Origin of the sequence: Psychrosphaera algicola (genome assembly GCF_028401425.1) — a bacterium.
Lineage (GTDB): Bacteria > Pseudomonadota > Gammaproteobacteria > Enterobacterales > Alteromonadaceae > Psychrosphaera > Psychrosphaera algicola.
On the sequence record NZ_JAQOMS010000002.1, the window covers coordinates 2,825,905 to 2,883,575 of the forward strand.

Genomic DNA, 57,671 nt, shown 5'->3' on the forward strand with positions numbered 1-57,671 from the left:
GCAATACGTCGGGGTAAGAACAGTGACCAACAACCACTTGGAGATCATATTTGTCCTGCAACTGATGTAGTGCGTCAGCATCGATATCTACCAGGTGATTTCATTTTCTTCACCTGCTAGGTTTTCCGCTAACGTAGCACCAACTTGTCCTGCGCCGAGTATTATGATCTTCATGATTTAGCTTTTGTGACCTATTCTTTTTATTGTGATTTTTTCAAACGGCAGTAATAAAACCCGTCCATATTATGCTCACCCGGTAAAATTTGCCAGCCTGAGTTGTCGACTGTCTCATTCAAACTTTGTTCGTCAGAATGACCTTGATTAACGATTGGCACGAGAATCGCGTCAGCGTGAGTCGTTAAAAATTGTTGCATCTGCAATTTATTTTCATCCGGAAGTATAGAACAAGTGGCATATAATAATGTGCCGCCTGGTTTTAGCTTATCCCACATGGTTTGTAAAATATTAGCTTGGAGCGTACTGAGTTGCTCAATATCTTCGTTGCGTCTTAACCATTTGATATCTGGATGACGACGTATAACCCCAGTAGCAGAACATGGCGCGTCTAATAGAATGCTGTCGAATTGCTCAAATGACTCAAGGGTTTTAGGATCGGACAAATCTCCGCATACTAATTGAGCTTCAAGTTTTAACCTTGTTAGGTTTTCCTGTACTCGGCTTAAACGAGTTTCGTCAATGTCGGCTGCCACCATATTTACTTTTGCGGTGTCGAGCACATGGCAGGTTTTACCACTAAGGGCGGCACAGGCATCGAGTACATGTTCATTATCACAAGCACCTAACAATCGCGCTGCGTTTTGTGCAGCAGCGTCCTGAACCACAAACCAACCTTGGTCAAATCCCGGAATTTTATCAACGGGTTTTGGTGCTAACAAACGAATTGCGGTTGGGTTGTGTGGATGTACTTCGTATTCAATTTTAGCGTCATCAAGTGCAGTACAAAATTCAGTTACCGGTTTATTTGAGGTATGAACACGCAGCCACATTGGCGCACGTTGTAGATTTTGCTCAAGAATGGTTTGCCATTGTTCAGGGTAGGCTGCTTGAATGCGTTTAATGAACCAAGATGGATGATTGTATTCGGTTACCGGGTTAGCTGTTTTTTCAGTAAAACGTCTTTGTTTCGCATAAAGTTACGTAAACAAGCGTTAACTAAGCCTTTTAGTCCCTGTGCTTTTAGTGAAACCGCAGCTTGAACCGTTTCGGCCACCGCGGCGTGTTCTGGGATCCGCATATGTTCTAACTGATATAAGCCAACGATAACTAGATGATGAAAAACCCGTTGTTTACCCTTGAGCTTTTTGGTTAATAGTTGATGGCAGATCGCATCGTAACGAGCAAAATGTCGAATGGTACCAAAACACATTTCCTGTAATAAGGCAGCGTCTTTCTCGCCAACATTTATTTGTGCTTGGGGTAAGACGTCTGATAAAGACTGACCTTTATCTAACACCGCTAGTAAACAGCGAGCGGCTTCGGCGCGAACATTTTTGCTGGCTTTTGACATTAGTCCGCCTGAGTTAATAATGAAGTTCCAGGGGCAACCCATTCAAGGCGACCATTAACAAAATCGCCTGCTGACATTGGTTTTTTGCCCTGTGGTTGCAGACTTTGGATAGATATAACACCGTCGCCGGTTTGGATCGAAATACCAGATTTATCGGCCGAGATGACATCGCCTGCGTTTTTCCCTGAGTTTTCTGGGGAAACCGCTGCTTGCCAAATTTTAACGACATTGCCACTTAAATTTGCATAGGCTACAGGCCAAGGTTGATAACCTCGAATTTTACGTTCAATAACGGCGGCAGGTTCAAGCCAGTTAATCTCAGCTTCCTGCTTTGTTAATTTATGAGCGTAAGTGGCTTCGTCGTCATTTTGTTTTATCGGAGTTACATTGTTTTCAGCAATGGCGTCTACGGCTTTTATCAATGCTGAAGGGCCAATGTTTTGAAGTTTTTCGTAGACGCTGCCGCTGGTGTCGGTTGATTCGATAGGGCAAGTCTCAACTAACAGCATGTCGCCGGTATCAAGCCCAATGTCCATTTGCATAATTGTAACGCCAGTTTCAGCGTCACCCTCTAATACGGCACGTTGAATTGGCGCAGCACCGCGCCATTTAGGCAAGATAGAGCCATGGACATTGATGCAACCAAGTTTAGGCGCGTCTAATGCTGCTTTTGGTAATAGAAGACCATAAGCCACGACGATCATTAAGTCGGCATTCCAAGCGTTTAATTCAGTTAATGCGTCATCGGTTTTTAATGATGGCGGCTGACATACAGGAATATCATGCGCTAAGGCAACTTGCTTTACGGCACTTGGTTGCAGTTTTTTACCGCGTCCCGCTGGACGGTCTGGCTGAGTATAACAAGCAACAATGTTATAACCTTGCTCGACTAAATGAGACAAATGTTGGGCGGCAAACTCAGGAGTTCCCGCAAAAATGATATTCAAATTGTTACCTGACATTGACTCTGCTTATCCTTTAGCGGCTAAACGGCTTTCTTTTTCAAGTTTTTTCTTGATGCGGTCACGCTTTAAAGGTGACAGATAATCAACAAACAATTTGCCATCTAAGTGGTCTAGTTCGTGTTGAATACAAATAGCCAATAACCCTTCTGCATCCATTTCAAATCCACTGCCATCTTTGTCTAACGCACGAACCGTAACGGTTTCAGAACGTTCGACTTTGGCGTAACAATTTGGCACAGACAAACAGCCTTCTTCATTAATGACCATGCCGTCACGGGCAATGATTTCTGGGTTGATGAACGTTAGGGGTTCATCACGCTCTTCAGACGTATCAGCGACAAAGAGTCTTACATGTTGATCAACCTGCGAAGCAGCTAGGCCAACGCCATTTTCGTCATACATTGTTTCGAACATATCGTCGACGAGTTGTTTGATTTCTTCATTTACTTCTGCGACAGGGGTCGCGACTGTGCGTAAACGTTCGTCAGGGAAACGTAATACATCTAAAATTGCCATAACTAGTAGTTACCTTGCCAAATACCATGATTAGCTTGTAATTTTACCTGTTTACGATCACTATTAACAGATTAAAGCCAAAACAAATATTGGCTTACATTAAGTATAAGTTAGTTAATTTTTATAAAAGGGATCTGCGGATGGCTAATTTCCTTCGCCAACTTGTTAGCGTAATTGTATTTTTAGGTTTGTCAGCAACAGCAAGTTATGCTGAAACGCTGCGAATTAAGTCTGACGCGCCTAGCGAATATGTCGTTAAAAGGGGGACACCCTATGGGATATTTCAAGTTTGTTCTTGAAAGATCCATGGAAGTGGCCGGAATTGTGGAAAATGAATCCGCAGGTTTCAAATCCAAATTTAATTTATCCAGGCGATAACTTACAACTTATATACACCGCATCAGGTGAACCTGTGTTGATCATGGGTAAACGTGTACTAAAAATGTCACCGCAAAAACGTGTTTCGCATAAACGTGACGAACCTATTCCATTGGTTCCTTTAAATTCTATTGCCCCATTTTTGAGTTATGAACAAACGCTAGAAGAAGATGTGATTGAAGGGCTCCCATATGTATTAGGTACAGATCGCGCGATCAAACGCGCAACTGTTGGCGATATGCTCTATATTAAAGGTGACCTTGGTGCAGAACGTCGATTTGCAATTTATCGTAAAGGTAAAAAATACATCGACCCTGAAACCGATGACATTTTAGGTTATGAAGCGGTACTCGTTGCGATTGCCAAACTTGAACATGCTGGCGACCCAGATAATGGGGTACCTGCAAAGGTGACTATCGAGTCGGCGAAACAAGAAGTGAAAGCCAGTGACGTTTTATTGCCTATTAGGCAAGGTCAGGATTTACCTGCATTTTTCAAAATGCGACCAATTGAGAACGACCTAGAAGGTGCCATTATTGGTACACCTTCGGATGTTGCCGGTGTATCAAAATATGACGTTGTCGTAATAAACAAAGGCTTTATGCACGATGTAGCGCCATAGGTCATATTTTTGATGTTCGACGTCAGTCTCCAACTGTTGTGAATCAAGGGTTGGGTCCGAAGTATCAAGAAGACGCAAGCAGTTATGAACGCTTTGTTGGCCAAGTTAAAAATTGGTTCCAAAGTGACGAAGATAAAGGCATCTATGTCATGCCTTACGAAAAAATTGGCCAAGTCATGCTGTTCAGAGTTTATGAACGCGTTTCGTATGGCATAGTGATTAAGAATTCAATTCCTATTTATGTTGGCGATAAAATTCAAACGCCGGAATAGATAAATACATTACGCCCCGCAGGATGTGGGGCCATAAAGGAGCCAAGGATGGACCTCGAATTTAGTCAACTTACCCGATGGTTAGCACTTATTAAGTGCCCCCAATTTGGTATAGTCTCGTTTAGAGCACTTGCTGCCGTATTACCAAGCCCAACAGACGTATTTACGTTGACTCCCAAAGAATTAAGCCATTACCCACTGAAAGCCTGTCATGTGAAATATTTTTCCGCACCTAATTGGCCATGGGCTGAGCGAATGGCGCATTGGATGATACACAACCAAGTCCGTTTTATTTCTATATTGGATGCCAAATACCCTCTACTGCTAAAACAAATTAGTCGGCCGCCAATAGGCTTATTTGTTGCGGGCAATGTGGATGTTTTAAATTCGACCCAAATCGGCTTTGTCGGTTCTCGGAGTCCATCTTCTTACGGTAGACAAATGACAAGCCATCTTATTGACGGATTACGACACACGCCGGTAACGATTACTTCTGGACTAGCGGTGGGGATTGATGGCGATGCTCACAAATTGGCATTAGATAATGGTTTACCTACAATTGCCGTAATGGCAACTGGAATGCAAAATATTTACCCTAAAAGACATTGCAACTTAGCGGAACGCATTAAAAATTTTGGCTGCTTAGTATCGGAGTTTCCCCAGATGTACCAGCTATTCAGCATAACTTCCCCGTAGAAATAGGATCATTGCCGGGCTCAGCAAAGGAATTGTTGTCGTCGAAGCTGCCATTAAAAGTGGTTCATTAATATCAGCTCGAATTGCAATGGAAGAAAATAGAGACGTCTTTGCGGTCCCTAGCAACGCATTTAGTCCATTGAGTGAGGGTTGTAATTCGTTGATTAAACAAGGAGCTAAACCGGTTACAGATGCAGCCGATATCGTAAATGAGTATTTGATTTCACCCTGTCGCAAAGAAGTTAGAAAAAATCACTTGGCAGGACCTAATTTGTTAGCTAGTGTTGACCATGATACTACCCCGGTAGATGTCATTGTCCAACGTTCCAATATGCCTGTGGATGAGGTGTTAATTGAAATGTTGGAATTGGAAATACAGGGCTATGTAGAAGCTGTCCTAGGCGGCTACATTAAAGTACCAATCTAACGAAAATAATAATTAACAAAGGGGCTTTTTATGTTTGATATCCTTTTGTATTTGTTTGAAAACATTGTAAATGACAGCGCTGAGATCTGGGTTGATGAAGATGAACTCACAAAAGAACTCAAAAAAGCGGGCTTTCATGATGACGATATTTTCAAAGCGCTAATGTGGTTAGAAGATTTAGCTGATCTCCGGGCTAATGACATTTCACCGTTTATCAACGGGCAGACCGCCATTTCGAATCGAATTTACACGCCGCAGGAAATGTTGAAACTCGACACTGAATGCCGTGGTTTCGTTTTGTTCTTAGAGCAGATTAATCTGCTGGACGTTGCAACTCGTGAAATGGTCATCGATCGGATAATGGAACTAGAAGAAACACACATTTGTTTAGAAGACTTAAAGTGGGTGGTTCTAATGGTGCTATTTAACGTTCCTAGCAAAGAGTCTGCATTTGAGCAGATGGAAAACTTAGTTTTTGACGAGCCTGAGGGCGCAATTCACTAAGCTTCCATCGATCTGCACAGAAAACTATTGCGTTACGCCGTGGAGTGACTAAGATCCACGGCATATTGCCGACTATACGACAAAATTCATGGAATCCGATCCGGACTTACAACATAACCAACCCGAAACTAAGAACTATTGCCCAAAATGCAATGCGGAACTGCACATTCGTTCTGGCGCGACAGGCGCGTTTTTGGGTTGTACTACCTATCCAGCATGTGATTACACACGTCCTTTAACGACGTCGTCTGAAGTCCAAGTGCTACGTATTCTCGATGAAGTCTGTTGCCCAAAATGCGAGGGCGACTTAGGTGTTAAGTCGGGTAAATATGGTATGTTTATTGGCTGCATGAATTACCCAGAATGTGATTTTCTTGTGAAAGAAGATGACGACGACGATTTTGAACCCGTCGATTGCCCCAAATGTGATTCGGGCGAACTGCACATGCGAACTAATAAAAAAGGTCATCGTTTTTATGCCTGTAATCAATACCCGGAATGCGACTATTTAGTGAATCAAAAACCAATAGCGACACCGTGTTTAAAATGCGAGTGGCCAATTGTTGTTGATACCGGTGATGGTGAAAAGCAATGTCCGTTTTGTAAACTGTATGTAGATTAATTCCGTAGAGGTTTTACTGTGAACACCCCAGATCCAACAATTACTCATTCTCCAGAAGTAACATCGCTATTAAATGGCGATGTAATCGTATATCCAACAGAAGCGGTTTACGGCATGGGATGCGATCCGCAAAATGAACAAGCGGTATTAAAATTACTAAAGATAAAGCAAAGGCCAATTGAAAAAGGATTAATCTTAATTGCGAATGATTACGGCCAGTTGTTGAAGTTTGTTGATGATAAAAAATTCCAATGGATAAGCGTACTGATATTATCTCTCGTTGGCTAAGGCCCAACAACTTGGTTGCTACCAGCCGCACCAGACGCACCTAAGTGGATTACAGGACAACACGATTTAATTGCCGTTCGGGTGACCGATCATCCAACTGTGAAACGCATGTGCAAGGAGTTTGGTGGAGCGATAGTCTCCACAAGCGCTAATGTAACAGGGCAACCCACGATAACTGACGTTGCTACTCTTGCATTGCAATTTTCTGATCAAGTTGGTTACATTGTAGATGAGCCATTAGGTGGCTATGATCAGCCATCAACCATTATTAATTCATTTACAGGCGAAGTAGTAAGGACTTAAATTGAACTCACCAATGTTAGACCAAGTAAAATCATTTTTTATGTCGCTGCAGGATCAAATTTGTGAGCAACTCTCGACACTTGATGGCACTGAGTTTGAGCAAGATCAGTGGATTAGAGAAGAAGGCGGCGGCGGACGAAGCCGCGTAATTAAAAACGGTAATGTATTTGAACAGGCCGGAGTAAATTTTTCCCATGTATTTGGCGCTAATATGCCCGCTTCTGCAACAGCACACCGCCCAGAGTTACAAGGTCGAAGTTTTAATGCCTGTGGTGTGTCTTTAGTTATTCACCCGCATAATCCATATATCCCGACTACACATATGAATGTGCGCTTTTTATTGCTGAAAAAGAAGGTGCCGAACCTGTTTGGTGGTTTGGCGGGGGTTATGATTTAACGCCATTTTATCCGTTCGAACAAGACATCAAACATTGGCATCAGACTGCTAAAGATGTATGTGATCAATATGGAGAGGCGGTTTATCCAAAATACAAAAAATGGTGTGACGAATACTTCTACCTTAAACACCGTGACGAAACTCGTGGGGTAGGTGGTCTATTTTACGATGATCTAAACGAACTAGGCTTTGAACAGTGTTTTGAGTTTACCCAAAAAATAGGTTATTCATTTTGTGAAGCGTATGTGCCAATTGTCAATCGCTGTAAAAACCTAGAGTTTGGTGACCGCCAACGACAATTTCAACTTTATCGCCGTGGTCGTTATGTTGAATTTAACTTGGTATTTGACCGAGGTACGTTATTTGGCCTTCAAACAGGTGGGCGCACTGAGTCGATATTAATGTCTATGCCACCACTTGCCCGCTGGGAATATCAATACACACCAGAAGCAGGCAGTGAAGAAGCCAAACTCTATGACGTATTACGACCAATTGAGTGGTTGTAGTCTTACCAAGCTTGTTTTGCCGTTTTAATCTTGATTAATAATATGCGTAGCCATTTGTGCAAAGGCATCTTTTAGATGCGCTTTAACTTGTGGTTGCGTTACTTCGAGTTCCAACGCTGTATTCATACAATATATCCACTGGTCCCGCAGGTTTTGGTCAATTAAAAACGGCAAATGTCGGGCACGTAAGCGAGGATGTCCGTATTTTTCCATAAAGATATTCGGCCCACCTGTCCAACCAACTAAAAATTCATAAAACTTTTCGCGGATCGCATCGAGTGGTTTTGGATGCATATCGTACAATTCTTTAGCCCGCAGGTCGGTTTCCATAATGTCATAAAAGGTATTGGCAAGCTTTTTAACACCGTCATTGCCAATCACATCGTATGGGGTATGGCTTATATTTAAATGAGACTTGTTTTGTTGTGGCTTTTTAGACACTATTTTATCCATCAATTTTTTTAACATTTACGAGCCCAAATGAAAAAGTTTGCCGTAATCGGTAACCCAATCGAACAGTCAAAGTCTCCAATAATTCATCAAGACTTTGCAAAGCAATTTGATATTGCGCTTACATACGAAAAGCTATTATCGCCAATTAGTGATTTCAAACCAACGATAAATTCGTTTTTTGACGCTGGTGGCATTGGCATTAACGTCACTATGCCGTTCAAAGATGAAGCGTTTGCAAGTTGTGACGAGCTATCACCACGCGCCAAGCTTGCTGAAGCGGTAAATACCTTAACTTATAAAGATGGAAAATTATTGGGTGATACTACCGACGGCGAGGGCGTTGTTCGCGACTTGTTATTTCACGGTATTGAATTAAAAGGTCGTCGTGTATTGTTGATCGGAGCGGGTGGTGCAGGCAAAGGCAGTGTTGCGAGTATTTTAGACCAACAACCCAAAGAGCTGATAATTGCGAATCGCACACTATCTAAAGCGCAACATATAGTGGATAAAGTCTTATGGTGCTCCGGTTGTCGCCAAAGGTTTTTCAGAACTCGATGGTAATTATGATGTGGTTATCAATTCAACGTCGTGTTCATTAACGGGTGAACTTCCTGATATTGACCCTAGTGTTTTCAAAAATACCGTCGCTGCTTATGATATGTGTTACAAAAAAGAAAAGACTCTATTTAATAACTGGCTTGAACTGCATTCCAAAGCATTAACGATTGATGGATTGGGTATGTTAATAGAACAAGCTGCAGAATCCTTTCGTATATGGCATGGCGTCGTTCCCGACACAACGGAAATACGCAAGGTATTGCGAGATCTATAGTAGAAAAATACATATATAGAGTAGCGCCATTATTTACGTGGCGCATTCTTCTATATATGTAGTGTTAATCGAGCACTGTATTGTGACTAACTATGTTGTTCTATGTACTCATCTTTGAGTAAGACGTAGTTTTTGGCTGAAACGGTCAAAAAGTCGAGTTCTACTTGTTTTAAAGGCCGTGCCTTTTTCATCGGATTTCCAACATATAAAAAACCAGACTCCAATTTTTTATTAGGCGGTACTAATGTACCGGCACCAATAAATACATCATCACCAACTTCAGCACCATCCATTATGATTGCGCCCATCCCAACTAAAATACGATTACCCAATTTACAACCATGTAACATTGCTTTATGACCAATTGTTACGTCGTCTCCTATTATTAGGGGGTTGCCCAAGGGATTATTGTTAGATTTTCTCGTTACGTGCAGCACAGATCCATCTTGTACATTGGTACGTTTACCAATAGAAATATAATTAACGTCACCTCGAGCAGCAACCATTGGCCAAATACTAGAATCGTCGCCAATAGTGATTTCGCCATATAATACTGCGGATTCATCAACATAAACTCGGTCGTATATAGTAGGGAGTATATCGTTATAAGATTTTAGGTTTTTCATTGTTAACCTCAATTACACTTTATAAGCCTCAAATATCACACTTTTTGACCACATTAGTCAATAAATATGCGTTCTGTAGCAATAATAGCCAAACAGAAAACTATTTGTAAAAAGTAGTTGCGCGCCGGAAAATGATCTCTATAATGCGTCCTCGTTGTCAGGGAGACATCAACCGCTCAAAACCATATGTTTAGTAGCAGGATTGGCGTCTAAATCGGCTAGGAAGTTTGAAAAAAACTTTCAAAAAGTTTTAAATAAAACGTTGACAACAAAAACAGGAAGCGTATTATACGCCTCCCGGTTGAGACAGAGTCTTAACCCAGAGGAAACCCTCTAAACCGTTCTTTAACAATTTGTAATTAATTATCTGTGTGGGCACTCCGTAGAGTAGTGGCAACAAATATATATGTATAAAGCTACTTATATAGAATGTCTGCACAAATTTATTTGAACAGTATTTTTATTAAGTAGCCGATTAAACTTTTAAGTGAAGAGTTTGATCATGGCTCAGATTGAACGCTGGCGGCAGGCCTAACACATGCAAGTCGAACGGTAACATGAACTAGCTTGCTAGTTTGATGACGAGTGGCGGACGGGTGAGTAATGCTTGGGAATTTGCCTTTAGGTGGGGGACAACAGTTGGAAACGACTGCTAATACCGCATAGTAGCTACGGCTTAAAGAGGGCTTCGGCTCTCGCCTTTAGAGAAGCCCAAGTGGGATTAGGTAGTTGGTGAGGTAAAGGCTCACCAAGCCGACGATCCCTAGCTGGTCTGAGAGGATGATCAGCCACACTGGAACTGAGACACGGTCCAGACTCCTACGGGAGGCAGCAGTGGGGAATATTGCACAATGGGCGCAAGCCTGATGCAGCCATGCCGCGTGTGTGAAGAAGGCCTTCGGGTTGTAAAGCACTTTCAGCGAGGAGGAAGGTTTAGTAGTTAATACCTGCTAGATTTGACGTTACTCGCAGAAGAAGCACCGGCTAACTCCGTGCCAGCAGCCGCGGTAATACGGAGGGTGCGAGCGTTAATCGGAATTACTGGGCGTAAAGCGTACGCAGGCGGCCATTTAAGTCAGATGTGAAAGCCCCGGGCTCAACCTGAGAACTGCATTTGAAACTGGATGGCTAGAGTGTGAGAGAGGGTGGTAGAATTTCAGGTGTAGCGGTGAAATGCGTAGAGATCTGAAGGAATACCAATGGCGAAGGCAACCACCTGGATCAACACTGACGCTCATGTACGAAAGCGTGGGTAGCAAACAGGATTAGATACTCTGGTAGTCCACGCCGTAAACGATGTCTACTAGCAGTTCGTCTCTTAAGAGATGTCTTGCGCAGCTAACGCATTAAGTAGACCGCCTAGGAGTACGGCCGCAAGGTTAAAACTCAAATGAATTGACGGGGGCCCGCACAAGCGGTGGAGCATGTGGTTTAATTCGATGCAACGCGAAGAACCTTACCATCCCTTGACATCCAGAGAATTTTCCAGAGATGGATTAGTGCCTTCGGGAACTCTGAGACAGGTGCTGCATGGCTGTCGTCAGCTCGTGTTGTGAAATGTTGGGTTAAGTCCCGCAACGAGCGCAACCCCTATCCTTAGTTGCTAGCAGGTAATGCTGAGAACTCTAAGGAGACTGCCGGTGACAAACCGGAGGAAGGTGGGGACGACGTCAAGTCATCATGGCCCTTACGGGATGGGCTACACACGTGCTACAATGGCAAGTACAGAGGGTTGCGAACTCGCGAGAGTAAGCGGATCCCATAAAGCTTGTCGTAGTCCGGATTGGAGTCTGCAACTCGACTCCATGAAGTCGGAATCGCTAGTAATCGTGGATCAGAATGCCACGGTGAATACGTTCCCGGGCCTTGTACACACCGCCCGTCACACCATGGGAGTGGGCTGCAAAAGAAGTGGGTAGTTTAACCTTCGGGAGGACGCTCACCACTTTGTGGTTCATGACTGGGGTGAAGTCGTAACAAGGTAGCCCTAGGGGAACCTGGGGCTGGATCACCTCCTTAACGAAAAGTCGCACATGCGAAGTGTCCACACAGATAATTAATTACATATTGTGAGCAAGAAGAAGCTGAAGGCCTGTAGCTCAGCTGGTTAGAGCGCACCCCTGATAAGGGTGAGGTCGGCAGTTCAAGTCTGCCCAGGCCTACCAATACGCTCCTACTCTGCGTTAAACGCTTCGTCGTTTAGCAGGCTAAACGTCCTCAGCGTTTGCCTTGATTAGAAACGTCTTGGTATTTAACTTGGGGCTATAGCTCAGCTGGGAGAGCGCTTGATTTGCATTCAAGAGGTCCGCGGTTCGATCCCGCGTAGCTCCACCACTTCTTCTGCTAGGAAGCACGCTAAAGAATGAATATTGTTTCAGTATTTATTGTTTAGCGTTTTTTATAAACGCATTGCTCTTTAACAATTTGGAAAGCTGATAAATAAGGTAAACATTATTGTTTATTTAATTTGTTATTCAACAATTAAAAAAATAATTTTGATTATCACTGTAAGAAGAAAACTCAAGCGTTATTTATGTCGATTGTACTTTTAGCGAGTGCAATCAAAATGGCATAACCTACGACTGACAGTATGAGAATACTTAAGGTTGTATGGTTAAGTGAATAAGCGTATACGGTGGATGCCTTGGCAATTGGAGGCGATGAAAGACGTGTTAATCTGCGATAAGTCTGGTTAAGGTGATAAAAACCGTTATAGACCAGAATTTCTGAATGGGGAAACCCACCCTTTTAGGGTATCGCATAGTGAATACATAGCTATGCGAGGCAAACCTGGAGAACTGAAACATCTAAGTACCCAGAGGAAAAGAAATCAACCGAGATTTCCTGAGTAGCGGCGAGCGAAAGGGAAACAGCCGAATCAGTATAGTTTAGTGGAAGCATCTGGAAAGTTGCACAGTAAAGGGTGATAGTCCCGTACACGACAAGCTATATTGGACACATTAAGTAGGTCGGGGCACGAGAAACCTTGACTGAAGATAGGGGGACCATCCTCTAAGGCTAAATACTCCCAATTGACCGATAGTGAACCAGTACCGTGAGGGAAAGGCGAAAAGAACCCCTGTGAGGGGAGTGAAATAGAACCTGAAACCGTATACGTACAAGCAGTAGGAGCAGACTTGTTCTGTGACTGCGTACCTTTTGTATAATGGGTCAACGACTTATATTTTGTAGCAAGGTTAACCGAATAGGGGAGCCGTAGTGAAAGCGAGGGTTAACTGCCCGTCTAGTTGCAAGGTATAGACCCGAAACCCGGTGATCTAGCCATGAGCAGGTTGAAGGTTGAGTAACATCAACTGGAGGACCGAACCCACTAACGTTGAAAAGTTAGGGGATGACTTGTGGCTAGGAGTGAAAGGCTAATCAAACCGGGAGATAGCTGGTTCTCCCCGAAATCTATTTAGGTAGAGCCTCGGACGAATACTTACGGGGGTAGAGCACTGTTTGGGCTAGGGGGCCATCCCGGCTTACCAACCCCATGCAAACTCCGAATACCGTAAAGTACTATCCGGGAGACACACGGCGGGTGCTAACGTTCGTCGTGGAGAGGGAAACAACCCAGACCGCCAGCTAAGGTCCCAAAGTTATTGCTAAGTGGGAAACGATGTGGGAAGGCTTAGACAGCTAGGAGGTTGGCTTAGAAGCAGCCACCCTTTAAAGAAAGCGTAATAGCTCACTAGTCGAGTCGGCCTGCGCGGAAGATGTAACGGGGCTAAGCAATACACCGAAGCTGCGGTAGCGTAATTTATTACGCTAGGTAGGGGAGCGTTCTGTAAGTGGCTGAAGGTGACTCGAGAGGGTTGCTGGACATATCAGAAGTGCGAATGTTGACATGAGTAACGATAATGGGAGTGAAAAACTCCCACGCCGAAAGACCAAGGGTTCCTATCCCATGCTAATCAGGGTAGGGTAAGTCGGCCCCTAAGGCGAGGCAGAAATGCGTAGTCGATGGGAAACAGATTAATATTTCTGTACTTTTAATCATTGCGATGGGGGGACGGAGAAGGCTAGGTGAGCACGGCGTTGGTTGTCCGTGTGAAAGTATGTAGGTTGGCTGCTTAGGTAAATCCGGGCGGCTAGAACTGAGATACGAGACGATACTCTACGGAGTAGAAGTCATTGATGCCATACTTCAGGAAAAGCCTCTAAGCTTCAGATGATTGAAAACCGTACCCTAAACCGACACAGGTGGTCAGGTAGAGAATACTAAGGCGCTTGAGAGAACTCGGGTGAAGGAACTAGGCAAAATGGTACCGTAACTTCGGGAGAAGGTACGCCGGTTTTGGTGATAGGACATGCTCCTTAAGCTGAAGCCGGTCGCAGTGACTCTGGTGGCTGCAACTGTTTATTAAAAACACAGCACTCTGCTAAATCGAAAGATGACGTATAGGGTGTGACACCTGCCCGGTGCCGGAAGGTTAATTGATTGGGTTATCGCAAGAGAAGCTCATGATCGAAGCCCCGGTAAACGGCGGCCGTAACTATAACGGTCCTAAGGTAGCGAAATTCCTTGTCGGGTAAGTTCCGACCTGCACGAATGGTGTAATGATGGCCACGCTGTCTCCACCCGAGACTCAGTGAAATTGAAATCGCAGTGAAGATGCTGTGTACCCGCGGCTAGACGGAAAGACCCCGTGAACCTTTACTACAGCTTGACACTGAACATTGAGCCTACATGTGTAGGATAGGTGGGAGGCTATGAAACTTGGACGCCAGTTCAGGTGGAGCCAACCTTGAAATACCACCCTTGTATGTTTGATGTTCTAACGTTGGTCCCTTATCGGGATTGCGGACAGTGTCTGGTGGGTAGTTTGACTGGGGCGGTCTCCTCCCAAAGAGTAACGGAGGAGCACGAAGGTTTGCTAAGTACGGTCGGACATCGTACGGTTAGTGTAATGGTAGAAGCAAGCTTAACTGCGAGACAGACACGTCGAGCAGGTACGAAAGTAGGTCATAGTGATCCGGTGGCTCTGTATGGAAGGGCCATCGCTCAACGGATAAAAGGTACTCCGGGGATAACAGGCTGATACCGCCCAAGAGTTCATATCGACGGCGGTGTTTGGCACCTCGATGTCGGCTCATCACATCCTGGGGCTGAAGTCGGTCCCAAGGGTATGGCTGTTCGCCATTTAAAGTGGTACGCGAGCTGGGTTTAGAACGTCGTGAGACAGTTCGGTCCCTATCTGCCGTGGGCGTTGGATGATTGAGAGGAGCTGCTCCTAGTACGAGAGGACCGGAGTGGACGAACCGCTGGTGTTCGGGTTGTCATGCCAATGGCATTGCCCGGTAGCTACGTTCGGAATCGATAACCGCTGAAAGCATCTAAGCGGGAAGCGAGCCTCGAGATGAGTCATCCCTGACAGTTTAACTGTCCTAAAGGGTCGTTGAAGACTACAACGTTGATAGGTAAGGTGTGGAAGTGCTGTGAGGCATTAAGCTAACTTATACTAATTGCCCGTGAGGCTTAACCATACAACGCTTAAGTGTTCTTAAGACATTGATGGTCAAAATTATTGAATGTGTGAATACAAATCTTATTTATAACGTATTGCCTTGAGGCGGTACGAGCTTTCTAAATGTTAAATCAATTATGTAAACGATGTTCGTAGAACATTGATTACAATTCAGCTTTTGCCTGGTGGCAATAGCGCTGTGGAACCACCTGACTCCATTTCGAACTCAGAAGTGAAACGCAGCTGCGGCGATGGTAGTGTGGCATTTGTCATGCGAGAGTAGCTCACCGCCAGGCTCCCATTCGAGAAATCCCTTGAACGAAAGTTCAAGGGATTTTTTCGTTCTGGCGTTAAACAATTTCAAAAGCTCAGGTTGATTTCCTCAGCACTCGGTTGGAGGTTCCAAATATCGCTAAGGCTCTTTTGGAATGACGTTTTTTGTTCTGAACTTATGCGATAATTTAAAGCGAATTATGAACTTCCTCTGCACACGGTTGGAGGTTCCAAATATCGATAAGGCTAGACTAATTTTACAAGCTATGGAATGACGTTTATTGTTCTGAACCTATGCGCTAATTTAAGGCGAATTATGAACTTCCTCTGTATTTGGTTGGAGGTTCCAAATATCGCTTTGGCTCTTTTGGAATGACGTTCTGCAGCTGAAACCAAACAGTTTCATTGGCATTTATAATGGTAGTTATATTGTCATTAAACTTTATTTTAGTCGCGGTGAGGCTTGGAGCGATGCTAGGTGAATCGTCTGGGACTGCACCTGTTAATATTTCTGTCGCCAAAACAGGAGTACAAAGGAAAACTAAAACCAATTACTTAATTGCTATCAATTGATTTAGAAATTTGTTTGTAGTCAGAACGATATCCCCATTATTTAGAAAATTAGGTGAAAAATGAAACACCTTAATTGGCCGTATCAAGAACGACTGAGCCATCAGCTCAAATTTCACAAAACGTGTTAACGGCTAACAAGGAGATAGCTTTAGATAATGGCCATATGCAATCCCCTCGTTGAATAATAAGGCCTAATGTGGATTTAAATAACGTTTTAGATCTGCACCTTGTGTCACACCAAAGCGGGTTTTTGTATCATATTCTTCATGTTTGATTTGATAGTTTTTAAACGCTTCGGAGCCGTGTTCCCAGGTTAATTTTTCGAGTTCGTCACAGCTTCTAAATCCACGAATTGCCTTTAATTCAGTTTGTACTGTCTCTGTGATTTCCAGAGCAATTTTTTTATGACCTAGTTGATGTTTTTTAAGTGCGTCTTGATACTGTTCCCATGCTTTTTGTTCACTTGGATTTGCAAGGGGTTTATCTAGCGTTGGCAACGGGTACCGAATAGCCAACTGCATTTTTAAGTTTTTTAGTCGGCACTTTCTGCCATGACCACGGACGCTAAATTTCCAAGTAGATTTCCAAGTTTGACCGCCATGAAAAAGCTGATCATCTATCTGCACTTCAGGGTCTTCGATTATTTTATTAAAAATGTTTTGCAGTTGTTCAACGTTTATATTGTAAGGTTTGTCATTTTCGATAAGTTTAGTTTTTGCAAATACGCTGCTACTTGTGAGGAGAACAATAAATAATCCGTAAAGCTTCATTATATTTCCTTATATTAATTTTGTTTTGGATTATTACTTTAATTGAGACAAAATGAAGTTACAACGGATGTTGGCATAATAAATAAGTAAAATGATGACGGAATGTAAATGTGCATTTTGTTGTTTTTCAATAACTAAATTAGTAGGAAGCTAAAATGAGCGATTTATTATCTGGTGGGTGTCTATGTGGTGAAGTTCAATTTGAACTTAAATCTGAGTTTAAGACGTTTTATCAATGCCATTGCAAACAATGTCAAAAGCTTACAGGCAGTGCATTTGCTTCCAACTTATTTACTTCTATTGAAAATATCAACTGGATCAAAGGTATAGATTCTATTAGTCATTTTGAAGACAAAGAACGGGAGTTCTCTAAGTCATTTTGTCGTCATTGTGGGTCTGCGTTGCCTTTTATCAATAAACGAAACACCTCATTAATAGTGCCTGCAGGTAGTTTGGATTCGAAGATAGGAACACAATTACAAGCCAATATTTTTGTTGCTGAAAAGGCAAGTTGGTCTAAGGACGAGTGCAACGCTAAAGACTTTGATGGTTTTCCGAGCTAATTAAAATTTAGCGCATTTTTTGAATTTGAAATAAGTTCTTCTTTTAAAGTGGGATAATGTCCCTGAGTTAACCCTATATTAATGATGATTTTAGAAAAAGACTGGCGAGTACTAACAGTTGGTGACGGAGATTTAAGTTTCTCTTTATCTATGATTAACAACGACTTTGTTAAACTTGTCACCCCAACCGTTCTTGATACAAAAGGTAAGGTTTTAGCAAAATATCAAACCAATGGGATCGGTGGTTTACAGCGACTGGATATTGATTGTAAATATCAGTTTGATGTTACCTCGCAGGACAGTTGGAAGTTGTTACTGCCGAACTACTACGATGTAGTGATATTTCAGTTTCCGCTGTTGCCCGCTGTTGGTTCCGAGCTGTCGTTCAATAATGGGCCTTCAATCAATATTAGAAACCGAATATTGTTGAGGAAATTTTTAATGTACGCCACAAAGTACGGCTTAAGGGAAGGCGGTGCTAATCTGATCTACATTACGTCAAAAGATGTAAAGCCATATATCGATTGGAATATTGAAACGACACTAATAGACAACTTGCCTTTAAGTTATTTAGGTAAGTCGGAATTTGATGCGGGACGCTTTACAGGCTATACCCTACGTAACGTCGATAGAGATAAGGTTATAAAAGGAACAAAAGCCTATACCTATGCTTGGTCTCCCATTGAACAACATACAATTAGTAATCAGCTAATTCAAAATATTGATTATACCAATACTGGCTGTCGTTATTGTAAAGCTGGACCTTTTGCGACCGAACAAGAACAGGCAGGTCATCTCAATTCGGCCAGACATAAGCGAATGATCGATTTCGAACAGGAATGGCGCGCGTATCTACGATGTGAGAATACAAAGTCTAAACATGAAGAAGGTTGAAATAGTATGAAACGTCATGCGTTAGTCACAGGCGGGAGTGGGTTTTTAGGCATTAACATTATATTGCTGCTAATTGAGCAGGACTGGCGAGTATCCGTGTTACACAGAAAAAGCTCTGATCTTACCGACTTGCAAGAACTAGATGTTAACTTGATTGTCAGTGACTTAGTGGATAAAGAAACACTCAAAATCGTATTTCCAGAGGATGTTGATGTTGTGTTTCATGTCGCAGGCGATACAAATATGTGGCAAAAGAATAACGATAGGCAATACCAAACTAATGTTGTTGCGACTGATATATTAAGTGAAGTTGCAATATTAAAAGGTGTAGGTCGATTTATTCATACGTCGTCAATATCAGCTTTTGGGTTTCACGACTCTGTAATTGATGAAAGCACGCCAAGTAAGGCACTTACTAGTGGTGTTAATTATCTGAAAACGAAATATTTAGGTGAACAACTGATTAAAAACAAAGTCGAACAGGGACGGCTCGATGCGGTGATTTTAAATCCGTGTGCAATCATCGGAAAATACGATCGGCATAATTGGGCACAGTTATTTTTAATGGTTAATGAAGGGCGATTGCTAAGGCGTACCTAAAGGTGAAGGTTCGTACTGTCATGTATCAGCAGTCGCACAAGCACATATTAATGCAGTGGAAAACGGCAAGAAGGGTGAAAATTACATTCTTGCGGGTGTCGATCACAGCTTTTTAGACGTTGTAACAAAAATAGGGGTTATGTTAGATAAACCCACCCCAAAACGGACAGTGCCGGAACTTGTTTTAATGGCGCTTGGGAAGTCATCTTATTTGCTATCGTTAATTACAAACAAAGAACCCGACATGACACCTGAAAAGGCCACCATGGTTTCAAAACGGGTCGTGGCGAAAAGTGACAAAGCAGTACGCGATTTAAGTTACGACAACACGGTAACTGTAGAGTATATGTTAACAGACTGTTTTAACTGGTTAAAATCTAAAAATCTTATCTAGCTGATACGACGAATAAGTCGTTCTAAAGCCTGGTAACTTAACGCTTCGCTTAAATGTACTCGTTTTATTTCCTCACATTGCTCTAAGTCAGCAATGGTTCTTGCGACTTTAATGATCCGGTGAAACGCCCTAATACTCATTTTTAGTTTTTCTAATGTTGATTCCAAAAATTCTGAATCAGCCTCAGTTAATGGACAAAACTGATTAAGTTCTTTATTTGATAATAGCGCATTTGCTTTACCCTGCCGTCGCAGCATTAATTCTCTCGCTGCAAACACATGTGCTTTGATTTCGGCACTTGAAACTTCATTGTTTGTGCTCGCCGTTAGCGTGCCTTTAGGCAGTGTCGGAACATCCACTTGTAAATCAATGCGGTCTAAAAATGGCCCTGATATTTTATTCAGATATTTTAAAATTTGATCGTGGGTCATTCGACCATCGTCAATGCTCCCCGTTGGGCTCGGGTTTAGAGCGGCCACGAGTTGAAAACGGGCTGGAAACTCAGCCTGTTGTGATGCCCGTGATATGCAAACTGATCCTGTTTCCATCGGCTCGCGCAATACATCAAGTACCTTTCGGTCAAATTCTGGCAATTCATCAAGAAACAAAATACCGTTATGGGAAAGACTAATTTCCCGGGTCTCGGAGAACTACCGCCGCCCACAAGCGCGACACCGCTGCATGTATGGTGAGGTGATCGAAAAGGGCGCTCAAATAAGTTGCTGGCAGTAACGGGCTTGCCACAAATAGAATATATGGCAGCGGTTTCTAGTGCTTCTTGTTCTGTCATTGTTGGCATAATGGTTGTCATTCGTTGTGCTAACATGGATTTTCCCGTACCCGGCGGGCCAACAAAAAGTAGGTTATGAGAGCCTGCGGCGGCAATGGCCAAAGCCCGTTTTGCCGCAGCCTGACCTATGACATCATTGAGGTCTTGGTGGTTTACGTGGTGAAGTCCATTGTCTTCGGCTTGTTGCATTTCAACATAGAGCTCAAGGTCTTGGCCATTAAGTTGCTGGTAAAGAGATAATAGGTTGTTTGTCGCTAATAACTTTATATTAGAGATCACACTTGCCTGTTGAGCATTCGATTCTGGTAGTACACACGTTCGACCCAGTTTTGCACATTGAATAGCCGTGGGTATTTCACCTATGATCGCGCGAATATCGCCCTTTAAACCAAGCTCCCCATAAAATTCGAAATCATGAAGTTTATCGGCGCGCAATTGTCCCGTAGCGGCAAGTATGCCAATGGCGATAGGTAAGTCAAAACGACCACCTTCTTTTTCAGATCAGCGGGGGCTAAATTGACCGTAATTTTTGTTTGTGGAAATTTAAACTGACTATTAATTATTGCACTACGGACTCGATCTCGTGCCTCTCTAACAGAAGTCTCAGCTAAACCAACAATTTGAAATCCGGGTAATCCATTTGAAATATGCACCTCAATGACCACCTCTGGTGCATCAACCCCCGTTTTGCTCGGCTATTTATCCTAGAAAATGACATTTTTTAATAATATTTTAACTTAAAAGTGATTTTCTTAGATTAAGACTGAATTAGTAAAATATGAACTGTACTTGCCAAAAACTGTACTATTTCAGCAAGATAAGCTTTGTAAGTGGATAAATAGTTGTATATTTTTTATTCATTTGAGCAAATTTTATGTTGCATTATTGTCAAATATGAATAGACTGGTAAGACATCGTACCAGTTGGGCCGTAGATCAGCTATACTAATTAATCACGGCACAATTATTTTACTGATTTTCAGTTAACAGATAGATAAAGGGGCGGAACATGAGCCTAAGACAAAAATTCAAAAAATTCTTCCAGAAATTTCTCGTACTGAGCAGGAAGCATTAGACGCAGGTGATACTTGGATTGAGGCCTCTATCTATCAAGGTAAGCCTGATTTCGATACATTGTTGCAAACAGCACCGTCAAAACTGACTGAAGAAGAACAAGCCTTCATTGACGGACCATTGTCTGAATTGCTAATGATGTTAGATGATATGGAAGTACATGACAGTATCCATATCCCACCTCGTGTTTTACAGTTTTTGAAAGACAATAAGTTTTTCTCATTCATTATTCCAAAGGAATACGGCGGCTTAGAATTTAGTGCTTATGCATCATCTACTATTGTTGCGTCTATTTCGACGAAAAGTAACCCAATAGCAACCACAGTAATGGTACCTAACTCGTTAGGCCCAGGTGAGTTATTAGCGCACTTTGGTACTAAAGAACAAAAAGACCACTATTTACCACGCTTAGTTGATGGTCGAGATATTCCATGTTTTGCATTAACTAGCCCAGAAGCAGGTTCTGATGCCGGTGGTATTCCAGATCGTGCGATTGTTACGAAACAAGTTGTCGATGGCGAAGAAGTTATTGGGTTAAGTTGTACCTGGGATAAACGTTATATTACGTTAGCACCAATTGCGACTGTCCTTGGTTTGGCTGTTAAAGTTTTTGACCCGGAAGGGTTATTAGGCGGCGAAGCAGACTTAGGGATCACTTGTCTATTACTTCCTAGCGATTATGAAGGTGTTGAGATTGGAAACCGTCATAAGCCACTAGGCGTTAATTTTTATAATGGTACGACACGTGGCAACGACGTATTTGTGCCGATGGATTTTGTTATCGGCGGCGAAAAAATGTCGGTAAAGGTTGGCAGATGCTAGTTGCATGTTTAGGTGCAGGTCGTGGCGTTTCATTACCAGCAAACGGCTGTGCAACAGGCCATGCAGCACTTAAATCAACGTCTGAATACGCAGCAATTCGTGAACAGTTCGGCATGCCAATCGGTAAGTTTGAAGGTATTCAAGAGCAACTTGCGTTGATTGGTGGTTTGACATTTAATTTAGAAGCGATGCGTCACTTAGTGCTTAATTCGCTCGATTTAGGTTTTAAACCTTCAGTTATCACAGCGATTGCAAAATATCATATGACAGAAATGGGTCGTACGACTCTGCAAGCTGCAATGGATACGCAAGCGGGTAAAGCAATTCAAATGGGGCCAAATAACGTATTGGCAACAGCTTACTTTGCGACGCCAATTGGTATCACTGTTGAAGGCGCCAATATCTTAACTCGTAACTTAATGATATTTGGTCAGGGGGCAACTCGTTGTCACCCACATGTACAAGATTTAATCACTGCTATTCACTCAGAAGAGCCGGATGCAGACAAACAGTTTAATAAACTGTTTAAGAGCACAATCGGATACAGTATTAAAAACTTTTTCCGAGGAGTTGGTTCAGGTTATTTACCAGGTTTTGGTAAAGGTAAAAACCCAGACAAAATGGTTAACGAATTTGAAACTCGAATCAATCGTTTGTCAGCGATTCTTGCAGTGCAATCAGACTTTGCATTATTGGTGTTAGGCGGCGATTTAAAACGTAAAGAAATGCTATCTGCTCGTTTAGGTGACATGCTTAGCTATTTGTTTATGGCGATGGGTAACATTAAGTTTTATACCCAAAGTGACAATCGTGAAGCGCTAAAACCATATTTCGAATACGGTACAACTTGGGCATTACAGCGTGCTGAAGAAGCGTTAACGGCTTATTCAGATAACTTCCCTAACCGTTTAGTTGCTAATTGGTTGAGTCTTAAATTAGGTATGCCATTTATGAGCAAAACTAAGGTATCAGACAAAATGATCACAACGTTGTCTGACGCAACGTTGAAAAACGACGGCGCTAAGAAAGAGTTAACTCACCTTGTTAGCATGAAAGGTCGAGATGGCTTTAGTGTTCTAACTGAAGCATATGAAGCTAAGCTTGCGGTTTTACCATTGCTGGATAAAATGAAACAAGCCGTTCGTGCTGGTAAACTGGTTAAACAGTTAACGTTTGAAGAACTTGTATTAGCAGCTGCTGAAGTTCACGTTATATCAGTTGATGAAAAAGACGAGTTACTTCAATACGACGTGAAACGTAAATTAGCTATCGCAGTTGACGAATATACGTTTGATATGGAGTTGTTGACCAATAACGGTGTCGATGAGCCAATTTTGAAATCTGCTTAATGTTTTCTCGACTCCAAAAAACGCAACTACGGTTGCGTTTTTTTTGCTCGGTATCAAAACATCAATATTTTCGACCAATAGCCATTCCTCATTTTCAAATACATAAGTGGTGAATAGTTATCTGATTTAAGCGAATAACTATAAATATTCATTTTTAGTCCATTTATTTTTCTGATTTTTCGACCCTAAATGTAAAAAGTCTTTTGTCAGACCACTGTCCAAAATTCAGCCAACCTCTTGTGTTTATTCGATTAGATAAAAATTCATCTAATTGTAACGAAACAACTCGTTACATTCGTTCATAGAACATTAACAACCTTTTTCTCACTTTCCGCCACTATGTATATGCGACCTTAGTAAAACACTATTTCTGAGGAGAAAAATATGGGTATCGTAAAATATGGAGTAAGCGTGATTGTATTGTCTATGACTTTTGTAGGTGCGAGTGTAGCGTCGGAATATGAAGCTGCTGACAATTCACCGGAAAGCCAATTGTGTTTGGCTGCAGCAACGGCAAGTAAATTTAAAATGCATCGACAGGTGGCGGATTTCACACCGACTGTTCTCACAAGTAAAAACTATCGTTTAGTTGCGAATAAGCTTTATTGCAACGGAATGAATGTGGCCGACTTCGCTAAATCAGCGGGTAACTTTGAAGTGGCAAACAAACTTATGTCATACCGAGATAACTTCGTTCAAATTAGAGATATTGCAGACCAACGACATGGGTCGGTTCATATCGGCAGTAAGTAGTATGGAACAACTCATATAAGCCGTCACTGGATGTGACGGCTTATAAAATTAGCTACTTGAGGTTACTTAGAAGAACTAAATGTACGGCCAAAGAAGCTTTCTGGAAGCCATTTAGGCTTATCGTCACTATTAGCGACAGCAAGACCAATACGAATGTTTACGTCGGCAAACATTTCAGCGGCATTATAGTTAATCGGTAAATCTAATGAGTCAGATGGTTGATGATAATGGTTAGCAAAAAAGTCGCCCCAAACTTTACCGCCATCTTCACCTTCTGTTTTAGATTTGAAACCGGTCATCAAAAATACTGACGGTATACCTTTTTTAACAAAGTTATAGTGGTCAGAACGGGTAAATATCGCTTGTTGTGGCATTGGGTCAGGACTTAGACCAATACCCAATTGACCTGCCGCTTGTTCTACGATGTCGCCCATTGTGCTGTGGTTTGCACCAAACGCGATAATATCGGCAAAATCATAAAGTAAAACAGGCATATCTAAATTAATGTTAGCCACCATCTGATTTAACGGAATTGTTGGGTTATTTGTAAAATAGTTTGCGCCTAATAGACCTTTTTCTTCTGCAGCCACAACGGTAAATAGTATTGAGCGACGAGGGTTAGACTTACTTAATACACGAGCGGTTTCTAATAACACAGAAACACCTGAGGCATTATCCATCGCACCGTTATTTATTCTGTCTTTTTTAGTCACATCCTGCGCAAAACCTATGTGATCTAAATGCGCAGTAAAGACAACATACTCATCTTTTAATTTCGGATCTGAGCCAGGTAGAAACAGCAATAATGTTTGGAGCCGAGACTTCTTCATGGCGAGAATCTTTTGCTAAAGACAAAGTTGCGTTCAGTGGAAACCCTTTAATAGGTTTGTCGTCGGTATCAAGTTGGAAAATCTCTTCTAAGCTTTGCTCTGCATTTTCGAACAATACTTTGCCAGCTGAAAGATTAAAATAAGCGCCACCTTTTAATTGTTTGTATTCACCAAACGGCTCGTTGTTGCTATTTAACCATTTCATCGAAGGGACACGAAGGTAGTTAAGTGACGTAGTATAAGAACGTACTTTTTCACGTTTAGGTGTATGTAGCGTAACAAAACCCACCGCACCGCGCTCGGCAGCATAACGCTTCTTTTCTTTACTAGAAGCAAGATGAGCCCCTTCTTCAGAAGGCCAGCTTGTAGGGCGACCAGATAGGCTGACAACTATTTTGCCTTTAACATCCAGTCCTTCGTAATCGTTATAATCAAATTCTTCAGCGACCAAACCGTAACCAACAAAAACCGCTTTTGCCGAAACTGCCGTGTGAGCTGAATTCGCAGAGCCACCCATCATGTATTGTTCAGGGTAATCAAGAGTGACTTTTTTGCCATCAATTTCAATAACAGCATTTGTCGTTTGTTGATTTAAGTATGTTTTACGAAATGGAACTCGTTGCTGAAATGACCCTTCGTCACCAGCTGGCGATAAACCGATTTTTGTAAATTCTTTTTCAACATAATGTGCGGCTAGTTCGTAACCTCTGCTTCCTGTATCTCGACCTTCGAGCAGATCGTCCGCGAGGAACTCAAGATGAGCACGAATTAAGTTTTGATCAACGGAAGTTTGGGTTGAAGCTTCTGGTTCTTTATTGCCACAACTAACTAAAAGTGTGGTGAGTAGGCATGTCGCGAGTAATCTTTTCATAACGAACTTTTATAAAATTAAAAAGAGCATTTTACATTTTAATATCGGAGTGGAATATGTCATAAATAGTGCATAACCTGCAATGAATCGCATTTTTTGCCTAATTAACTGCCAAAAGAAGAAGATAATGAAATTAAAAATAGTGTTAATGGTTTTTGTATTTTTGTCAGGTTGTGGAAAAGCAGTAACGAAAGGAGAGCCCGCAGCGGCATTTTCGTTGTCTAGTTTAGTCTCAGATCAAACAATAACCCTGTCAGATTATAAAGGAAAAGTAGTCTACTTAGACTTTTGGGCAAGTTGGTGTAAACCCTGTATTGAGTCGTTTCCTAAATTAGATAAGTTGCATTCCAAATACAAAGATCAGGGTTTTGCGGTGATAGCGGTTAACTTGGACCAATCAAAAGATCTCGCACTAGCGTTTTTGCAAACCAATTCTGTTGGCTATCAAGTGCTCTATGATGACGGTGCTAAGGTTGCTGGCTTATATGACGTAAGTTCGATGCCATCGTCGTATTTTATTGATAAAAAGGGCATTGTTAGACTCGCTCATCAAGGATTTCGTCCTAGTGATGAAATTAAAATAGAGAAAGCAATACAACATTTGTTAGCTGAAAAGTAATCGATTGTACTATTCTTTATGAACAAAATTTTGGATTGAAAAAGGAATTGCTGTGTACGTACCTCGACATTTTAAACACGATATAGACGACAGTGTGTTTAAATTTATAGAAAATAATGGTTTTGCGCAGCTTATTAGTTCAACTAATAACTTACCAGAAGTTACCTTTGTACCAATATTACTAAATGCTGATAAAACTAAGCTCATTTGTCACGTCGCAAATCAAAACCCGCAGGCCAAAATTGAAGATGGTCAGATTGTTCTGGTTTCTTTTAGCGGTCCACACGGTTATGTTTCGCCAAGCTGGTATGAATCAGCCGGTGTGCCAACATGGAATTACCAAGCTGTAAACGTTTATGGGAAAGTGACTAAAAGTCGTGACCCTGAACGCTTAACGCAGTTAGTCAATCAACTTACCGACAAGTATGAACGATATTATGACGCGCCGTGGCAACCAGAGTATCCAGATAAAATGTTACGTGCCATCACTTTGTTGGAAATTGAAATCACAGATATTCAAGCAAAAAGTAAGTTAAGCCAAAACCGCAGTCGGGTTGACCAAGTTAATGTGATTAATGCGTTAAATAAAGAAGGCAATACCAAACTTGCGGAAGCGATGAAAAAGAAAATAAACTGTAATTGAGTTCAGGAGCTAAAGCCTGAACTCAATTTTAAAGTGGCAATCGATGACCTAATTAATCGAATCAGGTTCTTCATTTGAAGCACTAAATACGGCTTCAACGTCAATACTGTCAAACAAATACGGTGTTAAACAAAACTGACAGATTATCTCGATGTTGCCACGTTCTTCGATCAACGCTTTTGCGTCTTCTAAAGTTAACTGGCGAATGGTATTAGCCGTTTTTTCACGGCTACAACCACATTCATAGGTAATTTCCTGTGGCGCAAACATTTCTGGATTGTCTTCATGATAAAGTCTGATCAGCACTTGTTCTGGCGGTAAGTTTAATAGCTCGTCATCTTTTATAGTTTGCGTTAGTGCTTCAAGATGATAGAAGTCATCTTTAGCTTTTTCTTCCACTGGAAGAACCTGCAGCAAAATCCCAGCGGCTTTATGATCACCACCTGAAATATCAGTCGCTAACCAAATTCGAGTTTGTAATTGTTCAGAACTGACAAAGTATTGCTCAACACACTCCATCAATGTCGGCTTATCTAATGCGGCAACACCTTGGTAACGCTCGCCATTTTTTGGCGCAATTGTGATGACCATTAAACCATTGCCAATAAGGTGTTGAATATCGCCGTCGGTAACATCGTCGCTGAATTTTGCCGTTGCTCGCAGTTGCTGGTGGTTATTACCATTTACTACAGCGTAACTTAAAGGGCCATCACCTTGAATTTGAACGCTAATCTCACCTTCAAATTTTAACATTGCGGTCATTAAACTCGTTACCGCTAACAATTCGCCCAATATACGCTTTACCGGATCTGGGTAATTGTGATTGGTAAGCATTGAATTAAAACTTTGATTTATTTGAACTAATTCACCACGTACATGGTACTTTTCGAATAAATAACGGTGTAACAAGTCTGGATTGTTTTGGTCTGTCATTTTGGCTTACTCAAATTTATCTGAATTTTTAAAATTAATTAGGGTGCGACGCTGTTTTTTGTCAGGACGTTTATCAGGACGAGGTGACATAGCGGCGCTAGAGCTTCGGGCAAGTTGTTGCGCTTCACGATGGAGGATACTCGCGGGAGTTTCTTCATAAAGCGTTTGGGCTACCGTAAAGTTCTGACGTTTTTGTTCAACAACTTTAATTACAACAGTTTTTTCGTCATATCCTTGACGTAGCTTCACTTCTGCTCCAACCTCTACCGCCTTTGAAGCTTTACATCTTTGACCATTATAATGAACTTTTCCGCCATTGATCATGTCTGTAGCTACAGAACGAGTTTTGTAGAAGCGTGCGGCCCAAAGCCATTTGTCGAGACGTACTTTTGTTTCAGACATAATATGTAACTGTTTACTTCATGCAGGTATAAAAAATTCCGGCAGAATGTAGCATAGTTAGTGATTTTCCGCTACTTGTAGGGTTATACTCTACGCGTTTTAAAGTAGTTCTTTTTATTCGTTTTTATTGATGATGGTGCATTTTTTTAAATTCTAAATACCATCCTAAGAGAGATTATTAATGGAGTCGTCTCGCTTTTTTGAGCAGCTCAATCGATTTTGGCAAAAAGTGCCACAACAAAAGCTAAGTATTTTGGTGACGATAATGTTGTTGCTATATTGCGCCAACATGGTTGCCAATATGGTTTGGCAACTGGTTCCTGTAAGTCCGAGTAAGGGCCAATTTGTCACAGTGAGCGGCATAAAGTCTAATGCGACGACTCAACAAGCGAGTCAGTTAGACATGTCTGCGTTGCTAAAATTAAATTTATTTGGTGACGAAAGTAAAGTACCAGAAGTTGTTAAACCAGTTGTAACCAACACCGATGCCCCAAAAACACGACTAAATGTGACGTTAACAGGGTTAGTCGCTGATAATTCAAGCAGTACCTCCCAAACGAGTGTGGCTATCATCGAAAGTGCCGGCAATCAGTCAACCTATGGAATTGGCGAAACAATTGATAAAACTCAAGCCAAAGTTGACCAGATTTTATTAGACCGTGTGATTTTATCTGTGAGCGGCCGATACGAGACATTAATGCTCGAAGGTATAGAATATTCAACAACTATCCTTAGCAGTGCCGATGAAATGGTTGATGAAACGTCAAAACTAGCAGATAGTCAGATTATTAAAGGAACTGCAAGGCCAACGGTTAAAAGACCTAAGGTCAAAGCCACGCCGAAAAAAATGGATAAGCGTGCCGATGTTGAATTGTCTAAATCGTTAAGAGAGCAACGTGAACAATTGTTCTCCGATCCAAAAAAATTAATGGACTACATCCGAATTCGTCCCGACAGAAAAGGCGGCGAATTACGCGGGTATAGACTGACACTACAGGTAAAGATCCAAGCCTGTTTAAACAAGTTGGCCTAAAACATAATGATCTGGCCGTTAATATTAACGGGTTTGATCTCACCGACATGAAGCAGGCACTGTCTGTGATGCGCGAGTTGCGGTCGATGACAGAAGCAAGTATTACGGTGTTGAGAGAAGATACCACTGTAGAAATTATTTTGGCTTTATAGCCCCGGAGTTTGATGTAATGGGATTTGTTTCCACTGAGTACGTAAATTTAATGACGCGTACAGTTAAGAAAACCAAAAGTTTGGTTGTATCTGCTGTTTTTACAGTTGTGATAATGGTTTCTGCTGGTACCACAACAAATGTTTACGCTAACCAATATTCACCTAATTTTAAAGGGACAGACATCAACGAGTTTATCAATATCGTTGGTAAGATCCTGCAAAAACCATCATCATCGATCCGTCTGTGCGCGGTAAAGTGAATGTTAGATCTTATGATTTGTTAACCGAAGAACAGTATTATCACTTTTTCTAAATGTCTTAGGCGTTTATGGATTTGCGGTTATCGACATGGGCGACAATATTCTTAAAGTCGTTAAAGCCAAAGACGCTAAAACCTCACCGACGCCGGTCGTAGGTGATGAAGCACCTGGTGTTGGTGACGAAATGGTGACACGGGTTGTACAGGTTAAAAATGTATCTGTACGAGAACTTGCGCCGTTATTACGTCAGTTGAGCGATCAATCTGGCAGTGGTCACGTTGTTCATTACGACCCGTCAAACGTTATTATGATTGTGGGTGCCGCGGCAACTGTAAATCGCTTAGTTGAAATCATCAGCCGCGTTGACCGTGCAGGTGACCAAAAAGTTGAAATTATTCGTTTAGAATTTGCATCAGCAAGTGAGATTGTTCGCATTATTGAAAGTATTTATAAATCGGCTGGTAAAAAGGACCAACCGGATTTTCTTATTCCTAAAATCGTTGCAGATGACCGTACCAATAGCGTTATCGTTAGCGGCGAATTAAAAGCCCGTGAAAAAGTATCAGAACTGATTAAATTGCTCGATGCAGAATTAGAAACAACAGGTAATACTCGAGTTCATTATTTAAAATATGCTAAAGCAGAAGAAGTCGTTAAAGTATTGACCGGAGTGTCAGATTCATTAGCGGCAGACGGCAAAGGTAGCACGACAAAAACATCTTCTAGAAGCGCAAAACGTGACTATTCAATTCAAGCTCACCCTGATTCAAATTCATTAGTGATTAACGCTGAACCTGACATGATGCGTTCGTTAGAACAGATCATCCGTCAATTAGATATTCGTCGTCAGCAAGTATTAGTCGAAGCGATTATTGTTGAAGTATTTGAAAGTGACGGTATTAACTTAGGTGTCCAGTGGGGCAGCGAAGACGCTGGGTTTACTCAGTTCAATAACGGCGTAACACCACTAAGCAGTGTTGCTGGTGGCGCGTATGCCGCTCGTGACCAAGTAACCGAAACGCTTGTTGAAGGGTTTGACGAAAACGGCAATCTAAACACCACGCCTAAAACAACCACAGTACAGGGTGACTACACTGGTCTAGCTCAAGTGCTAAGCGGAATGACTGGTTTTGCAACTGGATTTGTTGACGGTGGCTGGGGCGCGGTAATCCAAGCGGTTCGTAACGATACTAAATCAAATATCTTAGCAACACCGTCAATTACCACATTGGATAATGAAGAAGCGTCTATCCTAGTAGGTTCGGAAATTCCAATCCTAACTGGCTCTGCGGCGAGTGGCAGCAATAACAATCCATTCCAAACGGTTGAGCGTAAAGAAGTTGGTATTAAATTAAAAGTGACACCACAAATTAATGAAGGTACTGCTGTTCAATTATTAATTGAACAAGAAGTCTCAAGTGTCAGTGGTGCAACTGGAGTGGATGTTGGCATAAACAAACGTTCAATTAAAACCTCAGTATTAGCTGAAGACGGTGCAACAATTGTTATTGGTGGCCTTATTGACGAAGACGTTCAAGAAAGTGTGCAGAAAGTACCTCTGTTGGGTGATATCCCAATTCTTGGCCATTTATTCCGTTCAACTGGCACAACCAAACGTAAACGTAATTTGATGGTATTTATCCGTCCTCAAATTATTCGCGACAGTTCAACCATGATTAATGAAAGTCGCCGCAAATATAACTTCATGCGTGGTGAACAACTTAAACGCGAAGATGATGGTATTTCATTAATGCCGTTCACGAGTCATCCTGTATTGCAGGACTGGGATGAAACATTAACATTGCCACCAAACTTTGAAGACTACATGGACCAACAGGACATGGATCCTCAAGGCCCTAGTCAAGATGGTGATGAAGAGCAGGGTATTGATCCTACCATGTTAGATGATGAGTCAGAACCGAGTGAGAATACGGGTTCAGGCAACACTAATTTAGGTCAATAACATGACAGCTGAAACAGATAACATGTCCCAAACTTCAGCTGAGCTTAATGAGTTAACACCTGACTCTGAAGCTGCTTTAGACGCAAGCGTTAATTTGGTTTCAAACGCTGAACTAAATGGCTTGAGATTACCGTTTGGTTTTGCCAAACGCTTTGGTGTCATGCTGTCGCATGTTGAACAAGATACACCAAAATTATTATTAAAGTCTGACACTAATTTTGACGCTTTAATGGAAGTACGACGGGTTATTGGTCGTGCATTGCCCTATCAGATTGTTCAACCTGATGTTTTTGATCATGAACTTGAACAAGCTTATCAGCGTAACGCTTCTGAAACGCAGCAGTTAATGGAAGACATTGGCAACGAAGTTGACTTGTTTTCTTTGCAGAGGAGTTACCATAGGTACTGAAGATTTACTCGAAAGCGAAGACGACGCGCCAATCATAAAATTAATCAATGCGACCTTATCGGAAGCGATTAAAGAAGGTGCCTCTGACATACATATCGAAACTTTCGAAAAACAACTTGTTATACGTTTTCGAGTCGATGGTGTGTTACGAGAAGTGTTATCACCAAATCGTAAATTAGCCTCGTTATTAGTATCTCGTATTAAGGTTATGGCGCAACTCGATATTGCTGAAAAACGTGTTCCTCAGGATGGTCGTATATCCCTTCGTATTGCGGGTCGTGCGATTGATGTTCGTGTTTCGACAATGCCATCGGCTTATGGCGAACGGGTTGTAATGCGTTTGTTGGATAAAAATAACGCTCGATTAAACCTGCCTGATTTGGGGATGGATAAAACCAACGAAGCCCACTTTGCTGACTTACTGCGTAAACCCCACGGAATTATTCTTGTTACGGGACCAACCGGTTCTGGTAAAAGTACCACCTTGTACGCTGGACTGTCAGACATTAACAGCAAAGACAGAAACATTTTAACAGTCGAAGATCCGATAGAGTATGAACTGCAAGGCATTGGTCAAACGCAGGTTAATACTAAGGTCGACATGACCTTTGCCCGCGGACTCAGAGCCATTTTACGACAAGACCCAGATGTCGTTATGATAGGTGAGATACGAGATCTAGTCACTGCTGAAATTGCCGTTCAAGCCTCACTTACCGGTCACTTAGTTATTTCAACGCTGCATACCAATACCGCCGCTGGCGCGATTACTCGAATGGAAGACATGGGCATTGAACCTTTCTTATTATCTTCGAGTTTATTAGCGGTATTAGCGCAACGACTAGTCCGAACATTGTGTTCAGAATGTAAAGTGCCTTATTCACCAGATGCTGCAGAATTAGCTTTACTAGGTTGGTCTGAGGATCATGAGGGCAGCTTGTATCATCCAAAAGGATGCGATAAGTGTAATTTCTCCGGTTATCGCGGACGAGTGGGTATCCATGAATTATTAATTGTCGATGAACATGTAAGAGAACTGATCCACAATGGTCAGGGCGAACAAGTTATTGAAAAATATGTACGTAAGATCACCCCAAGTATACGAGACGACGGCTTTGCTAAAGTTACCGCAGGTGTTACTACATTAGAAGAAGTGCTGCGAGTTACGCGTGAGGACGAATAATGGCGGCGTTTGAATACAAAGCACTTGATGGCAAAGGCAAAACCAAAAAGGCATTTTGGAAGCGGATACAGCAAAACAAATTCGCCAGCAATTGCGTGAAAAAGGGTTAGTGCCGCTTGAAGTCACTCAAGCAAGCCAAAAAGAAAAACAAACAGCAGCCGGAATTAGCCTCTTTCAGCCTAAAATATCCGCCAATGATTTGGCCCTTATCACTCGCCAATTAGCAACATTAGTAGGTTCTGCGCTGACCATTGAAGCCGCATTATTAGCGGTTGCTGAACAATGTGACAAACCAAGATTAAAACGTACCGTAATGGCCATTCGCTCCAAGGTAGTAGAAGGTTATACGCTTGCCGATGGGATGAAAGAATTTCCATATATCTTTGACCATTTGTTCCGCTCTATGGTGGCCGCCGGTGAAAAGTCAGGGCATTTAGACGAAGTATTAAATCGCTTAGCCGATTACACCGAACAGCGTCAGGCAACCAAAAGCCAGCTTACTCAAGCAATGATTTACCCACTGATGTTGACCATATTTGCCATTGGCATCGTCTCGTTTTTATTAGCGTCAGTGGTGCCACAAATTGTTGGCCAGTTTGTTGACTCTGGCCAAGCTTTACCCGGCACCACTCAGTTTTTATTAGATGTCAGTGATTTTATCATTGCTTACGGCTTTACTATGGTCATCGCCATATTAGCTTTGTTGATTTTTGCTCAGCGAATGTTGCAAAGGCCCTCAGTGAGATTAAAGTTTGATCGGTTATTATTGAACTTACCGCTTATTGGCAGAGTCGTATTAGGGGTTAATACTGCTCGCTTTGCTCGAACATTAAGTATATTAACGTCAAGTGCCGTTCCTATTTTGGAAGGTATGATGATATCTGGCGAAGTGTTAACAAATAGTTATATCAAAAAGGGGTGAAAGACGCCTCAGATAATGTTCGAGAGGGTTCGTCTTTAAAAGGGTCGTTAGATCAAACCAAAATTTTTCCTCCGATGATGTTACACATGATCGGCAGTGGTGAGAAATCCGGTGAATTGGAACAAATGTTAGGCCGTGCCGCTGACAACCAAGACAACGAAATGGATGCAACATTAAAGATAAGCCTCGGCTTATTAACACCGTTAATCGTCTTAGTGATGGCGGGCATGGTAATGTTTATTTTAATGGCAATTTTGCAACCAATTATGGAAATGAACAATTTAGTTGGGTTATAAAATTTCAGGAGTAGAAAGTGAATAGGTCTCATATGAAACACAACAAACAAAACGGCTTTACCTTATTAGAAGTCATGATCGTAATTGCTATTTTAGGCATGATTGCGGGCATGGTTGTACCAAACTTAATGGGGTCTACGGATGATGCAAAAATTCAGAGTACGGCAATTGAAATCCGTAACCTAGAATCAACGTTAGACATGTACAAATTAAAAGCAGGTCAATACCCAACAACAGAGCAAGGTATGGAAGCATTAGTGACAATGCCTGAAATGGAGCCTGTACCACGTAATTATCCTGAAGATGGCTTTTTGAAAAAAGTCCCTGTGGATAAATGGGGTAATGAATATCAGTTGATCTCTCCAGGAGAGTTGGGCAAATACGACTTATTCTCTATGGGGCCAGACGGCGAAGCCGGTACTGATGACGATATTGGTAACTGGAACGCTGACGAGTTTTTATAAACCAAACTCGTTGTAACCGTTATACGCAGGGCTTGTCTTACGATAGGCCCTGTTTTGTCTCAGATAAAGTTATTTATTTCGCAACACAACATAGGTAGTTCAGTGCATAAAAGTAAAGGGTTCACATTGTTAGAACTGTTGCTTGTTATCGTTGTGATCGGTTATTTGGTCACTATGGTACGTTTGCCTTCGCTTGCTCCGGATCCCTTTGAACTCACCGAAAAACAAGCGGCTCGAATGACCCACTTGGTAAATTTAGCGTCGGAATATGCGGTATTAAATAATATGCAATTGGGACTGGCTGTCACCGAAGACCGTTTTGCATTTTTAGTCTTTGACGGTGAAGCCTTAGCAACCATTCCAAGAACCGCCTTTTGATATCAAACCTCTCGACGAATATGTTCGTTTAGAGTTGATCCTCGACGGTTTATCGTGGCAAGAAGACAACCTATTGAGTGCTGTTGAATTTATTGATGAAGAACGCCTAGAGCAACTGCAGGAACTAGATCCAGAAGAGCAAAAGCTCGCGATACCACAAATTTTTATTTTGTCGTCGGGTGAAATCTCCCCATTTGATATTACCGTTGAATTTGACGATGGTTTTGCCAACCCAGTAAGCTTTCTTATCCGTGGTGAATTTACTGCGCCGGTGAGAATGTATGACCCGTTACAGCAGTTGGCGTTGGATAACTAAATGAACTCAAGCCAACGTATGCGACGTCAATCATCACAGGGCTTTACCTTAATTGAGCTGTTGCTCGCCCTTGCCATTTTTGCCTATTCAGCCGGGGCAATCATGAAGTTGGTCGGTCAATCTGCAAATAACCTAAGCCAAATTGAAGAAATGACCTTTGCTTCTTGGGTCGCTAATAATCGACTAGCTGAGCTGCAAGCCTTGCAGGTATGGCCGCCAAAAAATAACGAAAAAGGCGAAGTCGAAATGGCAGGTAAACTGTGGTTTTGGCAGCAAGTCGTAGTGGAAACAGAAGACAAACGCTTACGCCAAATAACGGTGTCGGTCGGCTTAGATAAGTCGATGGCTACAAGCATTCATCAATTGAGTACGTTTGTTAGTGAAAATAAAGCGAAGGAGACCCAATAATGGTCTCCTTAAAGCAAAATAGAATGAGCCGAGGCATTGCTCAGCTTGGTTTTACCCTACTCGAAATGTTGTTAGCCCTAGTGGTATTTGCAATGTTAGGTATGGCCACATATTCGGTTTTGCATAACACGGTTAATAGCCACGAAATTATAAAGCTTAGAAATGAGCAACTTACTGAGTTACAACGAGCCTTTGTGATCATCGAATCGGACTTTGTGCAGTTAGCGCAGCGTAAAGCAAGAGTTAACGGTGAAGAACCAAGTGAAGCCTTGTTTATTGCTCAGGAGTATCTATTTGAGTCCGAGGGGATTGGATTTGCTTTTGTCCGAGATGGTTGGACAAACCCAGCAATGGTATTACCAAGAAGTGAACTGCAACCGGTTGTGTATCGTTTATTCGAAGGTGAGTTACAGCGTTTATACTTTAATTTTGTCGATGCTAATTACGGTGCTGAACCTCGCATTCAACCGTTGCTCAGCGAAGTAGAAACAATGACGTTGGAATACTTTGATGGCAAAGAGTGGCAGGAGTCATTAACTGAAAATAGTTTGCCACCTTTGGTTAAGTTAATTATCGAATCGAAAGTTTACGGTAAAATTGAACGTATTTTTCCTTTGATAGCAAAAACGCAGGTGGGATCGTAATGCACCTGAAAAAGCAAACTAAACGAAAGCAAAAGCAGGGCGGATTAGCGTTAATTACCGTCATGCTAGTTATTTCCTTGTGTGTTGTATTAGCGTCGGAAATGATGTCGCTGCAAAGCTATCAAATAAAACGAGTGTCTAATCTATTTGAACGTCAACAGGCCTATTGGTATGCGATGGGGTCAGAGCACTTTGTCAAAGGTCTGTTATCGGGTATCGCAGAAACAGACAAAGGGGTGATTAATCTATCGCAAAGCTGGGCAATGGAAGGCATGAGTTTTCCGGTCGACAATGGCTTAATTGAAGGCGAAATTATTGACCTTAACAGCTGCTTTAATCTAAACAGTTTGTACGACAAAAGCGTTGACAAGGACCAGCTTAAATTTCGTAAAGATGTGTTTGTTCGCTATTTAGAGAACTTAGATATATCAAGCGAACTCAGTCTGGATGATTTAGCCAATAACTTATATGACTGGCTCGACCCAGATGACTACGCCACTGAAGCGGCGGGATATGACGGCGATATGTATGCGTCGTTAGCGTTTCCCTACCTCAGCGGCAATAGTCCACTGGCCCATGAAAATGAATTACGTGTTATATACGGTTTTGACGTAGTGGTTATGGCTCAGTTGCAAAGGCGATTTTGTGTTATTCCGCAAAGCAGCAGCTTTGAATTTAACATCAATACGATGAAAAAAGATGAGAGTGAATTACTCCGAGCAATTTTAAACATTGATGAAGCCAAGATTGAATCAATCTTGGAACAAAGACCCGAAGAAGGGTTCACTGACATAAACGATTTTTGGGCGTTGTCTGAAATGAAGAACATCAAAGGCGTCACCGCAGCAAATAATTATTTTACGGTGAAGAGCAAGTTCTTTAAACTGATTACAAACGCATATTATAACGATATGAAGTTCGCATTAACGAGCGTTATACAGCTGGACGACAAATACAATACGTATGTGATTGGTCGTCGCTTTGGAGGAAAAGTTGAGCGAGAAGCTAATCCTGAGGATGAGCAGCCAACCAACTAGTACAGTACCTTGGATAGTGTATTCTGATACGACTAATGAAGTTATTGTTTCCGGTGAATTGGAACATCAAAGTGAATTATCAACCCTAGCGCAGTACGCTCAGGGCAGACAGGTAACCGTTTTAACTAATGGTGCTGACGTGCGTCTGCATTGTCATTATATGGCCACAAAACCAAGTCGCCAAATCATCAAGGCGTTGCCTTATATGTTGGAAGATGAGCTTGCTGAGGACATTGACGCCTTGCACATTGCCACCGAAGACATGGGCTTTGATAAAGCGCTTAACAAACATTGGCTTAATATTGCCATTGTCAGTAAATCGTTGATCAAAACATGGTTGGACGCCCTTAATGATGCAGGTATCCCTGTTAAACGGATCATCCCAGAATCCCTTTGCTTACCGTTTGAACAGAAAACTGAGGCACCACTGATCACAACTTTACAAATTGGTAATGGTTGGATTTTCCGTGAGAATGTTTGGCAGGGCACTTTTGTCGAATCTCAGTGGTTGCCGATTTATGTTGCACGACTCGTTGCTAATAACGCTAATGCAGCCGAAAATTCGAACGAAGGTAAAGATGGGGTTGCCGACATTGATGGATCAGAAGCTGATTCGTCAATTTTAACGTTAAAGCCGTTTACGCCATTGCCGGAAGATGTCATTGCTGAATTGGCCCTAAACGCCAATATTGAATTATCAGACCCTGAACCTGAACTGCCGATGTTGGTGTTAGCAAAAGGTGCCGAGCAAGTTAAATGGAATTTGTTACAGGGTGATCTTGCTCCGAAAAAACAAATCAGTAAAAACTGGCAGATCTGGAGCACGGTTGGCGTTATGGCGTTAGTGATTTTCTTCTTGGAAATCGTCGCAAAAGGCGTGAGCTGGCATAACAAAAGCCAAGAGTTGGTGGCTAAAAAGGCCGAGTTAGTCACAATGTATCAAGCCGCTTTTCCAAAAGAAAAAGTGCGTGTTGCGCTGTTAAAACGCCAACTTACTAAAAAAGTCGCAGATGTTTCGGGTGGCGTTGTCGCGGATAACTCAGGTTATTTGCAACTTATGTTGAAGCTAACGCCTGTGTTACAAAAGCACAGCAGTGTTATTGCTGAGTCATTCCGATTCGAAGCAAGCCGCGGTGAATTGCGGATAAGCGCCTCGGCACCAACCTTCCAAAAATTTGAGCAATTCCGGATAGGCCTTGAACAGCTTGGCTTAGATGTGAAACAAGGTGCAGTGAGCAATGAAGGCAACCTTGTTTCAGGAACCATCAACGTGAAGGAGGTAGAGTAATATGAGTCAGTTATCTGAATTACGAAACAAAATATCTGCTTATTACCAAACCAAAAATGACAGTGAACAAAAACTGTTACTAGCATTGGCTATCTTTTTACCTCTGTTTGCTTTGTATTCGATTATTAGCACAGTGAATACGGGTTTAGAGCAGTCAACGCAAAAGCTTGAGAAACAAATTGAGTTAAACGACTGGGCAGCCGAGCAAATTAATATTATAGAGTCGGCAAAGGCGGTGGCGTTGCTAAAACGAGCCAAAGCTCAATTACACAACTTATTAATGCCTCTGCGCGTAAGCACGGAGTCACTATATCTCGCTTGCAGCCGCAAAAAACAGATACGGTTAGAGTGGGTATCGAAGAAGTCGGATTTAACAAATTTGTGACTTGGTTAACAGAATTACAAAATCGACATGGCATTGCCGTGGAGAGCATCGACTTCTCACGTTCAGATGTAGATGGGCGGGTAAAAATACGCCGTCTTGATTTGGGGCGCAGTTAATGTCGATGATTAAAGCCGTTATCCTATTTTTTATCTTTCTGATTATACTAGTGTTGATCAAAATGCCAGTGTCACTGATTGCCGAACGTTTTGACTTACCAAAAGGTATCGCATACGAGCAAATGAGCGGCACGGTATGGCAAGGAAAAATTAAACGCCTTCAGGTCGAGGGTGAAGTATTAAACAAAGTAGAATGGCAGGTATCGCCATTAAAGCTGCTTCTAGCGCAGGTAGAAGTGAAATTTAAGTTTGGTCCGGTGCGTGACGTCTCGCAATACAGCGGTAAGGGAACGGTCTCGTATTCGATGTCTGGCTTGAAAGTCACTCGTTCAGTCATTCGTTTACCGGCATCGAGTCTAAAAAATATTCACCAATACCTATTGCTAATGTTGGCGGCAGAGTTATTTTAGACATAATCGACTATCAATATTCCTCAGCACTTTGCGATACATTGGATGGGGAATTGGTCTGGTCTAAATCTGAAATCGACTTTGGTGGCCCGATTGCATTTGGTACGATTGCCGCAGAGTTAGCCTGTGAGGAAAATAACGTCACGGTTAAGTTTAATGGCCAAAATCGACTCGGATTGGAAGGGCAGGCATTAATTGAATCCACAACAAAGTTCGGTTTTGATGGTTACTTAAAACCTGACGCCACATTACCAAAAGCGGTACACAATGGTTTGTCCATGTTTGGTAAACCCGATGTTAAAGGTAAATATAAAATAGTTCTTTAATACATTATTGAGCTGGTCACAGATGCTAGGTTTGTGATCAGCTTGATGAATCAAAAATAATTCACCTCACCACGATAAATAAACTTAATTGGTCCATTTCACTTCTATACATGAGCTGTATGATTTTAAGGCAGTAATGCACCAAAACGGTTAGCAACATCTACGTATTAAGTTTTCTCTGTTTTAAAAAATCGATATTAATCAATAAAATTTCCTCTAATTTTTAGACTGACGGTTTATTAATCAAATGTGTGTTTTGTTCAAAATATAGTGAAGCCAGAACACGTGAAATTAATTTAACTTAAAATTCAATCGGTTGTGAAATTTTGAGCGCCGCAGGGTAGAGCGTTTTTTAATCGTTTTTTAGTTATAACCAATCAACTGGTGCGATGACTGATTATGCATAAAATTATTCTTTGTATGTAACACAGAATACACTTAGTTTAGGTATGTTAATTGAATTCGTATTCATTGCTGAAATTAATTTATCTGTAATAACGAGTAGGGAATGTGCATTAATTATTAAGTGCAATTCATGATGTCATTCGTTGTTTAATCATGACAAAAAAGGAAAAACAATGGCAAATCCCTAGGGCGTTACGTAAGCGCACTAACAAAAGATACTATGGCATTGGTTTTGGCTGGTGGACGTGGGAGTCGCTTAGAAGAACTGACTGAGTGGCGTGCAAAACCTTCGGTCTATTTTGGCGGAAAATTTCGCATAATTGACTTCCCCTTATCCAACTGTGTCAATTCTGGTATTCGACAAATCGGTGTATTAACTCAATACAAAGCTCATTCTCTCATTCGCCACTTGGTTAACGGCTGGAGCCACTTTAAACGTGAATTTGGCGAAACGGTTGAAATCATGCCGGCGTCACAACGTTATTCAGAAAATTGGTACTTAGGTACAGCAGACGCGATTTATCAAAATATCGATATTATTAGAGGCATGCGTCCTAAATACATTTTGATATTGTCTGGTGATCACATTTATAAAATGGATTACGGACCAATGATTGCTCAACATGTTGAGTCAGAAGCAAAGATGACTGTAAGTTGTATTGAAACGACGGTTGAAGAAGCAGCTGGCGCATTTGGCGTAATGAAAGTAAATGAAGACTATCGCGTTGTCGACTTTCAAGAAAAACCTGCTGAGCCTGCTGAAATCCCATGAAAACCAGGATTTACGCTAGCCTCGATGGGGAACTACGTATTTGATGCGAACTTCCTACTTGATCTAGTAGAGGCGGATGCTAAAAACCCTGACTCTACGCATGATTTTGGTAACGATATTATTCCTTCAATCATTGCGGCTGAAAAAGTTTTTGCTTATGGCTTTAGAGCGCCAAGTAAAGATGAGAAAGCCTATTGGCGAGATGTTGGTACATTAGATTCTTTCTGGGAAGCAAACATGGAAATGATTGCAACTACCCCAGCATTAAATCTGTACGATCAGGACTGGCCGATTTGGACTTACCAAGCGCAATTACCGTCAGCTAAGTTTGTATTTAATGACGAAGACAAAAAAGGTATGGCATTAGAATCAGTGGTTTCAGCTGGTTGCATAATTTCAGGCGCAGTTGTTACACGTTCTTTGCTATTTTCAAACGTAAAAGTTGAAGTTCACTCTGAAGTTGAAGATTCAGTTATTTTGCCGAGTGTTACAATTGAAGCGAATTGTAAGATTAAAAAAGCGATAATCGACCGTGGTTGTATTATTCCTGAAGGCTCAGTAATTGGTTATGATCATGATGCAGACAGAGCTGCGGGCTACCGAGTTACAAATAAGGGTGTGGTTCTAATTACCCGCTCTATGCAAGGATTGCCGCACGGTTATTCTTTCGAAGATTAAATTTCCGCAAAAAGTAAAAACGCGACTTCAATAAACAGTCGCGTTTTTTGATCCTATTAAACTTATCCTCCGTACTACCTACTAACTGCGGTTAGAGGTGTTCGATGTTCAATATTATTTGGTTTCAAGTTAATTGGTTTGGGTTGATTGCGTATCAGACGTACTTTGTGCCTATTTCAATTTTGTCCATTTGCCTGCATTTGTATTTAAATAAAGCCTATCGTCGAGCAGACATTAAACTGGCACTGATTGTCACTGCAAGTGGCTGTATCATTGAAACCTTGATGATCCAATTAGGGATTATTTCCTTCGACCAATTTGCATTATTGCTAGGTTTTTTGCCATTTTGGTTAGTTGTTCTTTGGACCTGTTTTGCGTTAACGCTTAACCATTCAATGAAATTTTTCGCTAAACATCCGCTGCTCGCTGTCATTTGTGGTTCTTTGTTTGGGCCTCTGAGTTACTTAGCTGGGATCGAGCTTGGCGCGGCAACGTCACAAGTTAAGCCGTTTTTATTGTTCTTAAGTTATTCATTTGTTTGGGGGCTGTCATTTGGGGTGTTCACCCGTTTGATTGTCGACCATTCTACGCGACAGGGAGGCCGTTATGCCTCATCTCTATAATAGTAAGAGATTGAACATGGTTACTAAGTATCCCCACAAAACGGCGGCTCGATGGTTATATATCACTTTGTTGACGTTTGTTAGTGGTGCACTTGCGACTCAAAGTAATGGATCACCAATTGCACAGCTAACATTGGGACAAAACGCTGTTTCAACTAACGCAAATAGCGCCAATATCGAATCGAATAGGACAAATAATACTGTCGACGCAAGACCTCTTAAATTGGTAGGTAAGGGGCGTTTTAAATTTGCATTTTGGTCAATTTATGACGCAGCGTTGTACACACAAAATGGTAAATACATAGACGGCGTTAACGATAACTACAGTGAAAATTTACCTCTGTATCTCAAACTAACCTATCTACGAGATATTGAAAAACAAGACCTCGTTGACAATACGTTTGATCAGTGGCGCAAACAAAAACTAAACCCCGAAGAGATGGCGAAGTTTCGTGATGTGCTGTTAGACATTTGGCCAAATGTTAGCGCGTCAGACAGTTTAGCAATTGAAGTTAACAGCAAGGGCAGTCTGTTTTATTTTAATGACCAACCAATAGGACCTCAACTAACAACAGAGTTTGGGACATTTTTTACCGGAATATGGTTGGCAAAAAACTCCACTGAACCGACATTGCGGCAACAACTAATAGGAAGTCAGAATAATGAACCAAATTAATAAAACCCTAATGACGACAATGATTGCTGGTTCTATAGCGCTGATAGGTGGGTGTTCCACTGATATTGGTGAATACAAGACAACAGCGGGAAACTTTCAGTTAGAAACCTATTTTAATGGCCCAGTTGTGGCGTGGGGTATGATCCAAGATTATACCAACAAGGTGAACCGTAGATTTTGTGTTGAGTTAGAAGGACAGTGGCAACAGGTAAATAACCAATCAAATGGCCAACTTAATGAATGGTTTTATTTTGACGACGGGGAAGTCAGTCAACGGATTTGGAACTTAACCAAAACGCAGAACAATCAATATAGCGGAACTGCGAATGATGTTGTTGGCGTGGCGTCGGGACAAACATCGGGGTTTGCTTTTCAATGGCAATACAACCTCAGCTTAGACATTGACGGTTCAAGTTATGAATTCTTTTTAGATGATTGGATGTATCAACTGGATGAGTATCGCGTTTTTAATCGCACCTCTATGCGTAAATTTGGAGTTGAAGTGGCAGAAATAACTTTGTTTTTTGACAAGCAACAGCCACTTCGTTCATGCAATAAAGAAGTAATTTAGTGATCAGATAATGTCGTTAAGCAAATTTCTAAAATCACTGGTATTTACGAAGCCATCAATATTCACTGGTGGCTTTTTACTGTCCGGATTCGAAACCGCTAGCAGGTGTTTGATACCAAATTGCTCAGCAGCGTGCAAAATTCTTGCGGAATCGTCGACAAATAAAGTGCGAGACGGATCAAAGTCTAAATGGGCGTGCAACTGGGTCCATAAATGTTGGCTTTCTTTACTTGCGCCAAATTGATGACAAGAAATTAATTCATCAATATGAGAATCAAGCTGAGTTTTTTCGATTTTTAAACTTAACGAATCTGGATGTGCATTGGTGACCAAAACCACTCGTTTTCCTGCGGCTTTTAACGCGTCTAAAAATGGCACGGTATCTTCTCGCAATTGAATTAGGTGACTAATTTCACGCTTGAGTTGGACGATCGGCAGATCAAGTTCCTTTTGCCAATAATCAAGGCAATACCACTCTAATTGACCAAACACAGCATCGTTCTGTTTTTTAAGTTCAGTTTTTGCTTGAGCAAGCGGGATATTGTGTTTTATCGCATAGGCTTTCGGGGTGTGTTCCATCCAAAAGTGATTGTCAAAATGTAGGTCCAGCAACGTGCCGTCCATATCCAATAAAACAGTTTCAATTTGTGACCAATTAAGCATAGATTTCTGGCGTCGAGTCGTTATAGTTAAAGAAGTTAATTACGCAATAGTAGCAGAAGGCAAACGATGTCAGGTAAGACATTTGAAAATAAATCGACAACACAACTAGGCTCACTAACCTTGCCTCATGTGCACGAAACAAAACTGGTGGCGGAAAGTCGATTATTTAAAATCGAACAAGTTGAACTCACTTTTAGTAACGGGGAACATCGGTTCTACGAGCGAATGAAAAGCTCGGGACGCGGTGCTGTGATGGTTGTCCCTATGGTGAACGAGGAGCAGTTTATTTTAGTCAGTGAATATGCCGCGGGCATTCACAGTTACGAACTTGGTTTTCCAAAAGGATTAATCGACCCTAGGGAAACACCAGAAGAAGCTGCTAACCGAGAATTGAAAGAAGAAATCGGGTTTGGTGCAAAACGCTTAGTTAAATTGAAAACCCTTTCGATAGCTCCAAGTTACTTTAATTCAGAAATGCATATCTTTATTGCGTTTGATTTATATCCAGAAACGCTGTCTTAGCGATGAGCCAGAACCGCTTGTTTTGTCACACTGGCAACTGCAGGACAGCGATGAATTAATGGATAGAGAAGATTTCTCTGAAGCTCGAAGCGTGACAGCTTTGTTCTTAGCAAGACAATTTTTAACTAAGGTTAGACCTTAGTGCAATATAGAATTCAAGTTTATGCGTGATAATATACAAGTTATCGGCTACTTTTAAATTGACGCAATTGTTCAGGACAATAAATTGGAATTTACCTTACCCCAGCTAGCTCATCTATCTATCGACATCGCTACTTCTGCAGGCGAAGCTATTATGGACTTTTTTGTTAAAGGCGACTTTGAAGAATTTAGTAAAGATGATGAGTCACCAGTAACAAGTGCCGACTACGCTGCCAATGAAATTGTCATGGCGGCGCTTACAACGTTGACGCCTGACATCCCTATTATGTCAGAAGAAACTGAGCACCTTGCTTTAAAAGACCGAAAAGACTGGCAGCTTTATTGGCTAGTCGATCCCTTAGACGGCACCTAGGAATTTGTAGCCGGTCGCTCAGACTTTGCGGTAAATATTGCTCTGATAAAAAATGGCCAGCCGGTATTGGGTGTGGTTCATGTGCCTGTGACAAAAACAACATATTGGGCATGTAAAGGTCATGGCACATTCAAAATTCAAAATGGTGAAAGCCAGAAAATCAAAGCCAAACCGATAAATCGTGAAGAACCTTATTTACGCGTTGCGATCAGCCGAGTCCAAACGCTCGATACGATTACAAAGTACATTAAGCCAGATATTCCAATTGAATTTGTGTCGTTAGGCAGTTGTGCGCTTAAGTCATGTTTAGTTGCTGAAGGTACCGCCGATATTTATATTCGAGTTGGGCCAACGGGTGAATGGGATACCGGTGCGCCACAAATTATCGTAGAAGAAGCGGGTGGTTGTATTATCGACTCAGAATTTGGTGAATTAACGTATAACTTACGTGAGTCATTCTTAAACCCTGATTTTATGGTGACATCAGATTCAAAGTTCGATTGGACTAGCGTTATTGTCCCGCATGTATCTCGGAGAGATTAATAAGTAGTGCTAACCGCAAAAATCTTCTTAATACAAAAAACGCTCAATATTAGATTGAGCGTTTTTGTTTTTGAATCATAAACCTATATATGCTTAGTCTCTAATAATGACCCAGTCGCTTTATTAAAAACTAACGTGTATCTACCGTCTTCAAGACCAAACTCAGTTAAATAATTGCCTATGGTTGTAAATGTCGTCGTCTGCTTTTTTCTACCGTGATCTGACGTTCTAACCCCATCTACAAATAAATTGCCTAGAGCTAATTTAAGTGGTGATATTTTAAGGCGTTGCGGTTCAAAGTAATTTTTGATGCTTTGTTTTACGACCTTCATATCGTCCGTTTGATAAATTGCCGCGTTAAGTACGTTTAATGTATGTTCCGTGCAATTTTGATATTTGTTGTTAAACGGATTCGCGATTAACGAGTATTTGGGGTTGTGCAATGTTACGTGATAATTTTTCTGTATTGCTTGAATTAATCGAGTTTGTATTTCTTCCGACGGAATAATAATCCCTGACTTTAGTTCGTGAACTCCCCAGAAAAAATCGGCGGGATAGTCCATGACTATCTGGCTGCGTTTTGCATCACCTGCGTTTTGATAAAGATTATAAATAGCATACCCATTTGCCTTTGTTCCATCGTCTAAGCTGATCTCTGAATAAATGGCAATCGCCGTGTGGGTAAACTCAATGCCGTTAGGTAGACTGCTTTGAGCTTGCCCTAAGCGAGATAATATAAAAGCTCGAGCGTGTTTTTTGGCGGCAAATTTTTCAACTTGCTTGGCAAAAGAGATTATATCTTCCGATTTATGCACCGCCGGTTTGCCTTGTTGGCTTCCTGCCTGGACAAAAGGTGATGACATTAAAAGCACGAGCGTCATTATTGAAGCTTGCAAAAGTTGGCGAATTTTCATGTTCATGTTGTATTCCTTGTCGGGTGCTTAGCACCCATATCGTTAGTTCAACTGTTCAAAATGAGAATCGGAAGTGTGACAGGATTTATTGTTGCTTAATTTGTTCTGCTGGATTGCGTTCAACTGTGATTGTGATCTCAGTGATTTCCAGAGGTTTTGTTCTATCCACAGCCTGAGGTTTAGCGGCAGAAACATTGTCCATCAGCGATTCGCCAGCAGCTAACGCAACAGATCCAACACTACCTACTGCTAGAAGGGGAACGGCAACTACGGCACTGGCTACCTGGGCACCTGAAGCAGTAGCATGACCTACGGCTAACACAGAATGTTTACTGGCGGCACTGCCATTTTCAGATGGTCCTTTGGCGAAAGCTGTTGTGCTCAACGATGCAAATAAAATAGTGATTAAAGTAGTTTTAATATTCATTTGGTCTTTCCTTGTTTATTGGATAAAAATTTTGTTAATGACTTGTTGAAAGCGAGTTCAATGTAAGCAGTCGTATTAAAGTTGTAAACCAAGTTGCTTGATGTATAAGATTAAGTGACTTAAAGTATTGTAAAACTATACTTTTGGGTGGTATTCGTGAGTCAAATATTGCAAGTAACCGAAACATTGAAGGTTTTGCTTAAGCAAAAAAACTTAACGTATAGAGAGATTGCTGAACATTTGTCGATGAGTGAGGCAAATATCAAACGTATTTTTGCAAACCGCAGTTTTTCATTGGACCGGCTGGAGCAAATTTGCAACTTTATTGATATAAATCTGTCGGATTTGTTTGTATTGTCAGACAAACAACAGCAAACTCTAAGTCAGCTTTCATTGGAGCAAGAGCAGGAATTAATTGATAACCCAAAATTGTTGCTAGTTGCTGTATGCGTACGTGACGGTTGGAGCTTTGATGAAATCATCAGTCACTACGAAATAGATAAGTTTGAATGCATAAGATTAATGGCTAAACTGGATAAAATTAAACTGATCCAATTGTTGCCAAATAATCATTATAAATTGTTAATCGCACAGGATTTTCGCTGGATAAAACACGGCCCTTTAGAATCCTTTATGGAAAAAGAAGTGTTAAGTCGCTTTATGGCCAGCAAGTTTGACGACGATGATAGTTTTCGTTTTTACTTAAGAGGGCGTTATTCTCAGTCATCTGTGGATGTGATTAAACGAAAACTAAATCTATTAACAAAAGAAGCGGCGATATTAAATCAAGAAGATGCAACATTGCCGTTAGACAAGCGGAAACATATGGGGTTATTGTTTGCCATGCGCCCTTGGGAACCGTCTCTTTTTGAACAGTTTAGAAGAAAAATAATAAATTAAGGAAAAGCATGTTAGCTAGGATTTCTATGATGGCCATTGTTATGGCTATTTTGTTGAGCACCTTCCAGGAGTTAGCGCTAAAAGTTTACCAACAAACTTAAATTGCGAAACAATTAATGATGATATTAATTTAATCGAGCAACTTGAAGAGAGTGGAGAGCTACGCCGACTTAAAATTTCGCCTCAAAAGCTTAAGTTTGATTTTAAAGGCAATCGTCCTTATTCCGAATATCTCAAATTTGCCCGCAACCAAATTGTATTAAATAATCCGAAAGGCGAAATGTTGTGCCCAATCCAAACCACAACAAGTCAACTCCTATATCCTGACCTAGACCAAGACCTGCAACTCGTCGCCGATCTTGTTGCGCCATTTCAATTAGACGCCGAACCAACAACAGATATTACGGCGGCAAAAACGGGTGTCTTACTTATTCATGGTCTTACTGACTCACCTTATTTATTTCATGATTTAGCTTTTGAATACCACAAAATGGGGCTTACAGTTCGAACCTTATTGCTACTAGGACATGGCACTGCACCAGAGGCGCTTATCAAGGTATCTGAGAGAGAATGGCGACAGGCGACCCAGTACGCCATGAAGCAAATGTTAAGCGATTTTGATAATGTGATCTTAGGTGGGTTTTCTACTGGTGGTGCATTAATCATTGATCAATTAATCCACACAAAATGGACTAGTACGGAACTCGCCCAAATTAAAGGTGTGATGATGTGGTCACCCGCAAGTAAAGCTAATTCAGATTTTGCCTGTAGCTGCAAAGTACATAGATTACGTCCCCTATTTGGATTATATCAATACGGGCGCTGACATCGACTTTGCAAAATACGAGTCGTTTCCTTTTAATGCAGCCGCTCAAGTACATAAATTAATGAAACGCATTAATGGCGACGGTAAAGAAATTAAATTTATTCCAGATGTACCACTTTTTGTCGTTGCCAGCGAAGTTGACCAAACTATAGATACTAAACGGACTTTGGCTATTTTAAATAAATGGCATAAGGCCAATACCAGAACGACTCAAAACGAAGATACCTTGATTTATTACGGTCATTGGAAAAAGCTCGATAATGTCAGCCAAAGCGTCAATATCCATATCCCAGAGTGTGGTCCACAGTTATTGTGCAGCAAGGTGCTAGGCATTTCCCACAATGGCGTACCTAACTCACCTAAAAATCCCCATTATGGTTTGAACGGTAACTACAAATACTGTGAGCATCATTTTGGTGACGAAACTTATAATGCTTGTAAAACCATGCCGGTAGCGCCTATTGGTGAAATCACCTCTGCTAATTTAGATCAAAACCCGGTGCTTAGACGCTTAACGTTTAACCCGTATTTTGACCATATGGCAGATAAAATGAATGACTTTGTCAAAGCCGCTTTAGAAAATTAGAAAACCAATGGGGTCAGTGTCGCTGATCGGGATATCAAAGGATCGATAGCACGGACCAGCGGGGTCAGAGTTGCTGATTTAAACATACCCCCGACCGTTCATATGAATTAGATGGTTTTTTCTATATGGGCATTAATCGATTTAGTCATGTAGTGAATATTCACCATCGGCATTGATTCAGGGTATACCGTATGAGCAAATCCCAGCTTTTGGTACGCTGATACCGCTGGTGGGTTATCTGTCATGACAAATAACGACGCCTTGTCTAATGCTAATTTATCTTTGCCTAGGGCAATGAGGCCGTTAACGAGAGCATTGATATGGCCTCTGCCGCGGAACTGTGGATTGATAATTAGTCGCGCCAAATGAATATGCCCTAAACGCTCGTAATACTGACCAAAACCAATAAATTTTTTATCCTGAATTAAGCTATAGCTTGCGATTGAATCTAGTTTTAAATCTTCGACAAAACTGTCTGTGGTAAACGGGATTCTAAAGTTGGGACCAGACCATAAGGTAAGTGCCTCCATTGTCGGAAACTATGGTCATTAGTATGGCCAAATGATCTTGAGTAGGTGGTATCAACTTCATTTAATCGCCTTTAGTATCAAGATTTATCTACTGTATGTTATGGCAGTGTCTTACAGCTTTTTATGTAAGTTTATTCGGCTTTAAACGTGTCTGCTTGCATTAAATTAATGGATTCATGTAATTCCGAAAATACTATAACGATAGACTCTGATTTTATCTGGTTTAAAACATCCTGTTTTTTAGCTGCAAATGACTTTTCCTGTTCGCCATAATCGGTGCCTTCACGCAGTACAAAAGATTCTATAATTCCATCGAGTGCGTCGTCACTGAGGTTTTGCCATGGGATGATCATTTAGGTGTCGCTATGAGTGATTGAATAAATTCGACAGTTCGTGTTTCTGCCCAAAATTCTGGGTTGAACGGGTTGTTGCCCGCTAAAAATCCAACGTGCCCACCGTGATGGCTCACTTCTAACGTTACGTAGTCAGACAACATATCTGTTGTTGGGATAACCTCTTTGGTCATAAATGGATCGTCTTCAGCATGAATTATTAATGTCCGCGTTTGACAGCTTTTTAGAAACTGGTTGCCACTCGCTTTTTGATAATAATCTAGACCACTTTCAAAACCATTAAGTGGCGCCGTTATTTTTTCATCAAACTCAACTAAGGTTTTAATGTTTTTTACATCGTCGATTTTCAATTTAATTGGAAACGAGTCTTGTAAATAGTCGATTTTTTTACAGGTACTGTTAACCAGTTTATCCACTAAATACTTCTCGTAAACGGTCGCAAAACCATGTCCGATAGCGTCTGCACAGATAGCGAGGTCAAGCGGTGCTGAAATTACCACTGCACCTTCAAGGAGGCTGTTTTCGTTTTCACCAACATATTTAGTTAATACATTACCACCAAGTGAAAAACCGACAGCATAAATTGGATTGTTCGGAAATCGCTGTTTTAAGTATTGAATAAATTCGGCGACATCAGTCGTTTGGCCAGAATGGTACGTTTGCGCTTTACGATTTGTTTGGTTGCCGCAACCACGGAAGTGCATTAACACTGAGGTCCACTTGTTATTGTACAACGCATTCATCATGCGCTTTGCATAAAAGCTGTCTATGGAGCCTTCTAAACCGTGGAGAACCAAAACGATGGGTTGCTCTGGTTCAATATCATTGGTATGTCGGCTCCATGATATTTCCACAAAGTCGCCATCGGAGAGGTCAAACTGATTATGCCAAACTCTAAAATCACAAGGGACCGGATATAATCTCGGTACGATTGTTTGCAAATGACGATTTTTGAGCCACCAAGCAGGTTTGAATTTCGACTTAATCTGTAAGTCCGACTGTTTTGTTAGTGAATTTATTGACATAGACCCCTCAAAGTAATGTGTAGATCTGAGGTCTAAGTACAGGTTTTTCAAGCTTGAGAAAGCCACTTGTTGTGACAATTTTTGATGAAATAAAACGGCGAGCTGATGAAGTATCAGCCCGCCGTCTTTAAAACGCTAATTGTGGAGTATAAAAATTACAAACTTGCCGCTAATTGACGTGCATTGTTTTGTTCACGTTCGACAAATTTAAGCCATTGCTGAGCCATTTTTTTGCATTTTTATACGCTTTAGCCTGTTCAAATGCCTGCAATGCTTGGTCAAATTGCTTTAAGTTAAAATTTGCCATTCCAAGGGCTAAATAGAGATTACTTAGGTTGTCCAATTTACCTCTTTTAGCTGCGGCCTTTGCTGCGACCACGGTTTCTTCAAAACGACCTTGTTGTAATCGGATCTCAGCAATCTGCTGACTCGCCACACCGGTATCAGAGATATCCGCCAATGTTTGATAAGTCGCTACGGCTTTGTCGTATTCTTTTGCACCGACATATGACTGCGCTAAGAAGCTCAATGTTTTGTCATCTTTGTTTAGCGCGCCAAGTTCAAATCCTTTTTCGATAACCTGAGCGGCTTTAAACGGCAGTCCATTTAAATAATATACCTGCGATAAATTTCTTAAATCAGAACGTTTAGTGACATATCCTTGCTGGAAAGCCGCTTCTAATACCGCAAGTTGCTTGCCTTCTTCACCGATTTCACCGTACATACCACCGAGTTGTAACCAGTATTCAGGCTTGTTAAATAAACGCACCATGTTTTCTAAAACGGCTGCTACTTTTGCCGGTTGTTTCAGTTCAAAATAAACGGCACGTTGCAATACGTACCAACTTTCTTCTGCTAAAAACCCATCGGCGACTTGTAACTCAATTGCTTGGTCGATATAACCTGCTGCCGCGCTGTAATCTTTTTGTTGATAAGTTGCCTGTGCTTTTAGGACATAGTTTTTAACTGGGATCTTACCGCCATCAACTTGTTCCCATTGCTCAAGATATTGCAGAGTCTTGTCGTACTTGCCGCTAGCCATTGCAAGTTGTGATAAAGAGAACAGAGTGCCTTTTTCTAATGACTCTGGGATCGGGTTTTGTTTCACAACTTGTTCAAATGACGCAAGTGCTTCATCTACGCGTTCAGCGTTGTAATAGATAAAACCATAAAAATTAAACATCATGGCTTTTTCGTAGCTGTTAAGGCTCGATGATTTTGATTTAACTTGGTCTAGAACTTCTAAGCCTTCAGCCACATTGCCTTTGTCAGCCAACTCCTGTGCCCGGGCCAATTGACTATAAACACGAGCGCCTAAAGCGGGGGTTCTACGGCGCTTTTTTCAACGCTACTATCTGTGCTTTTGTCAGCAGCAAACGCGCTTGCAACTTGGATGTTTGGCAAGATGTCCGTCAAGCCTGTCGAGAGCAAAATGCTGCTCGCAATAATGGAATAAGATAACCAGTTTTTCATTTTCAATTTCCTACTAACCGTTCATTTCAAACGTAATGCGGTTTTGAACCCCAGAAACTTCAGTTGCTTCACCGTTTACGACACGAGGTTTGTATTTGAATTTAAGTGCAGCGTCCATTGCTGCTCGGTCAAACAAGCCTTCAGGCTGTGCTTCAATTACGATTGGACGCCTGACCGCACCGGTTTTGTCTACGGTAAACTCAACAATAACGTAACCCTCAATACCGCGCTGTAATGCACGTCTTGGGTACACAGGTGCAACTTTTACGATAGGTAAATATTCGCCGTCCCCAGACTCTAGTGCAAGGCCGCCATCGAGTGAAATGTCGGCAGAAATATCAGCGCCAAAATCAAAACTAGATTGGTTGGCATCTGCTGTTTGCGGCGACATTTGCGGCTGTTCCATTGGCGGAGGCGGCTCTTCCGGAGTTGGTGGTTTTTTCGGTTTACGTTCTTTTTCTGAACGGACTCTTCCTGTTTGAGCCTAACAAAATCAAGAACATTACCCTAGGCCGGCTCAGTTAAAGCCGAACCACCTGATTTGATAAGGGCCTGCATGCCAAATAACAAACCTAAAGTGATAACGGCTGCGATGGCGAAGGCAATAATAAGGCGTTGCAACATAGTAATACCTATTGGTCTTGTGCTGCGATGGAAACATCAAACGCACCAGCGGCACGTGACGCATCCATAACTTTAATTAATGTATCTGTCGTCGACTTTTTATCAGCTTGAATAACAACTGACCCCTGAGGGTTCTCAGCTTTCAAACGCTCGATGTTGGCTTGTACTGCACGGATATCAACACGACGTTTGTTTATCCAAATTTCGCCTTTATCTGAAATTGCGACCAGGATATTTGCTCGTTCTTTCTTAACTGCAGTTGCGGCTTCAGGGCGGTTGACGTCAATACCCGCTTCTTTAACAAACGATGCGGTGACGATAAAAAGATCAGCATGATAAAAACAACGTCTAACATAGGGGTTAAATCGATTGCTTCGTTTTCTTCTTCTGCAAGTAAGTTCGCTAATGGCGCTCTCATGATGTTTCCTTAAACTTGGTTAGTGTTGGATTTCCAACTCTAACGAGTCTTCTAATATTTCGATTTCACGTTTTGCTTTTCGTTGTAAATAACTATTTGCAAATACGCCTGAAAGCGCGCCAACCATGCCAGCCATTGTTGGGATCGTCGCTTTTGATACTCCACCGGCCATCGAGCGAACGTTACCGCCGCCACTGATTGCCATAACATCAAACACTTCAATCATCCCCGTTACGGTTCCGAGTAGTCCCATTAACGGGCAAAGTGCAACAAACGTTGTGATTAACGTTAAGTTTTGATCGAGTTTTAATTTTGCTCTTGCGACAAATGCCTGACGAATTTGCTCAGCATTCCAAGAAGCGCGCTCTGCACGCGCTTGCCAGTTGCTGATTAATGATTTTTTCATTTTTTATGACCAGTGAAGCCATAAATCAATCTTTCCAAAATCATTAACCACATTACAAATATCATCACAGCAATGGCGCTTAATATGATGCCGCCGGAGTCTAAAAACTCTCTGATGGCCTCTAAACCTTCTGTGAAAAACAACACGCCGGTCTCCTTACGCTACTTGACTAGCGTTGGCTTTTTTAATTTCTTGGCGACGGCCAAGTTGTTCTTCAGCACGCTCTGCAATAATGCCTGCGCTTTGTTCTTGAATAGTGAACAAAATGTTTTTGCTGCGTGTATTTAACATGCTCGATAACACTACCGTTGGAATGGCTACAACTAGACCTAAAACGGTTGTCATTAGGGCTGTAGAAATACCACCTGCCATAAGTTTCGGGTCACCGGCACCAAACAATGTAATTGCTTGGAACGTCTTAATCATCCCGGTAACCGTACCAAGTAGACCAAGTAGCGGTGCAACAACCGATACAATCTTGATCAAGGTTAAGTTACGCGTAATCTTTGGCATTTCTCTGAGCATGGCTTCAGAAAGTTTAAGTTCTAGCGTCTCGTAGGCTACGTTAGGGAATTGTTGATTTACTTTTAGGACGCGGCCTAATGGGTTGTTGTCGCTGAGTTCTTTAGATTTCAGCTGACGTTTCACTTTTTGACCGATAATGGTAAGAGCGACAAAACGTTCAAAGGCAATTAAGAAAGCGATAATACCGACAACGATAATGATGTAACCAACTGTACCGCCCTGTTCAACACGTTCTTGTGTGTTTGGTGCTTGTACTAGTAGACCTAAAATTGAACCACCTGTAGGGTCTAGGGCAAATGGAACAACGTCATTAGTCGATGTTTGAAGCTCCTGAGCGTTATCTAAAAAACGACCAGAAGGTTGACGAATCAGCTCGGCAACAGTGCCCGTTGTTGGGTTTAAATCTAAGTATTTACCGTCGGCGACAAGTGAAAATGAACCAATGCGCAGAACTTCTTTATTTACTTTGTTGCCGTTGGCTTCTACAACGTCTGTTGTAAAACGAGCTACTTTGCCTTGTTCTGTCATTTCACGCTGTAGTTCGAACCAAACTTGCTCGATTTCTGCAATTGACGCTAAGTTAGAGCTGCCGCCCATGCTTTGGGCTAGTTCTTCGAAGAACACATCACGGCCTGGATATTGAGCCGACACGTTAGATAATTTAAATTTGCCTGCTGTATCACCAGAGACTTGTTGTAAAACGCCAAACAGTTCTTTTAAAGAACCCATGCGTTTGTTTAACGCTTCTGATAAGTCAGCTAATTTAAATTCGTTGTTTTCGAATTGTGTTTCTAACTTCTCAGAAGTTTTAATCGCATTGTTACGACGTGTAGTTGACTCGTTAAGCAATTTAACTTGTTCTGTTTTTTGAGATAGGAAACGTTGCTCACGGCTTTTATTTTCCTGTGACTGAGCAAGTTGACCTTGCTCTAAACGTTGTAATAACTCGTCTAAGTTAAGTGGTTTGGCTTCGTCGGCCGCAAACACTGAACATGCAAAACCAGTTGCGATGATTGCTGTTAAAGCGGGTTTAATAAACTTAATCATTTTTGTTAACCTTTAAATTCAGTGTCTGGGCTTATGGCGCGGCTTTGATTGGCATAACTAACAGGTCTGGGGCGAGTTGTTTTTTCGCCATACGCAGTCCTTTAGTAATGTGCATGCGATAGTCATCGCCAAGGTTTTGCCAAGATTGAGTTTCGTTATCCCAACGTCCTGCAACTGAACCATCACGAGTTTGATACATAAGAGCAACACGCCCGATACGTAAAAAATCAACATCGCGTTGTTGACCATTCACATCGATGATGCCGGCGTAGGCTTCGATTGAACGTCCGTAGGCAACTTCAACTTGGTAAGCTTCTAATACGCGGCGAAATTTTTCAGAAACAGCAACGTCTGCGCGTTCCATCATAGTGTTTAAGCCGGAAATTCGGTTTGCGCGTTCTTCAGGTAAAAACGGCACGTCTAATTCTACAAACTGCGCTAACCCGTCAATCATGCGGATCATCAAAGGCGTGATTTGGCGTTCAATAACAGAAACTTGGTCAATATCTAAGTTGAGCTTTTTCATCTCAGCTAACTGATTGTTGATTTGCTTCTGTAGTTGATTGTTGTAAACGTCCAAACCTTCGATTTCTTTATTTACAGTTTGATACTGCTGAAATTTCGATTGTGTTTGTTCTGTTAATTTATCAATTTTAGCCTGTGACGTTGAAGCAGATGCAGTGATTTCACTGCTCTTTTCAATCACAGGTTGAAGTTCGTCTGCCTCAGCTAGGCTAGGCGTAATAACGCATGCAGCAATAATTGCTGAGCTGACTAAGTGTGTTGCAAATTTTTTCATTAAATATGACCCCATAGAAACAATGAGCGTCATTCTAGATAGGTAATGTGTCAGTTCTGCTACACAAATATTAAAGCTATGTGACAAAGGTTGTGGAATTGTGACAACGAAATAAAAATGCCGTCTTGTCACATTTTGATCATCTAATACATTTAACTTAGCGCCATTCCGTTGGTCAATAGAGAAGTATCAGACCGTACTGGTCATCATATAAAATTTATATGAAAAACAGGTTACGGCTGAGTTAAGTAATGATGATGTATCCAAAAGAATATAAATTACTGTTGCAGGAATTGATAAATGAGC

General features: G+C 41.6%; 53 protein-coding genes, 2 tRNA genes, 3 rRNA genes and 16 pseudogenes (2 of these 74 only partly in view). 49 read left to right on the plus strand and 25 right to left on the minus strand.

Annotated elements, in window-relative coordinates; all coding sequences use genetic code 11:
- The 4 genes and pseudogenes from trkA to def form a co-directional block, all read right to left on the minus strand.
- Window positions 1–174 (minus strand): annotated as a pseudogene (gene trkA / locus PN838_RS15425) (Trk system potassium transporter TrkA); it reaches 1,202 nt to the left of the window's first position.
- Window positions 175–200: 26 nt separating this feature from the next.
- Window positions 201–1,528: pseudogene (gene rsmB, locus PN838_RS15430) on the minus strand (16S rRNA (cytosine(967)-C(5))-methyltransferase RsmB).
- Window positions 1,528–2,490, minus strand: a complete 963-nt coding sequence (fmt, locus tag PN838_RS15435) for a methionyl-tRNA formyltransferase (protein WP_215964603.1) — start codon at window positions 2,488–2,490, stop codon at window positions 1,528–1,530. The pseudogene rsmB and the gene fmt overlap by 1 nt, the downstream one beginning before the upstream one ends.
- 9 nt (window positions 2,491–2,499) lie before the next feature.
- On the minus strand, window positions 2,500–3,009 hold the full coding sequence (gene def / locus PN838_RS15440; RefSeq protein ID WP_215964604.1) for a peptide deformylase: 510 nt from the start codon (window positions 3,007–3,009) through the stop codon (window positions 2,500–2,502).
- 140 nt (window positions 3,010–3,149) lie between these two features.
- Between def and PN838_RS15445 the strand changes: the two genes are divergently transcribed.
- The 9 genes and pseudogenes from PN838_RS15445 to hemF all read left to right on the plus strand — a co-directional run bounded on the left by PN838_RS15445 (window position 3,150) and on the right by hemF (window position 8,024).
- On the plus strand, window positions 3,150–3,308 hold the full coding sequence (locus PN838_RS15445; protein ID WP_272181234.1) for a hypothetical protein: 159 nt from the start codon (window positions 3,150–3,152) through the stop codon (window positions 3,306–3,308).
- A gap of 32 nt (window positions 3,309–3,340) precedes the next feature.
- Window positions 3,341–4,009, plus strand: coding sequence for a peptidoglycan-binding protein (locus tag PN838_RS15450; protein WP_272181235.1), 669 nt, complete (start codon window positions 3,341–3,343; stop codon window positions 4,007–4,009).
- 38 nt (window positions 4,010–4,047) lie between these two features.
- On the plus strand, window positions 4,048–4,281 hold the full coding sequence (locus PN838_RS15455) for a hypothetical protein (RefSeq protein WP_272181236.1): 234 nt from the start codon (window positions 4,048–4,050) through the stop codon (window positions 4,279–4,281).
- 48 nt (window positions 4,282–4,329) lie between these two features.
- A complete protein-coding gene (locus PN838_RS15460) occupies window positions 4,330–4,977 on the plus strand; it encodes a DNA-processing protein DprA (RefSeq protein ID WP_272181237.1) in 648 nt (215 codons plus the stop codon).
- A 52-nt stretch (window positions 4,978–5,029) separates the two neighbouring features.
- Window positions 5,030–5,404, plus strand: a complete 375-nt coding sequence (locus PN838_RS15465) for a DNA-processing protein DprA (RefSeq protein WP_272182615.1) — start codon at window positions 5,030–5,032, stop codon at window positions 5,402–5,404.
- 30 nt (window positions 5,405–5,434) lie between these two features.
- Entirely contained in the window at window positions 5,435–5,908 is a 474-nt protein-coding gene (locus tag PN838_RS15470; protein ID WP_272181238.1) for a DUF494 family protein, read from the plus strand.
- A gap of 88 nt (window positions 5,909–5,996) precedes the next feature.
- Window positions 5,997–6,530 (plus strand): DNA topoisomerase family protein, encoded by a 534-nt coding sequence (locus PN838_RS15475; protein ID WP_215964608.1) that lies wholly within the window; start codon window positions 5,997–5,999, stop codon window positions 6,528–6,530.
- A gap of 18 nt (window positions 6,531–6,548) precedes the next feature.
- A pseudogene (gene tsaC / locus PN838_RS15480) lies at window positions 6,549–7,121 on the plus strand (L-threonylcarbamoyladenylate synthase type 1 TsaC).
- A 1-nt stretch (window position 7,122) separates the two neighbouring features.
- Window positions 7,123–8,024: pseudogene (gene hemF / locus PN838_RS15485) on the plus strand (oxygen-dependent coproporphyrinogen oxidase).
- Between the two features lie 24 nt (window positions 8,025–8,048).
- On the opposite strand, the gene PN838_RS15490 reads toward hemF, so the two are convergent.
- Window positions 8,049–8,492, minus strand: a complete 444-nt coding sequence (locus tag PN838_RS15490) for a group II truncated hemoglobin (protein WP_215964609.1) — start codon at window positions 8,490–8,492, stop codon at window positions 8,049–8,051.
- A gap of 12 nt (window positions 8,493–8,504) precedes the next feature.
- Here PN838_RS15490 and PN838_RS15495 point away from each other — a divergent pair, with 12 nt between their 5' ends.
- The gene (locus PN838_RS15495; protein WP_272181239.1) at window positions 8,505–9,038 is read left to right on the plus strand and encodes a shikimate dehydrogenase; all 534 of its coding nucleotides are present in this window, start codon (window positions 8,505–8,507) and stop codon (window positions 9,036–9,038) included.
- Between the two features lie 7 nt (window positions 9,039–9,045).
- The gene (locus tag PN838_RS15500) at window positions 9,046–9,309 is read left to right on the plus strand and encodes a hypothetical protein (RefSeq protein ID WP_272181240.1); all 264 of its coding nucleotides are present in this window, start codon (window positions 9,046–9,048) and stop codon (window positions 9,307–9,309) included.
- 86 nt (window positions 9,310–9,395) lie between these two features.
- Here PN838_RS15500 and PN838_RS15505 read toward each other — a convergent pair whose 3' ends face one another.
- Entirely contained in the window at window positions 9,396–9,935 is a 540-nt protein-coding gene (locus PN838_RS15505; protein WP_215964611.1) for a gamma carbonic anhydrase family protein, read from the minus strand.
- A gap of 484 nt (window positions 9,936–10,419) precedes the next feature.
- Between PN838_RS15505 and PN838_RS15510 the strand changes: the two genes are divergently transcribed.
- The 5 genes from PN838_RS15510 (at window position 10,420) to rrf (ending at window position 15,702) form a co-directional block, all read left to right on the plus strand.
- Window positions 10,420–11,954, plus strand: a 16S ribosomal RNA gene (locus PN838_RS15510).
- A 69-nt stretch (window positions 11,955–12,023) separates the two neighbouring features.
- Window positions 12,024–12,100: transfer RNA gene (locus tag PN838_RS15515), tRNA-Ile, on the plus strand.
- 93 nt (window positions 12,101–12,193) lie between these two features.
- Window positions 12,194–12,269 (plus strand) — tRNA-Ala (locus PN838_RS15520).
- Window positions 12,270–12,547: 278 nt separating this feature from the next.
- A 23S ribosomal RNA gene (locus PN838_RS15525) occupies window positions 12,548–15,425 on the plus strand.
- A gap of 162 nt (window positions 15,426–15,587) precedes the next feature.
- Window positions 15,588–15,702 (plus strand): 5S ribosomal RNA (gene rrf / locus PN838_RS15530).
- The 16S, 23S and 5S rRNA genes sit together here with 2 tRNA genes alongside, the layout of an rRNA operon.
- Window positions 15,703–16,443: 741 nt before the next feature.
- Here the strand turns inward: rrf and PN838_RS15535 are convergent.
- A complete protein-coding gene (locus tag PN838_RS15535) occupies window positions 16,444–17,022 on the minus strand; it encodes a DUF922 domain-containing protein (protein ID WP_215964156.1) in 579 nt (192 codons plus the stop codon).
- Window positions 17,023–17,177: 155 nt separating this feature from the next.
- Between PN838_RS15535 and PN838_RS15540 the strand changes: the two genes are divergently transcribed.
- The 4 genes from PN838_RS15540 (at window position 17,178) to PN838_RS15555 (ending at window position 19,473) form a co-directional block, all read left to right on the plus strand.
- On the plus strand, window positions 17,178–17,585 hold the full coding sequence (locus PN838_RS15540; RefSeq protein ID WP_272181241.1) for a GFA family protein: 408 nt from the start codon (window positions 17,178–17,180) through the stop codon (window positions 17,583–17,585).
- Window positions 17,586–17,666: 81 nt separating this feature from the next.
- Window positions 17,667–18,479 (plus strand): Rossmann-like fold-containing protein, encoded by an 813-nt coding sequence (locus PN838_RS15545; RefSeq protein WP_272181242.1) that lies wholly within the window; start codon window positions 17,667–17,669, stop codon window positions 18,477–18,479.
- Between the two features lie 6 nt (window positions 18,480–18,485).
- Complete coding sequence (locus PN838_RS15550) at window positions 18,486–19,079, plus strand: NAD-dependent epimerase/dehydratase family protein (RefSeq protein WP_272181243.1); 594 nt, start codon at window positions 18,486–18,488, stop codon at window positions 19,077–19,079.
- 55 nt (window positions 19,080–19,134) lie between these two features.
- Window positions 19,135–19,473 (plus strand): Rossmann-fold NAD(P)-binding domain-containing protein, encoded by a 339-nt coding sequence (locus PN838_RS15555; RefSeq protein WP_272181244.1) that lies wholly within the window; start codon window positions 19,135–19,137, stop codon window positions 19,471–19,473.
- Here PN838_RS15555 and PN838_RS27445 read toward each other — a convergent pair.
- Entirely contained in the window at window positions 19,470–19,730 is a 261-nt protein-coding gene (locus tag PN838_RS27445; RefSeq protein WP_370661113.1) for a magnesium chelatase subunit ChlI family protein, read from the minus strand. The genes PN838_RS15555 and PN838_RS27445 overlap by 4 nt on opposite strands.
- Window positions 19,731–19,865: 135 nt before the next feature.
- Window positions 19,866–20,928: pseudogene (locus tag PN838_RS15560) on the minus strand (YifB family Mg chelatase-like AAA ATPase); the annotation flags it as partial.
- A 324-nt stretch (window positions 20,929–21,252) separates the two neighbouring features.
- Between PN838_RS15560 and PN838_RS15565 the strand changes: the two are divergent.
- Both PN838_RS15565 and PN838_RS15570 read left to right on the plus strand, forming a co-directional pair.
- Window positions 21,253–23,507: pseudogene (locus PN838_RS15565) on the plus strand (acyl-CoA dehydrogenase).
- Between the two features lie 384 nt (window positions 23,508–23,891).
- Window positions 23,892–24,260, plus strand: coding sequence for a DUF3718 domain-containing protein (locus PN838_RS15570; protein ID WP_215964162.1), 369 nt, complete (start codon window positions 23,892–23,894; stop codon window positions 24,258–24,260).
- Window positions 24,261–24,322: 62 nt separating this feature from the next.
- Here the strand turns inward: PN838_RS15570 and PN838_RS27450 are convergent.
- A pseudogene (locus PN838_RS27450) lies at window positions 24,323–25,961 on the minus strand (M28 family metallopeptidase).
- A 127-nt stretch (window positions 25,962–26,088) separates the two neighbouring features.
- Here PN838_RS27450 and PN838_RS15580 point away from each other — a divergent pair.
- A complete protein-coding gene (locus tag PN838_RS15580) occupies window positions 26,089–26,580 on the plus strand; it encodes a TlpA family protein disulfide reductase (RefSeq protein ID WP_272181245.1) in 492 nt (163 codons plus the stop codon).
- A gap of 52 nt (window positions 26,581–26,632) precedes the next feature.
- Window positions 26,633–27,223, plus strand: coding sequence for an FMN-binding negative transcriptional regulator (locus tag PN838_RS15585; RefSeq protein ID WP_272181246.1), 591 nt, complete (start codon window positions 26,633–26,635; stop codon window positions 27,221–27,223).
- A 48-nt stretch (window positions 27,224–27,271) separates the two neighbouring features.
- On the opposite strand, the gene hslO is transcribed toward PN838_RS15585, so the two are convergent.
- Both hslO and hslR read right to left on the minus strand, forming a co-directional pair.
- Window positions 27,272–28,156 carry an Hsp33 family molecular chaperone HslO gene (gene hslO / locus PN838_RS15590; protein WP_215964166.1) on the minus strand — a complete coding sequence of 295 codons (885 nt, stop codon included), beginning with the start codon at window positions 28,154–28,156 and terminating at the stop codon, window positions 27,272–27,274.
- Window positions 28,157–28,162: 6 nt separating this feature from the next.
- On the minus strand, window positions 28,163–28,558 hold the full coding sequence (gene hslR, locus PN838_RS15595) for a ribosome-associated heat shock protein Hsp15 (RefSeq protein WP_215964167.1): 396 nt from the start codon (window positions 28,556–28,558) through the stop codon (window positions 28,163–28,165).
- Window positions 28,559–28,739: 181 nt separating this feature from the next.
- Here hslR and gspC point away from each other — a divergent pair, with 181 nt between their 5' ends.
- The 19 genes and pseudogenes from gspC (at window position 28,740) to PN838_RS15685 (ending at window position 44,270) form a co-directional block, all read left to right on the plus strand.
- Window positions 28,740–29,591 carry a type II secretion system protein GspC gene (gspC, locus tag PN838_RS15600; RefSeq protein WP_272181247.1) on the plus strand — a complete coding sequence of 284 codons (852 nt, stop codon included), beginning with the start codon at window positions 28,740–28,742 and terminating at the stop codon, window positions 29,589–29,591.
- 265 nt (window positions 29,592–29,856) lie between these two features.
- A pseudogene (gene gspD, locus PN838_RS15605) lies at window positions 29,857–31,966 on the plus strand (type II secretion system secretin GspD).
- A 22-nt stretch (window positions 31,967–31,988) separates the two neighbouring features.
- Window positions 31,989–33,555 (plus strand): annotated as a pseudogene (gene gspE / locus PN838_RS15610) (type II secretion system ATPase GspE).
- A pseudogene (gspF, locus tag PN838_RS15615) lies at window positions 33,555–34,773 on the plus strand (type II secretion system inner membrane protein GspF). The pseudogenes gspE and gspF overlap by 1 nt, the downstream one beginning before the upstream one ends.
- A gap of 32 nt (window positions 34,774–34,805) precedes the next feature.
- Window positions 34,806–35,237: a type II secretion system major pseudopilin GspG gene (gspG, locus tag PN838_RS15620; protein ID WP_272181248.1), complete on the plus strand. Its 432-nt coding sequence runs from the start codon at window positions 34,806–34,808 to the stop codon at window positions 35,235–35,237.
- Window positions 35,238–35,291: 54 nt separating this feature from the next.
- Window positions 35,292–35,615, plus strand: a complete 324-nt coding sequence (locus PN838_RS15625) for a prepilin-type N-terminal cleavage/methylation domain-containing protein (RefSeq protein ID WP_272181249.1) — start codon at window positions 35,292–35,294, stop codon at window positions 35,613–35,615.
- 34 nt (window positions 35,616–35,649) lie between these two features.
- Window positions 35,650–35,931, plus strand: coding sequence for a hypothetical protein (locus PN838_RS15630; protein ID WP_272181250.1), 282 nt, complete (start codon window positions 35,650–35,652; stop codon window positions 35,929–35,931).
- Entirely contained in the window at window positions 35,932–36,339 is a 408-nt protein-coding gene (gspI, locus tag PN838_RS15635) for a type II secretion system minor pseudopilin GspI (protein WP_272181251.1), read from the plus strand.
- Complete coding sequence (gene gspJ / locus PN838_RS15640) at window positions 36,339–36,983, plus strand: type II secretion system minor pseudopilin GspJ (RefSeq protein WP_215964173.1); 645 nt, start codon at window positions 36,339–36,341, stop codon at window positions 36,981–36,983. Before gspI ends, gspJ begins: the two co-directional genes overlap by 1 nt.
- Window positions 36,983–38,020: a type II secretion system minor pseudopilin GspK gene (gene gspK, locus PN838_RS15645; protein WP_215964174.1), complete on the plus strand. Its 1,038-nt coding sequence runs from the start codon at window positions 36,983–36,985 to the stop codon at window positions 38,018–38,020. Before gspJ ends, gspK begins: the two co-directional genes overlap by 1 nt.
- Complete coding sequence (gspL, locus tag PN838_RS15650; RefSeq protein ID WP_272181252.1) at window positions 37,977–39,308, plus strand: type II secretion system protein GspL; 1,332 nt, start codon at window positions 37,977–37,979, stop codon at window positions 39,306–39,308. Before gspK ends, gspL begins: the two co-directional genes overlap by 44 nt.
- A gap of 1 nt (window position 39,309) precedes the next feature.
- Window positions 39,310–39,693, plus strand: coding sequence for a hypothetical protein (locus PN838_RS15655; protein ID WP_502592207.1), 384 nt, complete (start codon window positions 39,310–39,312; stop codon window positions 39,691–39,693).
- Window positions 39,627–39,809, plus strand: a complete 183-nt coding sequence (locus PN838_RS27950; RefSeq protein WP_502592189.1) for a type II secretion system protein M — start codon at window positions 39,627–39,629, stop codon at window positions 39,807–39,809. The genes PN838_RS15655 and PN838_RS27950 overlap by 67 nt, the downstream gene beginning before the upstream one ends.
- On the plus strand, window positions 39,809–40,219 hold the full coding sequence (gene gspN, locus PN838_RS15660) for a type II secretion system protein N (RefSeq protein ID WP_272181253.1): 411 nt from the start codon (window positions 39,809–39,811) through the stop codon (window positions 40,217–40,219). Before PN838_RS27950 ends, gspN (PN838_RS15660) begins: the two co-directional genes overlap by 1 nt.
- A 5-nt stretch (window positions 40,220–40,224) precedes the next feature.
- On the plus strand, window positions 40,225–40,545 hold the full coding sequence (gene gspN, locus PN838_RS15665; RefSeq protein WP_272182616.1) for a type II secretion system protein N: 321 nt from the start codon (window positions 40,225–40,227) through the stop codon (window positions 40,543–40,545).
- 625 nt (window positions 40,546–41,170) lie between these two features.
- Window positions 41,171–42,400, plus strand: a pseudogene (glgC, locus tag PN838_RS15670) (glucose-1-phosphate adenylyltransferase).
- 104 nt (window positions 42,401–42,504) lie between these two features.
- Complete coding sequence (locus PN838_RS15675; RefSeq protein ID WP_272181254.1) at window positions 42,505–43,023, plus strand: DUF2878 domain-containing protein; 519 nt, start codon at window positions 42,505–42,507, stop codon at window positions 43,021–43,023.
- 16 nt (window positions 43,024–43,039) lie between these two features.
- Window positions 43,040–43,699, plus strand: coding sequence for a chalcone isomerase family protein (locus PN838_RS15680; protein ID WP_272181255.1), 660 nt, complete (start codon window positions 43,040–43,042; stop codon window positions 43,697–43,699).
- Window positions 43,686–44,270: a DUF3833 domain-containing protein gene (locus PN838_RS15685; RefSeq protein WP_252736872.1), complete on the plus strand. Its 585-nt coding sequence runs from the start codon at window positions 43,686–43,688 to the stop codon at window positions 44,268–44,270. Before PN838_RS15680 ends, PN838_RS15685 begins: the two co-directional genes overlap by 14 nt.
- 3 nt (window positions 44,271–44,273) lie before the next feature.
- Here PN838_RS15685 and yrfG read toward each other — a convergent pair whose 3' ends face one another.
- Complete coding sequence (gene yrfG, locus PN838_RS15690; protein ID WP_215964181.1) at window positions 44,274–44,933, minus strand: GMP/IMP nucleotidase; 660 nt, start codon at window positions 44,931–44,933, stop codon at window positions 44,274–44,276.
- 66 nt (window positions 44,934–44,999) lie between these two features.
- Between yrfG and nudE the strand changes: the two are divergent.
- Window positions 45,000–45,597: pseudogene (gene nudE / locus PN838_RS15695) on the plus strand (ADP compounds hydrolase NudE).
- An 84-nt stretch (window positions 45,598–45,681) separates the two neighbouring features.
- Window positions 45,682–46,512, plus strand: a pseudogene (gene cysQ / locus PN838_RS15700) (3'(2'),5'-bisphosphate nucleotidase CysQ).
- 83 nt (window positions 46,513–46,595) lie between these two features.
- On the opposite strand, the gene PN838_RS15705 reads toward cysQ, so the two are convergent.
- On the minus strand, window positions 46,596–47,432 hold the full coding sequence (locus PN838_RS15705) for a DUF2145 domain-containing protein (protein WP_252736871.1): 837 nt from the start codon (window positions 47,430–47,432) through the stop codon (window positions 46,596–46,598).
- 79 nt (window positions 47,433–47,511) lie between these two features.
- Window positions 47,512–47,853 (minus strand): hypothetical protein, encoded by a 342-nt coding sequence (locus tag PN838_RS15710; RefSeq protein ID WP_272181256.1) that lies wholly within the window; start codon window positions 47,851–47,853, stop codon window positions 47,512–47,514.
- A gap of 156 nt (window positions 47,854–48,009) precedes the next feature.
- Between PN838_RS15710 and PN838_RS15715 the strand changes: the two genes are divergently transcribed.
- The 3 genes from PN838_RS15715 (at window position 48,010) to PN838_RS15725 (ending at window position 50,165) form a co-directional block, all read left to right on the plus strand.
- The gene (locus PN838_RS15715) at window positions 48,010–48,753 is read left to right on the plus strand and encodes a helix-turn-helix domain-containing protein (protein WP_272181257.1); all 744 of its coding nucleotides are present in this window, start codon (window positions 48,010–48,012) and stop codon (window positions 48,751–48,753) included.
- A 280-nt stretch (window positions 48,754–49,033) separates the two neighbouring features.
- Complete coding sequence (locus PN838_RS15720) at window positions 49,034–49,579, plus strand: alpha/beta hydrolase (RefSeq protein ID WP_272181258.1); 546 nt, start codon at window positions 49,034–49,036, stop codon at window positions 49,577–49,579.
- Window positions 49,554–50,165, plus strand: coding sequence for a hypothetical protein (locus PN838_RS15725; RefSeq protein WP_272181259.1), 612 nt, complete (start codon window positions 49,554–49,556; stop codon window positions 50,163–50,165). Before PN838_RS15720 ends, PN838_RS15725 begins: the two co-directional genes overlap by 26 nt.
- Before the next feature lie 107 nt (window positions 50,166–50,272).
- On the opposite strand, the gene PN838_RS15730 is transcribed toward PN838_RS15725, so the two are convergent.
- From PN838_RS15730 to PN838_RS15775, 10 genes and pseudogenes are all read right to left on the minus strand, one after another.
- The gene (locus PN838_RS15730; RefSeq protein ID WP_272181260.1) at window positions 50,273–50,695 is read right to left on the minus strand and encodes a GNAT family N-acetyltransferase; all 423 of its coding nucleotides are present in this window, start codon (window positions 50,693–50,695) and stop codon (window positions 50,273–50,275) included.
- A gap of 131 nt (window positions 50,696–50,826) precedes the next feature.
- Entirely contained in the window at window positions 50,827–51,048 is a 222-nt protein-coding gene (locus PN838_RS15735; RefSeq protein WP_215961890.1) for a YheU family protein, read from the minus strand.
- Window positions 51,045–52,073 carry a hydrolase gene (locus tag PN838_RS15740; protein WP_272181261.1) on the minus strand — a complete coding sequence of 343 codons (1,029 nt, stop codon included), beginning with the start codon at window positions 52,071–52,073 and terminating at the stop codon, window positions 51,045–51,047. Before PN838_RS15740 ends, PN838_RS15735 begins: the two co-directional genes overlap by 4 nt.
- A gap of 169 nt (window positions 52,074–52,242) precedes the next feature.
- Window positions 52,243–53,367 carry a tetratricopeptide repeat protein gene (locus tag PN838_RS15745; protein WP_272181262.1) on the minus strand — a complete coding sequence of 375 codons (1,125 nt, stop codon included), beginning with the start codon at window positions 53,365–53,367 and terminating at the stop codon, window positions 52,243–52,245.
- Between the two features lie 20 nt (window positions 53,368–53,387).
- Complete coding sequence (locus PN838_RS15750; RefSeq protein ID WP_272181263.1) at window positions 53,388–53,546, minus strand: hypothetical protein; 159 nt, start codon at window positions 53,544–53,546, stop codon at window positions 53,388–53,390.
- A gap of 13 nt (window positions 53,547–53,559) precedes the next feature.
- Window positions 53,560–54,170 (minus strand): annotated as a pseudogene (locus tag PN838_RS15755) (energy transducer TonB).
- Between the two features lie 8 nt (window positions 54,171–54,178).
- A pseudogene (locus tag PN838_RS15760) lies at window positions 54,179–54,588 on the minus strand (ExbD/TolR family protein).
- A 19-nt stretch (window positions 54,589–54,607) separates the two neighbouring features.
- Window positions 54,608–55,140: pseudogene (locus tag PN838_RS15765) on the minus strand (MotA/TolQ/ExbB proton channel family protein).
- A gap of 10 nt (window positions 55,141–55,150) precedes the next feature.
- Complete coding sequence (locus PN838_RS15770; protein WP_272181264.1) at window positions 55,151–56,566, minus strand: MotA/TolQ/ExbB proton channel family protein; 1,416 nt, start codon at window positions 56,564–56,566, stop codon at window positions 55,151–55,153.
- A gap of 31 nt (window positions 56,567–56,597) precedes the next feature.
- Entirely contained in the window at window positions 56,598–57,365 is a 768-nt protein-coding gene (locus PN838_RS15775; RefSeq protein ID WP_215961895.1) for a DUF3450 domain-containing protein, read from the minus strand.
- A 251-nt stretch (window positions 57,366–57,616) separates the two neighbouring features.
- Here PN838_RS15775 and PN838_RS15780 point away from each other — a divergent pair, with 251 nt between their 5' ends.
- On the plus strand, window positions 57,617–57,671 hold the 5' end (the start) of the coding sequence (locus tag PN838_RS15780) for an EAL domain-containing protein (RefSeq protein WP_272181265.1). It continues 1,139 nt past the right edge of the window; 55 of the gene's 1,194 nt are visible here — the first part of the coding sequence; its start codon is at window positions 57,617–57,619; the stop codon falls past the right edge of the window.

What these genes read in the sequence shown, in the direction of transcription:
- fmt (WP_215964603.1), bottom strand. Translation starts at nt 2,490, where the DNA reads ATGTCAGGTAACAATTTGAATATCATTTTTGCGGGAACTCCTGAGTTT.
- def (WP_215964604.1), bottom strand. Translation starts at nt 3,009, where the DNA reads ATGGCAATTTTAGATGTATTACGTTTCCCTGACGAACGTTTACGCACA.
- PN838_RS15445 (WP_272181234.1), top strand. Translation starts at nt 3,150, where the DNA reads ATGGCTAATTTCCTTCGCCAACTTGTTAGCGTAATTGTATTTTTAGGT.
- PN838_RS15450 (WP_272181235.1), top strand. Translation starts at nt 3,341, where the DNA reads ATGAATCCGCAGGTTTCAAATCCAAATTTAATTTATCCAGGCGATAAC.
- PN838_RS15460 (WP_272181237.1), top strand. Translation starts at nt 4,330, where the DNA reads ATGGACCTCGAATTTAGTCAACTTACCCGATGGTTAGCACTTATTAAG.
- PN838_RS15470 (WP_272181238.1), top strand. Translation starts at nt 5,435, where the DNA reads ATGTTTGATATCCTTTTGTATTTGTTTGAAAACATTGTAAATGACAGC.
- PN838_RS15475 (WP_215964608.1), top strand. Translation starts at nt 5,997, where the DNA reads ATGGAATCCGATCCGGACTTACAACATAACCAACCCGAAACTAAGAAC.
- PN838_RS15490 (WP_215964609.1), bottom strand. Translation starts at nt 8,492, where the DNA reads ATGTTAAAAAAATTGATGGATAAAATAGTGTCTAAAAAGCCACAACAA.
- PN838_RS15495 (WP_272181239.1), top strand. Translation starts at nt 8,505, where the DNA reads ATGAAAAAGTTTGCCGTAATCGGTAACCCAATCGAACAGTCAAAGTCT.
- PN838_RS15505 (WP_215964611.1), bottom strand. Translation starts at nt 9,935, where the DNA reads ATGAAAAACCTAAAATCTTATAACGATATACTCCCTACTATATACGAC.
- PN838_RS15535 (WP_215964156.1), bottom strand. Translation starts at nt 17,022, where the DNA reads ATGAAGCTTTACGGATTATTTATTGTTCTCCTCACAAGTAGCAGCGTA.
- PN838_RS15540 (WP_272181241.1), top strand. Translation starts at nt 17,178, where the DNA reads ATGAGCGATTTATTATCTGGTGGGTGTCTATGTGGTGAAGTTCAATTT.
- PN838_RS15545 (WP_272181242.1), top strand. Translation starts at nt 17,667, where the DNA reads ATGATGATTTTAGAAAAAGACTGGCGAGTACTAACAGTTGGTGACGGA.
- PN838_RS15550 (WP_272181243.1), top strand. Translation starts at nt 18,486, where the DNA reads ATGAAACGTCATGCGTTAGTCACAGGCGGGAGTGGGTTTTTAGGCATT.
- PN838_RS27445 (WP_370661113.1), bottom strand. Translation starts at nt 19,730, where the DNA reads ATGCTGCGACGGCAGGGTAAAGCAAATGCGCTATTATCAAATAAAGAA.
- PN838_RS15570 (WP_215964162.1), top strand. Translation starts at nt 23,892, where the DNA reads ATGGGTATCGTAAAATATGGAGTAAGCGTGATTGTATTGTCTATGACT.
- PN838_RS15580 (WP_272181245.1), top strand. Translation starts at nt 26,089, where the DNA reads ATGAAATTAAAAATAGTGTTAATGGTTTTTGTATTTTTGTCAGGTTGT.
- hslO (WP_215964166.1), bottom strand. Translation starts at nt 28,156, where the DNA reads ATGACAGACCAAAACAATCCAGACTTGTTACACCGTTATTTATTCGAA.
- hslR (WP_215964167.1), bottom strand. Translation starts at nt 28,558, where the DNA reads ATGTCTGAAACAAAAGTACGTCTCGACAAATGGCTTTGGGCCGCACGC.
- gspC (WP_272181247.1), top strand. Translation starts at nt 28,740, where the DNA reads ATGGAGTCGTCTCGCTTTTTTGAGCAGCTCAATCGATTTTGGCAAAAA.
- gspG (WP_272181248.1), top strand. Translation starts at nt 34,806, where the DNA reads ATGAAACACAACAAACAAAACGGCTTTACCTTATTAGAAGTCATGATC.
- gspI (WP_272181251.1), top strand. Translation starts at nt 35,932, where the DNA reads ATGAACTCAAGCCAACGTATGCGACGTCAATCATCACAGGGCTTTACC.
- gspJ (WP_215964173.1), top strand. Translation starts at nt 36,339, where the DNA reads ATGGTCTCCTTAAAGCAAAATAGAATGAGCCGAGGCATTGCTCAGCTT.
- gspK (WP_215964174.1), top strand. Translation starts at nt 36,983, where the DNA reads ATGCACCTGAAAAAGCAAACTAAACGAAAGCAAAAGCAGGGCGGATTA.
- PN838_RS15655 (WP_502592207.1), top strand. Translation starts at nt 39,310, where the DNA reads ATGAGTCAGTTATCTGAATTACGAAACAAAATATCTGCTTATTACCAA.
- gspN (WP_272181253.1), top strand. Translation starts at nt 39,809, where the DNA reads ATGTCGATGATTAAAGCCGTTATCCTATTTTTTATCTTTCTGATTATA.
- PN838_RS15675 (WP_272181254.1), top strand. Translation starts at nt 42,505, where the DNA reads ATGTTCAATATTATTTGGTTTCAAGTTAATTGGTTTGGGTTGATTGCG.
- PN838_RS15680 (WP_272181255.1), top strand. Translation starts at nt 43,040, where the DNA reads ATGGTTACTAAGTATCCCCACAAAACGGCGGCTCGATGGTTATATATC.
- PN838_RS15685 (WP_252736872.1), top strand. Translation starts at nt 43,686, where the DNA reads ATGAACCAAATTAATAAAACCCTAATGACGACAATGATTGCTGGTTCT.
- yrfG (WP_215964181.1), bottom strand. Translation starts at nt 44,933, where the DNA reads ATGCTTAATTGGTCACAAATTGAAACTGTTTTATTGGATATGGACGGC.
- PN838_RS15705 (WP_252736871.1), bottom strand. Translation starts at nt 47,432, where the DNA reads ATGAACATGAAAATTCGCCAACTTTTGCAAGCTTCAATAATGACGCTC.
- PN838_RS15710 (WP_272181256.1), bottom strand. Translation starts at nt 47,853, where the DNA reads ATGAATATTAAAACTACTTTAATCACTATTTTATTTGCATCGTTGAGC.
- PN838_RS15720 (WP_272181258.1), top strand. Translation starts at nt 49,034, where the DNA reads ATGTTGTGCCCAATCCAAACCACAACAAGTCAACTCCTATATCCTGAC.
- PN838_RS15730 (WP_272181260.1), bottom strand. Translation starts at nt 50,695, where the DNA reads ATGGAGGCACTTACCTTATGGTCTGGTCCCAACTTTAGAATCCCGTTT.
- PN838_RS15735 (WP_215961890.1), bottom strand. Translation starts at nt 51,048, where the DNA reads ATGATCATCCCATGGCAAAACCTCAGTGACGACGCACTCGATGGAATT.
- PN838_RS15740 (WP_272181261.1), bottom strand. Translation starts at nt 52,073, where the DNA reads ATGTCAATAAATTCACTAACAAAACAGTCGGACTTACAGATTAAGTCG.
- PN838_RS15750 (WP_272181263.1), bottom strand. Translation starts at nt 53,546, where the DNA reads ATGAAAAACTGGTTATCTTATTCCATTATTGCGAGCAGCATTTTGCTC.
- PN838_RS15770 (WP_272181264.1), bottom strand. Translation starts at nt 56,566, where the DNA reads ATGATTAAGTTTATTAAACCCGCTTTAACAGCAATCATCGCAACTGGT.
- PN838_RS15775 (WP_215961895.1), bottom strand. Translation starts at nt 57,365, where the DNA reads ATGAAAAAATTTGCAACACACTTAGTCAGCTCAGCAATTATTGCTGCA.